This window comes from Streptomyces regalis (assembly GCF_001509475.1).
Taxonomy (GTDB): domain Bacteria; phylum Actinomycetota; class Actinomycetes; order Streptomycetales; family Streptomycetaceae; genus Streptomyces; species Streptomyces regalis.
Genome location: NZ_LLZG01000276.1, coordinates 1 through 44,651, shown reverse-complemented (window position 1 = coordinate 44,651; position 44,651 = coordinate 1). Strand labels below are relative to the sequence as shown.

The following is a 44,651-nucleotide window of genomic DNA, read 5'->3' as shown; positions in this document are numbered from 1 at the left end:
CAGGAGCTGACTGCGAGCGAGCCATCCACGGAAGGTGCAGCTGCGGGAGAACCGTCCGGGAGGAAGTCATCCACAGAGAGGGCTCGCTCGGGAGAGGCGTCCGGGAACGGGGAGTTCACGGGTGGGGCATCGTCGACGGAACCTTCTGGAGGTTCGGCGCCTGCGCAGCAGGCCTCGCGGGAGGCGGCGCGGGAGCTGGAGACCGCTCGCGAGCAGGAGACGGTTCGCTCCGGAGAGGCTTCCGGGGACGTGGCGTCGTCGACGGGGACATCCGGAGGCTCGGCGCCTCCTCTGGAGGGGGCCTCGCGGGAGTCGGCACGCGAGCCGGAGGCAGTGCGCGAGCTGGACGGGGGGCCGGCCGGGGCGTTCGCCGACCCCGCCCGGCAGCGCCTCGGACTCGCGCAGGCCGCGCTGCTGTCCGCGCTCGTCGCCGGTACGCCCGTGCCGGAGGCGTTCGACCGGGTGCGGCTCGGGGTGCAGGCGCGGGCGCTCGCCGGGAAGCGGGCGGACGTCGTGGCGAAGGTCGCGCCCGAGTTGCCGGTGATTCTCGGGGACGGGTATCGGCGGGCGTTCCTCGCGTACAGCCACGGGCACCCGATGACCGACGGCTATCGCCGCGACGCGCTGGACTTCGCCGGGTATCTGCTGGCCGAGGGTCGGCTCGAGGACGCGCGGATGCGGGCGGAGCTTCGGGAGTGGTGGCTGGAGCGGTCGGGACCGAAGCCACGGTCCCGGCGGCCGGGGGTGCGGCTGGCCCGGGCCACGCGGCGAGTACTGCTGCGGCGATGAGCGGCCGGCGGCGCGGCGCACGACGGACGTGACCGGGGTCGCTGGGGTCGCCAGGGCACCAACTTGACCGGCTCACCGGGTGGCTGGGGGACCAACGTGACCTGTCGCCCGGGGTGGCCGACGACCGCGATTGCCGTAGAAGCCGAACGCGAGTTGCGCAGTGCAGCAGCGAGCGGCCTAGGGCCCGGGCACACCACGGACGTGACTCGCGCGGCCCAGGTGGCCGGCGCCCAAGTGACCGGACGACCGCGATTGACGTAGAAGCGGAACGCGAACTGCGCGGTGCAGCAGCTCGCGGCCTACGGCCCGGGCACACCACGGACGTGCCGCGCGGCCGACGTAGCCGGCGCCCGAGTGGCCGGTCGACCGGAGTGGCCGGACGACCGCGATTGACGTAGGAGCGCCACGCGAGTTGCGCGGTGCAGCAGCGAGCGGGCCACGGCCCGAGCACACGACGGACGCAACTGGCGCGGCCGATGTAGCCGGGGCCGAGTGACCGGACGACCGCGGCGGCCGACGACCGCGATTGACGTAGAAGCGGAACGCGAGCTGCGCGGTGCAGCCGCGAGCGGGCCACGGCCCGGGCGCACGACGGACGTGACTCGCGCGGCGAGGTAGCCGGGCCGAGTGGCCGGACGACCGTGGTGGCCGGACGAGCGCGGTTGGCGGCGGAGCGGCACGCGGGTTGCGCGGTGCAGCAGTTCGTGAGTTGGGCGGTGCAGCCGTTCGCGTCGGTGGTCGGCTCACGCCCCGTCCGCGCTGCACCCGCAGCCCGGCGGTCCCCGCCTACGCCAACTCCCGCTCCCTTACTGGACGCCCCCGCCCCTCAGAGTGTGCCGGGGTTAACAGCCCAGCCCTCGCCATGGCCCGCGCATCCGTTTCACCCACCTTTATCACCGTACGCCACCCACTCCTCCTCCCCCATTCGCCCGTAACCACCCCCGTTGCAACCATTCGCTCCGGTACGGCAGTTGGCGTAGACCCCGCCGTACCCCGAAGTAATATGCCAACCCCACCCCCGAAGCGCACTAACGTGCGGTGCCGCAACAGGAGGCACCATGCGACCCCGACCGCGACCCCCCATCAACGGCCGAGGCATCTTCAGCGGCACCGGACTCATCATCACGGGCCTGACGGCGACGCTGCTGGCGATGATCTTCCCGATCTGGTCGTACGCCGACCGGTCCGGGACCGGTCTGGACGTGCTCAACGCCGAGACCGTCTCGACCGGATACGGGCCGTTGTCCGCCCTCGACCGGGACTTCATCACGAAGGTCCGGTTGGCCGGACTGTGGGAGCTGCCCGCCGGTCGGCAGGCCCAGCAGAAGGGCGCCACGCCGGCCGTACGGACCGCGGGGCAGCACCTGATCGAGGGGCACGCGTTCCTGGACGAGCGGGTGCGTGACGTCGCCGCCAAGCTCAGCCTGGAGCTGCCCAACGAGCCCACCGAGCAGCAGCAGGAGTGGCTGGCCACGCTGAACTCCGCCCAAGGCGTCGAGTACGACTGGCAGTTCGCCAACATCCTGCGGCTGGCGCACGGAAAGGTGTTCTCCGTCATCGCCCAGGTACGGGCAAGCACGCGCAACTCCCTCGTGCGCAAGCTGGCCGACGACGCCAACACCACGGTGCTGGACCACATCACGGTCCTGGAGGCCACCGGTTACGTCGACTTCGACGCCCTGGTCCAGGACATGGTCGCCGACAGCACCCCTCCGCTCACCCCGTCCCCCGCCCCACCCGGCCCGACCGCCGACCCCGCTCCGGCAACGCCGGTGACACCGCCCTCGTCCCCGACGTACACCCTCCCGCCGGCCACCACCAGCCCACGCGCGGCGGACACCGAGCTCTTCGAGGTCTCCTGACCGCCCGGCCCCCTCGATCCGGAACGTCACATACCGACAACTCTCCGTCCGCATCGTGAACAAGGCATGGCGTTTCACAGAGCCTTTGGCATAGAAACGCGGCATGTTCTGGGTCCTTCTCCTCCTGCTGGCCTGGGCCGTCACCGGCACGGCGTGCACGCGGCTGTGCCTGGCCGCCGTGCACGCCGCGGCCGTGGACACGAAGGAGGCGACCGCGGGCCAGGGACGTGATCTCACGCTGTACGAGGCCGCGTTCCTGTCCGGCGGCCCCCGGCGGGTCGCCGATCTGACCCTCGTCTCCATGGCGCGGCAGCGGCGGTTGCTGCTCGCGCGCACCGGCTGGGCGACGGTCGTCGATCCGCGGGGCCGGGACGAGATGGAACGCTCGGTGATAGGGGCCATCGGACCGGAGGGGCAGTCGCGGATCGAGCCGGTGCGGGACGCCGCGGCTGCCGCCGACGCGATCGGCAGCCTCGCCGACCGGCTGGTCAGCGCGGGCCTCGCCGTGCCCGACGGGACGCGCAACGGGATCACGGCCGCGATCCGGCAGGTGCAGCTCGCCGCGGTGGTCGTCCTGGCGCTGGGGACGGTCGCCCTGCTGACGCCGGCCCAGTCGGCCATGCCGGCGCATCTGGTCGCCCTGTGGTTCGCGCTCCCCTTCGTGCTCACCCTGAGCTGCCTCGCCATCGCCCGAATCGAGATCCACCCGTACGCGCAATGGGCCTCCCCGGCGGGGCAGCGGCTGCTCAGCGGCCTGGTCCGGCGCTCCCGGGGCGGGGACGACCGTACGTTTCTCACCTCCGTCGCCGTACGGGGCGTGCGCGCGATCGGCGAGCCGGACCTGCGCGCGGCCTTCGCGCACCGCGAGCCGCACCATGAGGCGTCGCACTGGAGCGACTGACATTCGCGGGGGCCGGTGACGCATAGGGGGCATAGACGCCGACACCGGCAGACGGTGCTTGCCTTCACCAACAGACAAACGAAATATCCCTTTTGTTGCTGCCGTGCTGCGAAGGGATACGCGATGAGAGCTCCCGCCCTCTACTCGGCCGCCGGGGCCATGCTCCTGACGACCCTCTCCGCCGCCCCGGCCGGCAGCACCGGGGCCGCCCCGGGCATGGACGAACGGCACGGCACGACGGTGGCCGTGGCGCGCGCCAGGGCGGCCGGCCTCACCTTCGGCAGCTGCCCGAAGGAGCACAAGCTGCCGGACCACGTGAAGTGCGGCACGGTGTCCGTCCCGCTCGACTACGCGCATCCCGACGGCAAGCAGATCAAGCTCACCGTCAGCCGGGTGCAGGCCACCCACAAGGACCCGCACAACAGCAAGCGCCGGGTGCCGAGCCAGGGTGCCCTGGTCTACAACCCGGGCGGCCCTGGCGCCTCCAGCCTGCACTTCCCGCTGATCGGTGTCCTGCCCGCGTGGAAGCGGCTGGCGGGCGCGTACGACCTCGTCGGCTACGCCCCGCGCGGAGTGAGGCCTTCCGCGCCGCTGTCCTGCGAGAACCCCAAGCAGCTCGCCAAGAAGCCCTCGCACGCGCCGACGCACCCCTCGGAGTCGTACAAGAAGGAGCGCATCGCCCGCGCGAAGGCCTACGCCCGCGGCTGCGCCCAGCGCACGGGCAGCGCGCTGCGGCACTACAACTCCCTCAACAACGCCCGTGACCTGGACGTCCTGCGCGCCGCGCTGGGCCAGGAGAAGCTGACGTTCATGGGCGCGTCGTACGGCACCTACTTCGGCGCGGTGTACGCGACTCTGTTCCCCTCGCACGTGCGGCGGATGGTCTTCGACTCGGCGGTGAACCCCGACCCCGCGCAGGTCTGGTACCGCAACAACCTCGCCCAGTCGGCCGCGTTCGAAGGGCGGTGGGAGGACTTCCGGGAGTGGGTGGCCAAGCACCACGGCGTCTACGGGCTCGGTGACACCTCCGAGGAGGTGCAGCGCAACTACGAGAAGGCGCGGGCGCGGCTGGCCGTGAAGCCGGCGGGCGGGAAGGTCGGGACCGGGCAGCTGCAGGAGGCGTTCCTGCAGACCGGGTACTACGACGACTACTGGCCCGCGCGGGCGCAGGCGCTGTCGGCGTATCTGAAGGGCGATGCGAAGCCGCTGGTCGAGCTGGCCGCGCCGGTGACGGAGGCGGCGGGCGAGGACGAGAACTCGAGCGCGGTGTACACGGCCGTGGAGTGCAACGACGCGCCCTGGCCGACGGACTGGGCGGTCTGGGACCGGGACAACACGCGGCTCGCGCGCGTGGCGCCGTTCGAGACCTGGGACAACGTGTGGATGAACCTGCCGTGCGCCTACTGGCCGGCGCCCCGACAGGAGCCCATCGACGTGCGGACGGGGCCGGGTGAGGTGCCGCCGATTCTGATCCTGGCCGCCGAGCGGGACGCGGCCACGCCGTACGAAGGGGCCCTGGAGATGCACCGGCGCCTGGCGGGCTCGGTCCTGGTGACGGAACGGGACGCCGGCACGCACGGCATCGCGTACGGCCCGAACGCCTGCGTCAACGGCCACCTCGACGCCTACCTGCTGGAGGGCCGCCTCCCGGCGCGACGCGCGGCGTGCGAGGGGCACCCCGAGCCGAAGCCGGAGCGCCCGGGCGACCCCCAGGCGAAGAAGCTGAGCAAGCAGACCGACACGAAACCGGGCGGCCGGCCCCAGGATGCCGCGGCCGCCCGGCCGGCGCACTGATCAGGCAAGCCCGGCGACCAGCTCCACCACCGACTTCCGGCCCCCGGTACCGCATCTTCCGGGGGCACCCCCCGGACCCCCGGCCGACCTCACCTCACCGCAACCGGCCAGGCAAGCCCGGCCACCAGCTCCACCACCGACTTCCGGCCCCCGGTACCGCATCTTCCGGGGGCACCCCACGGACCCCCGGCCGACCTCACCTCACCGCAACCGGTCAGGCAAGCCCGGCCACCAGCTCCACCACCGACTTCCGGCGCCCGGTGAAGAACGGCACCTCTTCACGGACGTGCATCCGGGCCTCGGAAGCCCGCAGGTGGCGCATGAGGTCGACGATGCGGTAGAGCTCGTCGGCCTCGAAGGCCAGGAGCCACTCGTAGTCGCCCAGCGAGAACGAGGCGACCGTGTTGGCGCGCACGTCCGGGTAGCCGCGGGCCATCTTGCCGTGGTCGGCGAGCATGCGCCGGCGGTCCTCGTCGGGCAGCAGGTACCAGTCGTAGGAACGCACGAAGGGGTACACGCTGACGTAGTTGCGCGGCGTCTCGTCGGCGAGGAACGCCGGGATGTGCGAGCGGTTGAACTCGGCGGGGCGGTGCAGTGCCATGTTCGACCAGACCGGCTCCAGGGCGCGGCCCAGCTTGGTGCGGCGGAAGAGGTTGTACGCCTCCTGCAGCTGGTCGCTGGTCTCGGCGTGCCACCAGATCATGACGTCGGCGTCGGCCCGCAGACCGGACACGTCGTACGTGCCGCGGATCGTCACGTCCTTGGCGGCGAGCTGGTCGAACAGCTCCTGGACCTCGTCGGCGTAGCCCGCGCGGTCCTCGGGGAGCACGTCCTTCAGCTTGAAGACGGACCAGAGGGTGTAGCGGATGACCTCGTTGAGGTCCTTGGCCAGCTTGCCCTTGTTCGGGATCCTGCCGGACTCGGTGGTGGGGGCGTCGTCACTCATGTCCCTTATTCTCCCGCTCCTCCGTGCAGACTCTGCACCGGGTGGGCGGTGAGCTCCTCCACACCGCTCAGATCGCCGGCCAGCTGGTCCACGGCGGCGTACGCGCTCGCGATGCACGCCGGGATGCCCACGCCGTCGTACGGCGCCCCGCACACGGCGAGGCCCGGCACCTTGGCGACGTGCTCGCGGATGCGGGCCACGCGCGCGTGGTGGCCGACCGGGTACTGGGGCAGGCCGTCGGTCCAGCGGGTGACGCGGGTTTCGAGGGGGGTGGCGGCGAGGCCGGTCGCCGCCTCCAGATCGTGCCGGGAGACGTCGACGAGGTGGGCGTCGTCGCGCTCCAGGATCTTCGTCTCGCCGTATCGCCCCACGGACGTGCGCAGCACGACCACGTCCGGGTTCTCGTCGGCGATCCAGCCCCACTTCTGGGAGGCGAACGTGGACGCCTTAATGGTGCGCCCGTCGACCGGTGGCACGAGGAAGCCGCTGCCGGCGGGGAGGTCGGTGTCGGCGCGGCGGTAGGCGAGGGTGACCAGGGCCATGGAGGCGTACTCGATGCCGTCCAGCTCGGCGGCGGCTTCGGGGGCCTCGGCGCGCAGGAGGGCGGCTGCGGCAGGGGCGGGTACGGCGACGACGACCGCGTCGGCGTGCAGCACACGGTCACCGGTGACGACGCGCCACCCGGTGGGCGCCTCGCGGTGCAGCTCCGTCACCGGCGCCCCGGTCACGATCTCGCCGCCCCGCGCGCGCACCGACTCCGCGACCGCGAGGGGGAGTTGGCCCACGCCGCCCTCGATGCCCATGAACACCGGCCCGGTCTGCCGGCCGGCGGCGGCCTTGGCCTGGATCTCGCGGACCGCCTCCGTCAGGGAGTCGTGCGTCTGCGCGGCCTGGAAGAGCTGCGGGACCGCCGAGCGCATCGAGATGCGGTACGCGTCGCCCGCGTAGACCCCGCCCAGCAGGGGCTCGACCAGGCGGTCGACGACCTCGCGGCCGAGTCGTGCCGCCACGTACGCGCCGACCGCCACGTCGTCCCCGACCTCGGTGCGGGGCAGGTCTGCGTCGCGCTCGATGCGGGCCAGGCCCTCGTCGGACAGGACGCCGGAGAGGGCGGACGCGGTGCCGGGAACGCCCATCACATGCCCCTTGGGCATGGGGCGCAGGGCGCCGCGGGTCCAGATCGAGGCCGTCGCGGTAGCGGGTGCCTGGAGGCGGTCGGCGAGGCCCACCTCGCGGGCGAGGGCGACGGCCTCGGGGCGGCGGGCCAGCATCGACTCGGCGCCGAAGTCCACGCGCGCGCCGGCGATCTCGCCGGGCAGCAGCTTGCCGCCGACCCGGTCCGAGGCATCCAGGACGGTGACCTGCCGGCCGGCGTCCAGCAGCCGGTGGGCCGCGGCGAGCCCCGCGATTCCGCCTCCGATGACGACGACCCGGCCCGTACCCGTACGAGTCTCCACTTCGCTCATGTCCACAGCCTCTCAGACCCCACTGACATCCCGTCCGCGCCCCCGTGTCCCTCACGAGGTGTCCTTCACGAGTCCCGACCGTGACCGCATCGGGACCGTTTCCCGCCAACGTTCCGCCGGACCCGGGCGTCGAAGAAGCATCAGTCGTCACGACGACCCTCGGGGGTACGCCCACATGCGCGCACGACGTTCCGCACGATCCGTAGGTTCCGCACGATCCGTACGACCAGTCCAGGCCCTGGCCGGCATCCTGCTGGCCGCCGCCCTCGCGCTCACCGGCTGCAGCGGCGCGGACGACTCAGGGGCCGACAGCAGCGCCGCCGGCGGCGAGGCCGCCCAGGCGGACTCCCAGGCAGGTGCGAAGGAGGGCGCTCCGGACAGCGGCTCCGGCGCCGACCAGGCGAGCGCCGCGCCCAAGGTCACCGCGAGCCACATCATCCGCACCGCCTCGCTGACCGTGCAGGTCAAGGACGTACCGAAGGCCCTGGACGAGGCCCGCACCACCACCGAGAACGCGGGCGGCTACGTCGGCAACGAGACCACCACCCGGGACGACGAGGGCCACGAGCACACCCGCGTCGTCCTGCGCGTGCCCGTCGACCGGTACGCCGACGTCCTCACGGACCTGGAGGGCGCGGGCAAGCTGATCGAGCGCAGCGCCAAGGCGCAGGACGTCACCGACCAGGTCGTCGACGTGGAGAGCCGCATCAAGTCGCAGCGCGCCAGCGTGGCCCGGATCCGCGAGCTGATGGACCAGGCGACGAAGCTCAGCGACGTGGTCACGCTGGAGGGCGAACTGAGTTCCCGCCAGGCCGACCTGGAGTCGCTGCTCGCCCAGCAGGGGTCCCTGAAGGACCGCACGAGCCTCGCCACGATCACCCTCTCCCTCTCGGAGACGCCGGTGAAGAAGGCCCCGAAGGACGATGAGGACCCCGGCTTCCTGGACGCGCTCGCGGGCGGCTGGGGCGCGTTCGTGACGATGCTGCGCTGGCTCGCGGTGGCGTTCGGCGCCGTGCTGCCCTTCGCCGCGGTGGCGGCACTGATCGTGCTGGTGTGGCTGAAGGTCCTGCGGCCCCGGCTGCCGCGCCGCCCGGCGACCGCGCCCGTGTCGACCGCGCTGGGCCCGCTGCCGACGGCCCGTCCGGCACCGACGCCCACGCGCGCGGGGGACGAGCGTGGTGCCGAACAGGGCGGCGAGCAGGACTGAAATGCCCGGCCCTCGTAGCGTGTTCGCATGAACATGAGCGCTGCGAGGGGTGTGCGGGGTACACGGGAGCGACTGGTCGTGATCGGAGGCGACGCCGCGGGGATGTCCGCGGCGTCGCAGGCGCGGCGCCTCAAGGGCGCCGAGGAGCTGGAGATCGTGGCGTTCGAGCGCGGCCACTTCACCTCCTACTCGGCCTGCGGCATCCCGTACTGGGTGGGCGGCGACGTACCCGACCGCGACCAGCTGATCGCCCGTACGGCCGAGGAGCACCGCGCGCGGGACATCGACCTGCGCATGCGGACGGAGGTCACGGAGATCGACGTGGCCGGCGGCCGGGTACGCGCGCGTGACGTCGATTCCGGCGCCGAGTCCTGGACGTCGTACGACAAACTCGTGATCGCCACCGGCGCCCGCCCGATCCGCCCCGACATGCCGGGCGCCGACGCCCCCGGCGTGCACGGCGTCCAGACCCTCGACGACGGCCAGGCCCTCATCGACACGCTGGCACGCACGCGTGGCCGCCGCGCGGTCGTGGTCGGCGCCGGATACATCGGCGTGGAGATGGCCGAGGCGCTCATCAACCGCGGCTACGAGGTGACGGTCGTCAACCGCGGCAGCGAGCCCATGTCCACACTCGACCCGGACATGGGCCGCCTGGTGCACGAGGCCATGGAGGGCCTGGGCATCACGATGGTCAACGACGCCGAGGTCACCAAGATCCTCACAGGCGAGGACGGCCGCGTCCGCGCGGTGGCCACGGAGGCCGCCGAGTATCCCGCGGACGTGGTCGTCCTGGGCATCGGCGTACGCCCGGAAACAACCCTCGCGCGAGCCGCCGGCCTCCCCCTCGGCGACCACGGCGGCCTCCTGACCGACCTGGCCATGCGCGTGCGCGGCCACGAGAACATCTGGGCGGGCGGCGACTGCGTCGAGGTCCTCGACCTGGTCTCCGGCCAGGAACGCCACATCGCCCTCGGCACCCACGCCAACAAACACGGCCAGGTCATCGGCACGAACGCCGCCGGCGGCTACGCCACGTTCCCCGGCGTCGTCGGCACGGCCGTCAGCAAGGTCTGCGACCTGGAGATCGCCCGCACGGGCCTGCGCGAGAAGGACGCGCGCAGAGCGGGCCTGCAGTTCGTCACGGCGACGATCGAGTCCACGAGCCGCGCGGGCTACTACCCGAGCGCGTCGACGATGACGGTCAAGATGCTCGCCGAACGCCGTACGGGCCGACTGCTGGGCGTACAGATCGTGGGGAGGGAGGGCGCGGGCAAGCGGGTGGACATCGCGGCGGTGGCGCTGACGGCGGGGATGACGGTGGAACAGATGGTGTCCCTCGACCTGGGTTACGCCCCGCCGTTCTCCCCGGTGTGGGACCCGGTACTGGTGGCGGCCCGCAAGGCGGCGAAGGCAGTCAACGCACCACTCTCATGACAGCGGGGCGGGCACGCGACGTCGACATCTGATCGTCGTGTTCAGGGCTGTCGCGCCGGTTACGGGACCGAGGTGTCGTCCAGGTCCGTGTTCGGTGCAGGCCTGGCCGTACGGCGTGAAGGGAACGGGACGGCCTTCGTGGTGCTCAGGTGCACAGCGAGGACCACGAGGGCCGCCACCACGGATGCCGTACCGCCGACGAGGAGGCCGGACCGTGCTCCCAGCATCTCGCTGAGCCCTCCGATGAGCAGGGCGCCGAAGGGGGTCGTGCCCTGGAAGACCAAGGTGTAGAGGGCCATGATCCGGCCCCGGTAGGCGGGGTCTGTGCCGAGCTGGATGCGGTGGTTGGCCGCTTGCGCGAAGCAGACGGAGCCGAAGCCGGTACAGAACAGCAGCACGGCGGCCACGGCGTAGGTGGGCGCCAGCCCCGCCAGGGCCTCCAGGGTTCCGAACCCCAGCGCCGCCGCGATGACGAGGCTGAGCGGCGGTCTGCCCCGACGCAAGGTCGTGACGAACGCGGCGACGAGGGATCCGGCAGCGAGGGCGGTGGTGAGCAGCCCGAACTCGGCGGCGTCGGCGTGGAAGACGGTCTTGGCGAGCAGCGGCAGGGTGAGCTGGAAGTTGAATCCCAGCATGCCGATCACCGCGACGAGCACCATCGGAAGGAGAAGCTCACGGCGGGACATCAGATGGCGGATTCCGTCGATGGCCCGGGCACGTTCGGGGCGACGTCCACTGCGGTGGAGTTCGCCTGGGCGCATCATGCGCAGTGCCACCACAGTCGCCAGATAACTGGCGGCGTTCAGCACCATCACGACCGCGGTGCCGGAGCCGCTGATCAACAGGCCCGCCAGAGCCGGGCCGACCACGCGTGCACAGTTGAAGTACGCGGCGCTCAGCGCGGACGCGTTGGGCAGCAGATCGGCCCCCACGAGTTCGCTGACGAAGGCCATGCGGGTGGGCACTTCGACGGCGTTGACCGTGCCAAGGCCGAGGGCGAAGAGATACACGTGCCACAACTCCACCCATCCGCCCAGGACCATCAGGGCGAGCAGCAGCGCGAGGACACCCGAGACGACGTTCACGGCCATCAGCAGGCGGCGTTTGTCGTGCCGGTCGGCGAGTCCGCCGGCGTAGAGAGTGAGCAGCAGCAGCGGCGCGAACTGGAGCGCCGTCACCACCCCGAGGGCCGTACCCGAGTCGCCGGTCAGTGAGAGTACGAGCCAGTCCTGGGCGACGACCATCATCCAGGTGCCCGCGACGGACATCAGCTGGCCCGCCGCGAAGAGCCGGAAGTTGCGGACCGTCAGGGACTGACAGGTGCTGGCGAGGACGTGTTTCATCGGGTCCTTCATACGACTGTTCGCCGCGGCGGTGTGGCATCCGTCGGCCGGGTGACGGTCCGGGGGTGTGGACAGGCGTCAGCACCGCCTTCCGCGGGTGCAGCGGAAGGCGGACAGGTCGCGGATCGCCGCTCCCCGCCCGCTGCCACCGCGGGACGGCCGCGGGCGGGTGCGGCGAATCAACGGCAAGGCACGCAGCAGGAGCAGACCCCTCGGGCGGGGAAGGAGGGAGCCGTGACGCCAGATCAGGGGCATGGTGTTTCCTCGTCGTCCTGGACAGGGAGTGCTACGCGAAGGGGCCCTTCGATACCCGGTTCGGAACCGGGGGTCGGACGGCCGCTGGTCCACAGGACCGTCACGGTGAGCCGCGAGATCCGCCAGCCGTCCGGCGTGCGTACCGCCTCGACGTCGTACGCGGCGCCGCCCACGAAGTTCGGGGCGGTACCGTCGCCGTGCGGCACGTGCGTCGCGCGTACGTTCGTCCGTGCGGTGGCACGGACCCCGTCCAGCTCGATCAGGCAGTTCGTGGCGAGGTGATGGGTGCGCGCGAAATGCCGCCTGGGACCGCTCTGGAACTCGGGCAGCCCCACGATGCCCTCATGCGTACCGTTGGGCAGGGCGAGCCTGACGTCCTCGGTGAACAGCGAGCGATACCACCTCTCGCCACACCGCTGCGCATCAGGATGATCGAGGCCGATGACGAATCGGTTGACGAGCCCGGTGAGTTCGGCGCGGTCCGTGAGCGCGCGCAGTTGCTCGCCCGGCCCGGGGGCCCTGTCGTCGGGCAAGGCCATGCGAGGCCTCCTTTCTCACATGTGCAGGCGTGTCTGGTGAGTGGCTGAACAGCGGACGTCCGGCCCTTCCCCGGCCGGCGGCGGGCAGCTGACGCGCGGTCGCCGGAGTGGTGCCGTGTCCCGTGCCAGGAGGCATTCCTCCAGGAATCCCAGCGCTCTGAGGTGGTAGCTGCGGGCCGCCCAGCCGAGGCTGATGTTGTGTCCGGCGTACGGCTGGTGGTCCACCGTCACCTTCGTGCCGGACAGGGGTGCTTTGAGCGCCTCGACGGCCTCGTCGTCGAAGCGCCACCACAGTTCCTGCTCGGCGAAGGTGAACCGGACCGGGATCGTGACCAGGGCGGCGATGCCCGGGTACAGGTGGGGCCACAGCGGCCCTTCCCTCGCCTCCAGGCCGGGTACCGGGCTCACCAGTGCCCGGCCGAGCCGAAACGCGTCCGGCGGATAGAGTCGTAGAGACCCCCAGTGCCGACGCCAGTCCCCGTGCCCGTCCGGTCCAGGCAGTTGGTGCGGGGCCACAGCCAGGGTGCTGCCCAGTCCGGATATGTCCAGGCCGATCAGTCGGCTGGTGGACGGCGTGGCCGCGGTGGCCAGTGCCAGCTTGCCGCCGTTGGAGTGCGCCACCAGGAAGAAGCCGGCACCGGTCTCGTGGGTACCCGCGAAGTCGCCGAGCGCGGCATGCAACGTGGCCGCCTGGCGGTCGACCGTCTGCCCCTCGGGCAGACGCGGGGTGGATGCCCCGTAGCCGGGCCGGTCGACGGCCAGTACGGCGTAGCCGAGCCGAACGCCCAGTTCGAGTAAGGAGAGGCCCGGCCTGGCCCGGCTGTCGAAGTAGCCGGCACTCATGCCGCCGCCGTGGATGGCCACCACCACGGCACGCGGTGGGCTGGACGGCTCGGCGAGCAGGGCGGAGATCGGGATGCCCGCGGCGTCGAGCGTGATTCTGTGGATCTCCGGGGCATCGGTGGTCGAACTCATTTCTCTCCCTCGGCGAGACGGTGACCGCGAGGTCGGCGCCTCAGGGTCCGAGTACGGAGGCGTGCTGTCGCACGGCGTGCAGAAGAGCCGCCTGGTGCAGCGAAGCCTGGTCCGGTGCGGCGCCGACACGCACAAAATCCGCGAACGCCCGTACGGCGTGCGCCACTTGGTCGGCCGGCGGGAGACGGATCTCCTCGGTCCCCGTGCCCCGCTCGACGCGGATGCACGGTGCGTGGTCTGCGGCAGGGGTGAAGGCCCGTTCCACGGTGATGCGCCCCTCGCTTCCCCAGAGCTCATACACCGACCGGTAGCCGTGATCGAGACCGAAGGAAAGCTGGGCGGCCACGCCCTGGGGTGTGCTCAGGAGCGCCGTTCCCGCCGTGTCCACCGCTCGACCTGCGCTTCTCGCGAGGGACGCGCCCTCGACGCGGAGCTCCTCTCCCAGGAAGTACAGCGCCGCCCGTACTGGGTAGACGCCGGTGTCCCAGAGGGCTCCGCCGCCCAGCACCGGGTCGTGTCGGATGTCGTCGTCGGGCAGCCGGGGGATGGCGAACGCCGCGTGCAGCACCCGGAGTTCGCCGATCGCCCCGTCCGCCAGCAGGCGCCGTACCGCCGCGTGCTGCGGGTGATGGACGAACATGACGTTCTCCACCAGCGCCAGCCGCGCCGCCGCAGCCTGCCCGACGAGCCGCTCGGTGACGGCCTGTTCGGTCGTCAGCGGCTTCTCCGCGAGGACATGTTTACCGCTGTTCAGCGCCGCCTCCACCCACTGCGCGTGCAGCGCAGCGGGCAGTGGCACATAGACGGCGTCGATGTCCTCGCGAGCGAGGAGCTCGGCGTAGCCGTGCACTGCCTGGCAACCGAATCCATCCGCGGTGGCCCGGGCCTTGGCCGCGTCTCGGCTGGCGACCGCGACGAGTTCCACCTTGGGGTCCGACGCCATCGCGGGGAGCATGCGGCGTTGTGCGATGTCGGCACAGCCCAGCACGCCTATGCGCACGGGATCCATCAGAGCCGTACCGCCTGTGAGGTCAGGCAGGAGAGGAGGGTCCGGGCCTGAACGTTGACGTAGTGGTTGTGCCGCAGCAGTCTGGCGAACTGCTCGGGAGTGACCCAGACATAGCCCGGCGGCGGGTCGAGCGGCGCCTCCTGCTCGTCGGACTCAAGGAAGAGATAGCGGCTCTCCGCATTCAGGAACCGGCCGCCTTCCTCCGAGTGCACGGCCTCGTAGCGGATGCGCGACGGGTCTGCGTCGAGCACCGCGTCGAGGAAGGGCGGGCGGTGTGCCGCCGTCAGATGGGCGTAGTTCTCAGGGGTGTACTGGACCGTCGGCCCGAGTTCGACGGTGTCGGCGAACCCGCCCTCGACCCGTGCGTGCGCCAGCAGATGCGGGACTCCCCCGAACCTGCGGGTCAGGAACGCCGTGACGCCCAGGCCATGGGGTTCGAACAGCGGCTGGGTCCAGCGGGCCACCTCGCGGTTGCCCGCCTCCACGGCGACCGCCACCACGCTGAAGTAGCGTCCTGCCTCGTGGTCGATGGTGCCGTGGCCGCGCTTCCAGCCGCGGATGTCCCGGAGCGGGACACGCTCCGCGGAGACGTCATGCCGGGCTCGCTCGGCGGTGAACCAGGACAGCAGCTCGGTGTCCGAGTGCAGAGCGTCCGTGCCCGGTTCGGGGGCCAGGGCGCAGGACAGCACCGTACGCGCGTCCATGTTCACGACATTGTCCCGGCGCAGCAGCTCGCCGATCTGACCGAGGGTCAGCCAGCAGAAGTCGTCATCGAGCGGCACCTCCCCGAGGGCCTCCACGATCATGTTGCGGTTGCTCTTGCGGAGGAACCAGGAGCCGTGCTCGGACTGCAGCGAGTCGGCGAGGATCCGTCTGCGGCCGGGCTGTGTGAAGTGGTCGATGTACTTCACGTCGGCGCCCTTGTGGGCTTTGGTGTAGTTGCTGCGGGTGGCCTGGACGGTCGGGGACAGCTGCAGGAGGTTGGGGTTGCCGGGCTCCATCTTGGCCTGCATGAGAAAGTGCAGGACGCCGTCGAACTCCTTCACGAGAATGCCCAGGATGCCGACTTCGGGCTGCTTGATGATGGGCTGTTGCCACTCGCGGATCGGACCGTCGCCGACCGTGACATGCAGCCCCTCCACGGAGAAGAATCGCCCGCTGCGATGCACCAGATTCCCGGTGCTTTCCAGGAAGGACCAGCCCTCCAGATCACTGAACGGGATCCGGCCGACCCGGAACGCGTGGGCACGGCGGCGTGCTTCGAGCCAGTCGGTGAAGTCCTCGGTTCGCAGCCCTGCCCCGTCGGTGGTGAGGGCGGACCGGGCCATGCGCTCGGGCAACCGGGTGTCCTCGCGCGGACGCAGCATGGTGCGGGCGGCGTCGACGGTGGTGGTGGTGACGGTCATGCGTTGGCCCCCACGAACTCCTTCACGCTGGAGGCGATGTAGTCGATCATCTCGTCGGTGAGGCCCGGGTAGACACCGACCCAGAAGGTGTGCTCGGTGATGATGTCGCTGTTGTGCAGATCCCCGACGATGCGGTGCGGCTGGTCGATGTAGGCGGGCTGGCGTGTGAGGTTGCCCGCGAACAGTCGACGCGTCCCGATCTTGCGGCCCTCGAGGAAGTCGACCAGGGCGGCCCGGGTGAAGGGCGCCGCGGGGTCGACGGTGATCACGAAACCGAACCAGCTCGGCTCACTGCCGGCGGTGGCCTCCGGCAGGACCAGATGGGGCACTCCGTCGAGGCTCTCGCGCAGGCGGCGCCAGTTGTGTTTGCGCGCCTCGATGAATCCGTCGACTTTCTTCAGCTGCGTCAGGCCCAGGGCTGCCTGGAGGTCGGTCGCCTTCAGGTTGTAGCCCACGTGCGAGAAGATGTACTTGTGATCGTATCCCTTGGGCAGCTTGCCCATCTGGTACTCGAAGCGCTTGAAGCAGGTGTTGTTCTTGCCCGGCTCGCACCAGCAGTCGCGGCCCCAGTCACGCAGTGATTCCACCACTCGGGCCAGCTTGAGGTCAGAGGTGACGACGATGCCGCCCTCACCCATGGTGATGTGGTGTGCCGGGTAGAAGCTGACGGTGGCCAGGTCACCGAACGTACCGGTCTGCTTGCCGCCGTAGGTGGAGCCGACCGCGTCGCAGTTGTCCTCGACGAAGAACAGCTCGTGTTCCTTGGCGAGCTGAGCGATCTCGGCGACCTCGAAGGGGTTGCCGAGCGCATGGGCGATCATGACAGCCCGGGTTTTGGGGCCTATCGCCTGCGCCACGCGCTCCGCGGTGGTGTTGTACGTGCCCAGTTCCACGTCGATGAAGACGGGGACGAGCCCGTTCTGCACAATCGGGTTGACCGTGGTCGGGAAGCCGGCCGCGACCGTGATCACCTCGTCCCCCTTGCGCAGCCGCCGGTCGCCGAGGGTGTGCGAGGTCAGCGCGGTCAGCGCCAGAAGGTTGGCCGAGGAGCCGGAGTTGGTCAGGTGGGCCTTGCGCCGCCCGAGCCTTCGGGCGAAGGCGGACTCGAACTTCTGTGAGCTCGGTCCCGCGGCAATGTGCATGTCCAACGCCGCCTCGACCAGGGCGGCCCGGTCGTCCGCGTCGAGGACGGCGCCCGAGGGCCAGATCTCGGTGACGCCCGGTTCGAACGGACCCTTGGCGCCCTGCAGTTCCTCGTGGTAGGCGCGAGTCGCGTTCAGGACGTTCGCCTTGTTGGTACTGGTCTCAGCCATGCTGGAGGCCTTCCGTGTGTGCACGGCGGTGCTTGACCGCCTTCCACCAGTTGGGGTTGTCCCGGTACCAGGCGACGGTGTCGGCGAGGCCCCGGTCGAAGTCGACGCGCGGGGCGTACCCGAGCTCTTCGCGGATCTTGCTGTCATCCAGGGAATAGCGCAGGTCGTGCCCCTTGCGGTCGGCCACCCTGCGCACCATGGACCAGTCGCTGTCGCAGAGTTCGAGGAGCGCCTCGGTGATGTCGAGGTTGGTGCGTTCGTTGCCGCCGCCGACGTTGTAGATCTCGCCACCGGCCCCCTTGGTCAGGACCAGCTGGATGGCGCGGCAGTGGTCGTCCACGTGCAGCCACTCACGGATGTTGCGTCCGTCGCCGTAGAGCGGCAGTTGCGCGCCTTCGAGCAGATTGGTGACGAAGAGGGGGATCAGCTTCTCGGGATGCTGGTAGGGGCCGTAGTTGTTGGAGCAGCGGGTGATCGACAGGTCGAGACCGTGCGTACGCCAGTAGGAACGGGCCATGAGGTCGGAGGAGGCCTTGCTGGCCGCGTACGGCGAGTTGGGGGCCAGGGGCCAGCTCTCCGTCCAGGAGCCCTCGGTGATGGAGCCGTACACCTCGTCCGTGGAGACGTGTACGACCCGCTCGACGCCGCTGGTCAGGCAGGCATCGAGGAGTGTCTGGGTGCCGCCCACGTTGGTCCGGACGAACTCGGCCGCGGACTGCAGGGAGCGGTCCACGTGCGACTCGGCGGCGAAGTGGACCACAGCGTCGTGTCCGGGAAGCAACTCGCTCAGCAGCTCCGCGTCGCAGATGTCCCCCTGGACGAATTGCAACCGCGGGTGGTCCCTCGGAAGGTTGTCGCGGTTCCCGGCGTAGGTGAGCTTGTCGATGACGGTGAGGTCGGCTCCCGTGGCCCCCTCGTACCGCCCTTCCAGGAGGGAGCGTGCGTAGTGCGAGCCTATGAAGCCGGCGCCGCCGGTGATGAGGATCTTCATGCCGCCACCTCGATCCGGGTGTGGTCGCCGACCACCAGGCGGTGGCAGGAGACTCCGTCGTCGCCCGTTCCGACATTCGCCATGCGGCCGATCAGTGAGCCCTGGAGGCCCGGTACGTCGGCGACGGTTGCACCGTCGAGGACGATCGAGTCCCTGATGCGAGTCCCGCGCAGTACGCAATCACGCCCTATGGATGTATATGCGCCGATATGACAGTTCTCGATCACGGTCCCTTCGCCGACCACCACGGGGCCGTCGATCCGGGAGTTGATGACGCGGGCGCCCGCCTCGATGCGGACCTGCCCGGACAGGGTGCTGTCCGCGTCGACCACGCCGGGTCCGGCGCCAGGACCGTCGTCGCTCAGTCCCGCGAGGATGTGGTGATTGCATTCGAGGACGTCGTCCACGCGACCGGTGTCCTTCCAGTACCCGTGGTACTGGCTGGCCCGCACCACCTCACCGTGCTCCACCAGCCACTGAATCGCATCGGTGATCTCGAGCTCGCCCCGCGCACTCGGCGTGATCGAATCGACCGCCTGATGAATCGCCGGCGAGAAGAAGTACACCCCGATCATGGCCAGGTCGCTCCGCGGCTGCGACGGCTTCTCCACCAGCCGCTCCACCGCACCGTCGGGACCCAGTTCCGCCACACCGAACGCCCGCGGATCCGCCACCTTGCGCACCACCACCTGCGCGGCCGGCCGCTCCGCACGGAACGCCTCGGCCACTGACACCACGCCATCAGGCAGCATGTTGTCCCCGAGATACATGACGAAGTCGTCGTCTCCCAGGAACGGCCGCGCCAGGGCGACACAGTGGGCGAGCCCCAAAGGCTGGTCCTGCTGGATGTAGGTGACCTTCACCCCCAGCCGCGTGCCGTCTCCGATCACTGCGGCTATCTGGTCTCCCCAGTCGCCCACGATGATCCCGATTTCCGATACGCCGAGGGCCCGGATGTTCTCGACCACGTGCGCCAGAACCGGCTTGTTCGCGATCGGGATCAGTTGCTTCGGCATCGAATGGCTGAACGGACGCAGACGGGTCCCCGACCCGCCCGACAACACCAGAGCCTTCATGGGAATGGGTTCCTCACTGTGTAAGAGAAGCTGAACAGGTCAGCGAACTCGTCGGCTTCGGGCCGACGCTGAGCGGTACTCCACGGACTTGCGCAGCACGGCGGCCACCTTGCGGACCTCTTCGTCGTCGAGCCCCTGGTGCAGCGGTAGCAGCAGGGTGTTCTCGGACGATGCCTCGGTGCCGGGTAGCTCGGCGTGGTCCGATCCGTACGCCGGGACCTTGTGCAGCGGCGGGTAGCGGAAGGTGGTGTAGATGCCTTCCTCCAAGAGGTCCGCGGCGACCTGGTCGCGAATCTCGGGCTCGAGCTGCACCCAGTAGAAGTAGTGCGACGAGGTCTGGCCCTCCGGCGGCTCGGGCGGCAGCACCACACCGTCGACGTCCGCGAGCAGCTGACCGTACAGATCGCCGATGGCGCGGCGACGCGCGACGAACTCGGGGAGTCGGGCCAGCTGAACAAGTCCGATGGCGGCCGCGATGTCGTTCCCGACGATCCGCCGGCCGAAGTCCTTGACGTTCAGCTCCCACCAACGGTGCGAGACCCTGGCGGCGGAGAAGCCGCTGGACTGCTCGAGTCCGTGGTACGCCAGTCGCTTGGCGCGCAGGGCGAGTTCGGGATCGCGGACGTACAGCATGCCGCCGTCCCCGGTGACCAGGACCTTCATGGCGTCGAAACTCCACATGGCGACATCGCCGAAGGTGCCGCAGGCCACGCCGTCGACCTTGGAGGCCACCGCGCAGGCCGCATCCTCGATGAGTCGTATGCCCCGCTCTCGGCAGAGTCGGGCAATCGCGGCGACGTCCCCGGGGTGTCCGCCGTAGTGCAGGATCAGAACGGCCGTGGTGTCGGGGGTGAGGGCCTGCTCGATATGGGCGACGGTCGGGTTCATGGTCCGCTCGTCGACATCGCAGAAGACCAGCCGGGCACCGGTGGAGGCGACAGCGTTACCCGCAGCGACAAAGCTGGCGGACGGCATGACGACCTCGTCGCCGGGCCCGATCCCGAGTAGTTCGGTGGCCAGGAACAGCCCCGAGGTGGCGGAGTTGATGAACAGCACATGGCCGGGATCAACGCCCAGGTGGGCGGCGAACCTCTCCTCGAATTCCTTGGTACGAGGGCCGTGCCCGAGCCAGTTGCTCGCGAACACCTCGGAAACAGCAGCGAGTTCCTCATCGCCTGTCGTGGGCTGGAACACGTTGATCATCTCTACGTCTCCTGTAGAAAACATGGGCCTGTACGGGCGAGCGGGCAGGCGGAATCGCCGTCGGGACCAGGGATCGGTTCCGGATCCCGCCGCGACAGGGCAACGGCCGTGCCGCGGCAGGACGGCGAGCGAACGGTCAGGCGTTTTCGGGGCTGACCGTGGCCTCGTGCGCGGTGGGGGCGGGGGTTTCGTCCCCGTCGTCCGAGGGCGAGGTACCTGTTGCGGGTGCCTGTCGCAGGAATACAGCCACCACAGCCGCGGTCACCAGTGCGATCGCCACACAGACCAGTGCCGTGACGTGAAAGGCATCGGTGAAGGACTGCCGGGCGACGGCGATCAGGGGGTCACCCCAGGTGGTCTCGCCGTACTGCTCGACCGCCGCCAGGGTGCCGCCGAGCGTGTCACCGACCGCGGCATCGGGCACACCGGACGGCACCCTGTCGCCGATCTCGGCGTGGTAGGCGGCGTTGAAGACACTGCCGAGCAGGGCAAGGCCTAGGGCACCGCCGAACTCGGTGCTGGTCTCCTGGATGGCGGACGCCTCACCGGCCCGCTCCGGCGGCGCGGAACCCACCAGGATGTCGGTGCTCAGCACTCCGGCCGGGCTCAGGCCTGCGGCGAAGACCACCGAGGACGCCACGAGCATGCCGATGCCGGATGAACTGTCCAGCCGGGTCAGCATGAGAAAGCCGACGGCGGCGATGACCAGTCCACCGGCGATGATGACGGCAGGGCGCACCGTCCGGACCAGGGTCGTGGAGATCATCACAGCGATGATCGCCATCACGGTCATCGGCATCATCCACAGTCCCGCCGCGAAGGGTGAGAGCCCGGCGACCAACTGGAGGTGCTGGGCGACCAGCAGGTTGACGCCCATCATCATGAGCGTGCCGAGCGTCATCGCGGTCAGCGCCGTGTTGAAGGAACGGCTCCTGAAGAGGTTCAGGTCCAGGAAGGGCTGACTCAGGACGCGTTGCCTGCGGACGAAGACCGCGCCCAGGAGCAGGCCGAGCAGCACGAATCCCAGCGGCAGCAGCCCGAATCCCTCCGAGGCGACCTTCTTCGCGCCGTACACCACACTCAGCACCGCGAGCAGCGACAGCAGGGCGCTGGGCAGGTCGAGCCTTCCGGCGCTTTCGTTGCGGTACTCCGGCAGCACCATCGGGCCGACGATCAGCAACAGCACCATCACGGGGACGGCCAGCAGGAAGACCGAGCCCCACCAGAAGGAGCCGAGCAGTGCGCCGCCGACCAGCGGACCGGCCAGGGCGCCGACCATGAAACTGGTCATCCACACGCCGATGGCGACCGACCGCTGTTTGGCATCGAGGAACATGTTGCGGATCAGCGACAGCGTGGAAGGCATCAGCGTCGAGGCGGCGATGCCCAGCAGGCAGCGGGTGACGATGAGCATCGCCGCGCTGGTGGACAGGGCCGCGAGCACCGAGGCCATACCGAAGGCGACGCCTCCGATCAGCAGCAGCTTACGGCGGCCGATCCGGTCGCCGAGGGTTCCCATGCAGATCAGGAATCCGGCCAGGGTGAAGCCGTAGATGTCAGTGATCCACAACAGCTGAGCGGCGCTGGGCTTCAGGTCCGCGCTGATCATCGGCACGGCGAGATGCAGCACCGTGAGGTCCATGGACAGCAGCACCGTGGGGAGTGCGAGGGTGACGAGGCCGATCCACTCGCGCCGCCCGGCGCGCGGCGTGGCGGATGTGCTCATGAGGCGTCCTTTCGGTCCGAACGGTAGGTGCGGCCGCGTCCGGCGATCAGGGTCTCCAGCTGCGGAATGATGTCTGCGGGCGCCGGGGCTGCCGCCGTGTCCGCCCGGAGCGCCGCGGCCCCTTCCCGGAAGGCCGGTTCGGTGAGCACCCGTTCCAGTTGCTTGCGCATCTCCTCGACGGTGGCGTGGCCGGCCTCGATCACCAGTCCCGCATTCCGGCGCTCGACATACCGCGCCATGTCGACGTATTCGGAGCCTTCGAGCGGCAGCATCAGCTGGGGCAGTCCTTCGGCGACGGCAGCGGAGATCGTGCCGCCGCCGCCGTGGTGGATGACAGCCACGCAGGTCGGCAGGAGCTGGGTGAGGGGAACGTAGTCGACGGCGCGGATGTTGTCGGGCAGCCTTCCCACCCCGGCGAGCTGCTCGGCGGTGAGGGTGGCCACGAACTCCACGTCCAGGCCGTCGGCAAGGGCCAACAGCCGTGCGGTGAATTCCTCGTTGTCGGCGAACAAGGCGCGGGCGCTGGTGCCGAGAGTCAGCGCGACACGGGGCCTGGCAGGTCGCTCTCGCAGCCAGTCGGGCAACGGTGCGGCACCGGTGTAGGGGACCCAGCGCACCGACACGGTGGTGCCCTGGACCGGTAATTGCATGCCCTGGGGCGTCGGGTCCACGCTCCACTGGCCGAGCAGCACCTCCTCGTCGAAGGTGTCGCCGTACCGTTCGAGGAGGGGACGGATCATCTCCGCCATGACGTCCTGACCCGGCGGGTTGCTGTTGCTCAGCCGCTCCACATACTGCTGACGAACCCAGCCGAACTGGTCCAGTCCCCACAGGAACCGGGCGTGCGCGACTCCAGCGGCCCGGGCCGCGATGGGGGACGGTGCGAACAGCGGGTCCCAGAGCACCAGATCCGGCTGCCAGTCACGCAGGAATTCGGTGAGTTCATCCACGGCCGGCCGCGGTCCGTCCGCCTCGGGGGCTCGCTCCCCGGCTGAGGTGTACATCGCGAACAGGGCCAGCAGATAGTGCCGGACCACCTGCCAGCGGTTGGTGTCCTCGGGGTCGATGTCCAGGGTCCGGGCAATGGACTCCAGCCGCTCGTCGTGCGCCGTCGCCGCGACGGCGGCGCTGACGTCGATCTCTTCGCGCAGCGGTACGGCGGTCAGCCCCGCGGCGGTGATGGCGTCGACGGTCTCCCGGTGGGCGTGGGTGACCACACGCACCTCGTGGCCCTGGCTCTGCAGGGCCCAGGCGAGTGGGGTCAGCGGGAAGAGATGCGCCGTCACCGGCAGCATCGTGAAGACAACACGCAAGGATCTCTCCGTTGGTTGGTGAGGAGTCGGCGCGACACGGGTCACCCCGCGTCATCGGTGGGGGGTGCCAAACCAGCGGTTCAGCGCGGTCTCCAATCCGTCGTCCGCGCCCGGGGAGGTCCAGGCGACATGACCGTCGGGGCGCAGCAGCACCGCGTCGGTCCCGGCGAACGGTTCGTAGGAGGGCAGGTTGTGGAAGGCGCCGGTGGTCACGTCGACGCGGTCGCCCCAGGGTGCGGCGACGCTGCGCAGCTCGGCGTCGTCGGCGAGGTCGAGGAGGACACCGCGCGCCGGCCTCAGCAGCTGGGAGACAGGAGTCCCGGTGCCGGGGAACGCGCTCGTGACCACGTCCAAGTCCGGCATCCGCAGGCCGAGGGCCGGGTGGGCGCCGGTGCCGACGTCGTAGCGAATGTCGAGGCCGCTTGCCTGCCCGATGAGGAAGCGGTTGGGCTCGTCGAAACCGATCAGACAGGTCATCACATCGCGCAACGGCTGGGTCTCGGCCCCGCCGAAGAAGAGCATGCCCTGGGCGAGGGTGTTGGTGATCAGGGTCTGGCCCACCGGGTGGCGTTCCTCGTGATAGGTGTCCAGCAGGGCCTCGGGGGCACGTCCCGTGACCACGGCACCCAGCTTCCAGCCCAGGTTGAAGCTGTCCTGGAGGGACACGTTCATGCCCTGTCCGCCGGCGGGCAGATGGATGTGGGCGGCGTCGCCCGCCAGCAGGACGCGCCCGCGCCGGTAGGTGTCCACGAGGCGTGCGGCGTCGGTGAAGGAGCTGACCCACTGCGCGGTGGCACCGCTGATGTCCTCGCCGGTCAACTGCTTCCAGGCGACGGCGACTTCGGCGAACCCCACCGGTTCGGTGCGGTGCTGGGGGCGGGCGCCGTGGAGTCGGATGACGATGCGGTTGACGTCCGGGCCCAGGGGTGCGGCGAGCACGATACCGGCGGGCGAACGCTCGCCGGTGAAGCGGGGGCTGATGGCCGGACCGCTGATGTCGGCCAGGAGCAGTTCCACGGTGGCGTCCTGGCCCGGGAAGTTGAATCCGCCGAGGCGGCGCACGGTGGAACGGCCACCGTCGCACCCCACCAGGTAGGCGGCGCGCAGGCGTTCGGTGCCGTGCGGGCCCGTGATCTCAGCCTCGACAGCGTCACCGTGATCTGTCAGTGCGGTCAGTTCACGGCCGTACGCCACCGTGACGCCGAGGCACGCGACCCAGTCACGCAGTACCTGTTCGGTAAATCGCTGCGGTATCCCGGAAACACTGGCGTGGAGGCCGTTCTCCGGGGTGAAATCCAGCGGCAGGCTGCCGAAGTGGCCGGCGATGGGGGTGATCACTTCGCCAAAACGGTGGAGCAGTCCGCGCTGGCGGAACATCTCCATGGTTCGTGCGGTGAAACCCATGCCGCGGGATTCGCTGGTCGGGCCGTCGAGACGGTCCACGAGGACGACGTCGGCGCCCGCCAGGCGAAGCTCTCCGGCCAGCATCAGTCCGGCCGGACCGGCGCCTACAACGATGACGGACGTACCCATCTTTCTCCCTCGCTTTGATGCCGAGCTCTCGAATCAACCATCACGGAGGACACCGACCGGTCTCAATAGTTCCCACTACAGAGCTTGGTCAGCTTGCTTCAAATGTCCGAAAAAACGCATTGGAGGGCGGGCCCGTGACATCAACGATGGGGTTGCCACACGCCCAGCAGTCAACAATTACGGGAGAGTCACCATGGCTATGAGCAGTGCCCCGTTGCCCCGCATGGACCGGCCCGACGCGGAAATCGTGCTCGTGAGCCGCCGATTCGTCGGCGACCGGGACCGTCAGAAGGCGGCCGTGGAAAGCATCATGGCACACTGGTCAACGCTTCGTCTGCCCGCTGAATTCCGTTCACTGAGCTGTTTCGAAAGCATCGACGGCGAACACGTGATGACCGTTTCCCAGTGGGCCGACGAATCGTCTTTCGACGAGTTCTCCAAGGCCCATCCGCCGCTGCCGATCCCCGGTGTGGAGACTCAGGCGGACGTCGGACGCCTGCGCCCCCAGGTGTTCCGTCGCTATCGGAGCAACACATCAGGGGGAACGGAGGAAGCCGTCTGCGTCGTCACTCCGGTATTCGACGTGGACGGCCCCGAGCGGCAGCGGCAGGCGGTGGACGCACTCCTCGACGGGCCGTTGGGCGAGTCGTTCCCAGGGCTGAAGGCGATGCACTTCCATCTGAGCACCGACGGAGTACATGTCCTCAACTACGCCGAATGGACCTCGGCGGACGCCCATCGGGCCTTCCTCGAAAGCGAGTTGTCCAACCAGGCCTTCGCCACGCTGCAGGGCCTCGGTGGAGTGCGCGGCCTGGGCGGCAAGGCCTATGTGCTGCACAACCAGCTGACCGGCCCCGCCTCCTGAAGCCTCCCGGCGCCGGACACCCAGCGACGCGGTGTCCGGCGTCCGGTGCGTCCGGGCCTATGCCTGGAGCTCCCCTGACCACGGGGTGAGGAGCCCGGCCCTCAGCGCCTCGGCAGCGGTCGGCGCGGAGGCGTCCTTGTCGGACATCAGCGGCGGCTCCGTGAACCCCCAGGGCAGTTCGAGTTCGGGGTCGAGCGGATTGATGTCGACCTGGGTGCCAGGGACGTGCGCGGTGGAGAGGACGTAACAGATACAGGCGTCGTCGGTGAGGGTGAGGAAACCGTGCCCGACGCCTTCGGGCACGAATACCGACACGCCGGCCTCGGCGTCCAGGACGTTGCTGACGTGTCTGCCATAGGTCGGGGAACCGATGCGCAAGTCGACGAGAACGTCTTTGAGAACCCCCCGCACACTTGAGACGATCTTCGCCTGACCGGGGGGACTGGTCACACTGTGAATTCCGCGCAGGGTATTGCGGTGCGAGACCGAGTAGTTGATCTGTTTGGGGGTGAAGGCGCGTCCGAGCTCCTTTTCCAGATCGTCCACTCGCAGCGCCTCGTAGAAAGATCCACGTGTGTCACGGATGTGCTGGGGTGCCATGAGGAACGCCCCAGGTATGTCCAGCTCGGCAATACGCACGTCAGCTCCGGAGTTCCGTCTTGTCGACCGCCCCCAGGAAAAAGCCCTCCAGCTCGGCGGGAAAGGCGCCCGATGTGCCGGCGGCGCGGACGAAGTCGGCTGTCAACGCGGTGAGTTCGGCGACCTCCTGCTCACCGAGGTGCTGATAGGGCGCGCGGTCCCTGCGGTCCGTGTCGTCCTCGAGTGCGAGGCGCATCCGGCGCCCCTCCTCGGTGAGAGAACCGTCCGCGGTCATCAGCCCGCGCTCGCGCAGCCGGTCCTCGGCCGCCGACCAGTCCTCGGCCGTCCAGCCGCGCTTGGTCATCACGACCTCGCGGGGCATGCCGTCGTCGCCGGCGCTGTGCGACACCAGGGCCTCCAGGCCATCCAGCCCCGCGGCACCGAGTGCGGCGACATGGCTGTCCCCCCGGTGCTCGCGCAACAGGGTGGCGGCATACCACAGCGCCAGATGCGGTTCCCGCGGCACGGGCTGGTCGGCATGGGCCGCGTAGAGCGGACGTCCGGGACGGATGCCCGCCTCGGCCGCGCGCAGAGCCAGTCCGGCCGCGTCCCTCATAGCTCGGGAGCTGACGGCTTCCTCGCCCAGGACCCGTCGCAGCGTGTTGTCGGCCGCCCGCAGCCTGGCGGCCAGCGCCTCCTCGGGGGAGACGCGATGCCATACGGCCGGGAGGTGCCGGGCGACCATTCCGTGCTGGAAGCTGTAGAAGGTGGCCGTGACCACACCCGGGCCGACCCGGCCGAGGGCTGCGGACCGGCCGGCCAGGTAGCGACCCATCGGGTCGTCCAGCCCTCGGCCCGACAGTTCCCTGTCGAAGTCGGGGCTGAAGTACACCGTGGAGTGAAGAATGTTCAGCAGGTGGTGGCAGTGTCTGAGGGCCTGTCCGGACAGGGGTGACATGTTCGAGGACTCCCGTTCCTGCGCTGCTGTGTCGGTCATGGCAGTTCCGCAGGGCCCACCCCTGCGGTCCACACGACCTGGAACGACCAGTTGCTGAAGCGCCAGCCGTCGTCGGTTCGCACGGCCTCACCCGCGTAGTGGCCGCCGATGGAGAACAGCGGCCCGGGATCCGTCCGCGCGGCCCGGCGCGTCTCGGGTCGGTGGACGTGGGTGGCCACCATGTGGAACCGCACGTCCGCCCGGTCGCCGTCGAGCACGATGGCGTGGTTCCCGCTGAGGTGATGGGTCGCGGTGAACTTCTGCTTCGCCTCGCGGTGGAATTCCGCCAGGCCGGCCCATCCGGTGTGCCCGCCTATCGGGTAGGTGAGCCGGCAGTCCTCGGTGAAGATCCGCCGGGGCCAGTCCGGGTCGACGTCGCTCTCGTCCTGGGTGTCCAGGAGAATGGTGTAGCGGTCGACGAGCTCCGAAATCTCGGTCCGGTCGACCAAGTTCCTCAGCTGTTCTGTGAATTCGGGTCCGGCGGTCTCGGTCACGGGTGCCGTCATGGCGTTTCCTCGCTTGCGGTCATCGGAAGCGGTACGTCAGCGCTTGTACGGGTGTGCGGCGCGGGCCGCACGCAGGGCGTTCCCCCACCACGTCAGCTGGTCGAGCAGGGACTTGGCGGCCGCTTCGCTGCCCTCCGGACTCACCGGCTCGTCGGCGGTGCCGAACTGCGTCCAGGCATTGTGGAAGCTGAGCGTGTCGCGCACGGTGGTGGCATGCACCTCGGCGAACACCTGCCGCAGGTGCTCGGCGGCGCGCAGTCCGCCGCCCACTCCCCCGTACGAGATGAGTCCGACCGGCTTGGCGGTCCACTCGTCCAGATACCAGTTGATGGTGTTGCTCAGCGACGGAGAGAAGGTGTGGTTGTACTCGGGCGTCACCACGGCGAAGGCGTCCGCCGCCGCGAGGCGGGCGCCGAGGCGCTCGCGGGTCGCGTGGACCTCGGGGGCGGGCCGCCGGCCGAAGTCCGGCATCTGCAGCGGTAGCGGGAAATCCGCCAGGTCCACCAGGTCCACGCTCACGCTCTGGTGCCGCTCGGCCTGTTGGACGAACCAGTTGGCCACCGTCGGGCCGAAACGGGCGTCACGCACACTCCCGACGAGCACGGCGAGCTTGATGGGGTTCTCAGTCATGGGAAATCTCTCTCGCAAACGCAGGGAATGGCCTGTGACGGGCTCACATCGGCCTGTCGGAGCCCGTGCACCGGGCACTGGAAACAACCCTCTTCAGCCTCACTGCGGGAGGCAATTGAGTTGACGAGGAGTTGAAGACCGTGTCCGACACTTGACATGCGTGCGGTCTAGGCGGCGGTGCGCCAGCTGCGCGGCAGGTGGTGCGCAGCGGGCCTCGCGGGGCCGGACCAGCCTGCGGCGACCCGCGGCCGCTCGACCGGTGCCTCCGCGTCGGCCGCTCCGCGCGCCAGGAGTACCGCGGTGAGCGCGGCCAGTTCCGCCGCGTCGGGGTTGCCCTTCTCGATCCGGAAGAACGCCGAGGACGGGGCGTGGGGGTCACTCATGGCTGGGCCTTTCGTCACTGTGGCGGGTTGCCGTGCTTGCGCGACGGCAGATCGGCGTGCTTGGCGCGGAGCATCTCCAGCGAGCGGATCAGCACCGAGCGGGTCTCGCTCGGGTCGATGACGTCGTCGATCAGGCCGCGCTCGGCCGCGTAATAGGGGTGCATGAGCTCGTCCTTGTACTCCGCGATGCGCTGCTGACGTACAGCCTCCGGGTTCTCCGCGGCGTTGATCTCGCGGCGGAAGACGACGTTGGCCGCGCCCTCCGCGCCCATGACCGCGATCTCGTTGGTGGGCCAGGCAAGGGCGAGGTCGGCACCGATGGAGCGGGAGTCCATCACGATGTAGGCGCCGCCGTAGGCCTTGCGCAGGACCAGGGAGATGCGCGGCACGGTGGCATTGCAGTACGCGTACAGAAGCTTGGCACCGCGCCGGATGATGCCGTCGTGCTCCTGGTCCACGCCCGGCAGGAAGCCGGGCACGTCGACCAGGGTGACCAGCGGGATGTTGAAGGCATCGCAGAACTGGACGAAGCGGGCGCCTTTCTCCGAAGCCTTGATGTCCAGGACGCCGGCCATCGAGGCGGGCTGGTTGGCGACGATGCCGACGACATGGCCGTCCAGGCGGGTCAACGCGCACACGAGGTTGGTGGCCCAGGCCGGGTGCACCTCGAAGTAGTCGCCGTCGTCGACGACTTCCTCGATGACCTTGCGGATGTCGTACGCCTGTCCCGAACCGGCCGGGACCAGGTCGAGCAGGGAGTCGTTGAGCCGGTCGGCCGGGTCGGCGGAGCGCTCGACCGGCGACAGCTCACGGTTGTTGGCGGGCAGCAGCGAGAGCAGATAGCGCACGTCCTCGATGCACTGCTCCTCGTCGTCGTACACGAAGTGCGAGACGCCCGAGGTGGCCGCGTGGACGTCCGCGCCACCAAGGCCGTTCTGGCTGATCTCCTCACCGGTGACGGCCTTCACGACGTCGGGACCGGTGATGAACATCTGCGAGGTGTCGCGGACCATGAACACGAAGTCCGTCAGAGCGGGGCTGTAGGCGGCACCGCCCGCGCAGGGGCCGAGCATGACACTGATCTGCGGGATGACGCCGGACGCCTTGGTGTTGCGCCGGAAGATACCGCCGTAGCCGGCGAGGGCCGTGACACCCTCCTGAATCCGGGCGCCCGCGCCGTCGTTGAGGCTGACGAGGGGGGCGCCGGCCGCCTCGGCCAGGTCCTGGATCTTGTGGATCTTCTGAGCGTGGGCCTCTCCGAGGGCACCTCCGAAGATCCGGAAGTCATGGGCGTAGACAAAGACCGTACGGCCGTGGACGGAGCCCCAACCGGTGATCACGCCGTCGCTGTAGGGCTTTTTGTGTTCCAGGCCGAAGCCGCTGGCACGGTGCCGGCGCAGCGGCTCCACCTCGTTGAAAGATCCCTTGTCGAGGAGCAGTTGGATCCGCTCGTGCGCGGTCAGCTTGCCCTTGGCGTGCTGGCGCTCGGTGGCGGCCTCGTCGCCACTGCGAGCCGATTCCTTGATCTCGGCGAGTTCGTCGATGCGGGTCCGGATCGTGTCGTCTGGTGCGGGCATGGTGGTGGCCACTCTCTCGTGGGTCGGTGGTCGGACGGCTACGGCCGCCAAGGCGGGTCCGGGTTCCGGGCCTCAGCCGGCGATGACCGAGGGAGTCAATGCGTCGGCGGTCAGCGCGAGTTGGCGGACGGTGCCGGTGGCGTGGACGCGGGCGTCCGGCAGGATCCGGCGGATCAGACCGTCCACGTGCTGGGTCCCCGGGCCGGGGAAGACGAAAGCGGTGCGGGTCATCCTGATCACGTCCTTGTCATCGGTCAGCAGGCGAGAGCCGTGGTGAACGGCTCGGGAGAGCGCTCACCTGGGATGTCAGGGGTGGTCGGGGGGGGATCGGCGGCGCCCTGGTCGGTGGGGTCCGCACAGGTACCGCCGCCCGCGCCGAGCCACTCCTGCGCCAGCCGACGGACGTTGACCGAGAGGGGGGCGGCCCCCCGCACCGCGACCGCGGCCGCGTGGGTGTCGTCGCAGGGAACGTCGACCACCGTCCAGCCGGACGGGTGCCGGGTGGTGTCCACGCCGAGGTAGTCCTCGGCCGGGGAGCGGCTCAGGCCGGTGCCAATGCCCTTGAGGAAGGCCTCCTTGCGGGTCCAGATCCGGCCGAAGAGCGGCCCGCGCTGCGCGTCGCCTGCGGCAGCCAGCTCGGCCTGCTCGTCCGGGTGCAGCGCCGGAGTGCACACCTCGACCGCCTCTGGGCGCGGCAGCCGCTCCACGTCGACGCCGAGCGGCACCGCCGCCACGCCCACCAGGGCGACCCCGCTGCTGTGCGAGAGGGAGAAGTGCAGCGGCGCGGCCGCCACTGCGGGGCGGCCGTGTGCCCCGCCGCAGCCGGGGCACGGCTCGCGGACGAACCGTACGTCCTGCGGCGCGATACCGGTGTAGCGGCCGAGCAGCCGACGCAACGCAACGTGGGCGGCCGCGTAGAGCAGTCCGTCGGCCGGGCGGATGAACGAGGCGGCTCTGCGCCGCTCGCCCTCGTCGAGTTCCGAGCAGTCCAGCCCGGCGGCGCGCTCCTCGGGAGGGCGCACCAGCCACAGGTCGAGCCGGCCCAGGGCGACGGTGTACTCCCCCGCGAGGCTGCCGGACGGGTCCGCTACGGGGTGGGTGCCCTGCGCGATGGTGCTCGTCATGCCGAGTCCGCCGGGACGTGCCGGTGCGCGGCCTCCTCGCGTGGTCCGAGCTGCCCGGCCAGGCAGTCGACCAGCTCGGCCGCGCTGTTGGCGAGCAGCAGCATCTGCAGATTCAGCTCGACGTGCAACGCCGCCTCCATGCGGTGCTGCAGTTCGAGCCCTGCTATGGACCCGATGCCCAGGCTGCTCATCGGGCGCCCCGTGGTGTCCACCAGGTGCGGGGCGATGCCAAGGACCCAGCCGAGCTCCTGGCGTACGTAGCCGTCGAGCATCCGAGTGCGCTCGGCGCGGCCGGCCGTGGCCAGGGCGGCCCGGTCGGGCACGGTCACCTGGCCTGCGGCCGTGCAGGGGCGGGCAGCCCGCACCGTACGGTTCGCTGTCATGGTCTTTCCCAAGTCCGGGGGCCGGAGACGCGCGGCACGTGTCACCCACATCTCCGGCCCGGTGTCCTGTCAGATCCGCCGTCAGGCCTGGTACGGGCGCTTGGTGCGGCCCTCCCGCAGCACCGTGCCCCACCAGGCGAGTTGGTCGAGCAGCACCTTGGCGGCGCCGGCCGGGCCCGTCTCGTCCACCGGGTTGCCGTCCTCGCCGAACCGCTCCCACGCGGTGTGGAAACTGACGACGTCGCGGACGGTGACCGCGTGCATCTCGGCGTAGACGGGTCGCAGCTGCTCCACCGCACGCAGGCCGCCGGACAGGCCGCCGTAGGAGACGAAACCGACCGGCTTGGCGCGCCACTGGGTGTAGTGCCAGTCGATGAGGTGCTTGAGCGAGGCCGGGAAGCTGCGGTTGTACTCCGGCGTCACCACCACGAACGCGTCGGCCTCCGCCAAGCGGGGCGACACCTTGGACAGCGCTTCGGCGACCTCCGGCGACGGGTTGTGCGAGAGGGCGGCCGGCAGCTCGTGGTCCGCCAGGTCGATGACATCGACCGTCAGGTCCCCGCGTTCCCTGGCTTGCCCGGCGAACCACTCGCCGACCACGGGACCGAACCGGCCTTCGCGCATGCTGCTGACGATGACCGCGAGCCGCAGAGGCTCATTCGACATGGGGTTTCCTTTCATCCGGGGTGGTGGGGGCGCCTGGTTGCGCCGCCTTTCGCGGTACGAGCCCGAAGAGGGCGACGGCCAGGCCGAACAGGCCGACGGTCGTGATCAGCCGGAGCACCGCTCCGGTGCCCACCGGGTAAAGGGCGGCACAGAGCGCGGTCATGAGAGCCGCCCCCAGCTGGACGGCGGTCTGGTACAGCCCTCCGGCCGCCTCCTGCCGGCCGTCCGGTACCGCGCCGGTGGCCTGTACGTGGAAGGCGGTGAAGGCGAGGACGAACGCGGCGCCGACGAGCAGCATGGTGGGCAGGACGTCGGTGGTGTAGTGCACGGCGGCCGAGCCGCCGCGTGGGTACAGCAGATAGCCGAGCGGTGCGGCCAGGGCGCCCGCCGCAATCAGCCGGGCGGCGCCGAACCGGGCCACGATCCGGCCCGACCAGAGTGCCGTGAGGGCGAGCGGCGCGGCGGCCGGGAGGAAGGCGAGGCCGGTCTCCAAGGGGCTCCATCCGGCCCTTTGCTGGAGGTGCAGGGTGCCGACCAGAAGTAGTCCCAGATACGAGCCGTTGAGCGCGCCGGCGCCCAGTGCGGAGCGCATCAGCGCCCCGTGGGCGAACAGCTCCAGGCGCAACAGGGGCTGCTCCACGGTGAGTTCGACGCGGAGGAAGAGGGCCGTGAGCAACGCGGCGAGCACGAAGGCACCGATGGTGCGCGGATGGTCCCAGTCGCCGCCCGGCCCGGAGGCGATCGTGTACACCAGCGCCAGCATCGCGCCGGTGAGGCTGAGGGCGCCCGCGACGTCGTAGCGCCGTGGGATACCGGGGTCGGGTCGGTCGCGTGGGATCAGCCGGAGTCCGGCGACAAAGAGCACCAGGGCCACCGGGGCCGGAGCGGCGAAGGTCCAGCGCCAGCTCACCTCGGTCAGCGCTCCGGACAGAAGCAGTCCCGCGGAGAACCCACTGGCGCCGAACAGCGAGTAGACGGACAGTGCGCGACTGCGTGCCGGCCCTTCGGGGAACGTGGACGCGATGATGGCGAGCCCGGTGGGTGCGGTGAGCGCCGCGCAGAATCCCTTGACGAAACGGGTGGCGACGAGCAGGGCCGCACTGTCGGCGAGCGCGCCCACGAGGGACGCGGCGGAGAACACGAGCAGCGCCGCCAGATAGACGGGTCTGCGGCCCAGGAGCTTCACCGCGCGGCCGCCGAAGAGCAGCAGACCGCCGAATCCGACGGCGAACCCGGAGACCACCCAGTGCAGTTGGGATGCCGCGAGGTCCAGATCGGCGCCGATGGCAGGCAGTGCCACCAGGGCCACGGACACTTCAAGGGCGTCGATGAGCATATTGCCGGCGAGCACGAGCAGCAGCCCCCAGAGGGCGGGGCTCCAGGGCACATTGGCCGGGGCCGACCCCGTGCCGCGGGGCGTCGTCGAAGGCGTCATGGTCCCGTCTCGGCGTAGGGGTTGGGTGGAGGGAGAGCTGAGGAGCGAGTGGGGTGGCCGGCCGCGGGCGGCGACGTCCGCGGCCGGCTGATCGGCGCTGCCGGGGGTGGTGCACGCCGACCGTCCGGAGCGGGCCGTTCAGCCGAGCAGCGTGCCGCCCGTGGCGTCGACGAAGGAGCCGGTGATCCAGCGAGCCTCGTCGGTGGCGAGGAAGGCCACCACATCGGCGACGTCCTCCGGCTCTCCGACTCGGTTGAAGGCGGACAGCCGTGCCATCTGCTCCACCGCCTCGGGGATGTCGAAGACAGGGTTGCCGTTGCGGGTGATGCCGGGGGCCACGGAGTTGATGGTGATGTTCCGCGGGCCGAGGTACTTCGCGAAGTGCAGTGCGAGCTGGTCGACGGCGCCCTTGGTCATGGCGTACGCGATCTCGTCCGGGTTCGCGAACCGGGTGAGCCCAGAGGTGATGTTGATGATGCGGCCGCCGTCGGGCATGTTCTTCAGCGCGCGCTGGATGAGGAAGAACGGCGCCTTGGCGTTGACCGCGAAGAGCTCGTCGAACTTCTCCGGGGTGGTGTCCTCGGGCTTGACGCCGCCCATTACACCGGCGTTGTTGACCAGAATGTCCAGGTCGGTGGAGCCGGTGCGCTCCCGCAGGCCGCTCTCCAGGCCGAGGAAGAGTTCGTGTACATCGCCCGGGACGCCGAGTTCGGCACGGACGGTGAAGGCTCGGCCGCCGTCGTTCTCGATCTCGGTGACGACCTCGTCGGCCGCGTCCTTGCGGGCGGTGTAGTGGACGGCGACGAGCGCGCCCTCCCGTGCGAGGCGTATGGCGGCCGACCGGCCCATGCCCCGGCTGGAGCCCGTGACCAGCGCGGTCCTGCCCGTGAGCCTGTTCATGTCTGTTCTCCACTTCTTCGCCGTCGCTGTGGCCGACGAGTTGTTGTTCACCCTTGCTGTGGCCGGCACCGGCGTCGCCGGGCTGGGGCGGGACGTCGCGGGCGGCGCGCCGAACCAGCGCTTCAGCGCCTGCTTCAGGTCCGTGTCCGGGGTGTCGGCCCAGACGATGTATCCGTCCGGGCGCACCAGGAGGGCGCCGGTGAGCGGTGCCTCGGCGCCGGAGTACGAGTCGGCGGTCACCGTGCCCACCAGCCCGGCCCAGGGTGCGGCGGCCGCGCGCAGCTCCTCGCGCCGGGCTTCGTCACCCGGCAGCAGGAGCAGGACGCCGCGCCCGGAGCGCAGCGTCGCCGTGCTGGTGACGGCTCCCTCATCGGTGGTGAGCTGCCAGTGCGGCAACCGGCGACCGAGCAAGGGGTGTTCGCCCGGCCCCACCTCGTAGCGGATGTCGAGGCCGGAGATCACTCCGGCCAGATGGGTCCGTACGTTCTCGCTTTCACGGGCCACTTCGGCGAAGACCTGCCGGACCGGCTCGACGGCGGCCGGGCCGAGCAGCAGCAGCGCCTGGGTCCTGATGTTGCTGAGGATCTCCCGGCCGACGGCGTGCCGTTCGCTGTGGTAGCTGTCCAGCAGGCCGTCCGGGCCCCGCCCGGCCACCTGCGCGGCCAGCTTCCAGCCAAGGTTGACGGCGTCCTGCAGACCGAGGTTGAGGGCCTGGCCGCCGATCGGCATCTGCTGGTGGGCCGCGTCTCCGGCAAGGAAGAGCCGGTAGTCACGGTAGCGGTCCGCCTGCCGGGAGGCGTCACCGAAGGAGTTCACCCACAGCGGGGTGCCACCGCTGATGTCCTCCCCGGTGACGCGCTTCCAGGTGTCGACGATGTCCGCGAACCGGGGCTGCTCCGCTCGGGGTCGGGCTCCGAACTCGTGCACCATCACCCGGGTCACTCCGTCGGGGCGCCGGGCGGCGATGGCGAGTCCGCCGTCGAGCCGCTCGAAGCGGCGGTTCGGGATGTCGATGCCCGCCACGTCGGCGCGCATGAGTTCGCGTTCCGCGTCGGCGCCGGGGAAACCGAAGCCTCCCAGGCGGCGCACGACGCTGTTCTCGCCGTCACAGCCGATGACGCACTTGGCGCGCAAGAACGCCGTTGCCCCCTCCGCGGTGCGCACTTCGGCCTCGGCGTAGTCCCCGGTCACGGTCAGGCCGGTCACTTCGTGACCGCGCCTGATGTCCGCGCCCAGGTCGTTCGCCCACTGTCCGAGCAGCTCCTCGATGCGGGTCTGCGGGACCTTCCACTGGCCCGGGTAGGGGCTGGGAAGTGTGAGGTCGAGCGGAGTTCCCCCGAAGTGGCCCATCGGCTCGTTCGGTATGTCGCCGAGCGGCGTGAGCAGGCCACGGCTGTCGAGGATCTCCATGGTGCGGGCGTGCAGCGTGGAGGCCCGCGACTCGGTGGTCGGCGCGGTGAGCTGCTCGAGGACCACCACGTCCGCGCCGGCGAGCCGGAGCTCACCCGCGAGGAACAGCCCGACCGGGCCCGCGCCGACCACGACCACCTGGGTGTCGGTGTAGTCCCCGGTCATGGTCAGGCCCGCGCTTCCGCGTAGTCCTTGGCGTGGCCCAGGGTGGCGCGGCTGTTGGTGGACAGGGCGTTCCTGACGTACTCCTTGGCGTGCTCCACGGTCGCGTCCGGGCCGAGGATCCTGGCGATGTTGGCGGTGTTGATGGTGACCGTGTGCTGGGAGGAAGCAGCGACGCCCGCGTCGTTCTCGGCGAATGTCCAGTAGCCGGTGTGCAGCGTCATCAGCGCCGGCAGGGTCACCTGCTTGTAGGCGATCTTCTCGTGCGGGAAGGTCACTCGGTACGACTTGGTGGTGTGTACCGAGCCATCCTTGGCGCGGGTGTCCATCTCCAGCTCCTGCAGGCCCGGGGTGGACTCCTCGAAGCGGACGGTGGACACGTGCGGCAGACGGTCGGGCCAGGCCTGCGCCTCGTTGATGAAGTCGAAGACGTCCTTGGCCGAGCCGTTGACCTGGACCGTGTCCTCGAACGAGAACGTCAGGTCCTCGGCGGCGTGCGCGGCCTCGACGTTGTTCTTCAGCGCGGCCAGCTCGGAGCGGGAGTTGCGGTCGACGGCCTCGTCGATCCACTCCAGGCTCTTCGGATCGTCGTCGATGGCCCGGTAGTCGTGCAGGAGCCGGACCCGGGACTCGCCCCCGGAGACGGGCTCGATGATCCATGTGCCGCCCATGGCGGCGACCGGGGGTGCGGAGACCTCCTGGCGGAAGGTGATCCGCAGCTGCTCCGGGTCCAGGGTGCGGCGCGAAGTCCAGTTCTTGGCCTCGCCGTTGGCGGTGGCCCAGATGCGGATGCGCTCGGCGCCCTCGCCCTGCGCCTCGCGTTCGACGTAGATGGTCGGCGGGAAGATCCGCGGCCAGTTCCGCACCTCGGCGATCAGCCGGTACACGGCGGCGGCCGGAGCAGAGACCGTGATCTCGTGCTCCACCTCACGCAGGCCGGGCTGGGACATGCTGTTGCTCCTCGGTTTCGGGGATCGGGTTCGGGTGGGCCGGACGGGGCGTACGTGTTCGGCCCTGTTCGGCTCAGAAGTTGCCGAGGCCACCGCAGACGTTGAGGGCCTGCGAGGTGATGGAGGCGGCGGTGTCGGATGCGAGATAGCCGACGAGACCCGCCACTTCCTCGGGGGTCGAGTAGCGGCCGAGCGGAATCTTCGACTGGAACTTCTCGAGGATCGCCTCCTCGGTGGCGTCGTACGCGGCTGCGTAGCCCTGGCGGACCCGTTGCGCCATGGGCGTCTCGACATAGCCGGGGCATACGGCGTTCACGGTGATGCCGGTCGGGGCCAGTTCGTTGCCGAGGGCCTTGGTGAAGCCGACGACGCCGTGCTTGGAGGCCGAGTAGGGGGCGCCGAGGACGACACCCTGCTTGCCGGCGGTGGAGGCGATGTTGATGATGCGGCCGCGGTCCTTGGCGCGCAGTCCGCCGGTGGTGAGCACCTCGCGGGTCAACCGGAAGACACTGTTGAGGTTGGTGTCGATGACGTCGTCCCACAGCCCGTCGGTGATGTCGGCGGTGACCCCGCCACCGCTGCGTCCGGCGTTGTTGACCAGCACGTCGACGGTGCCGAAGCGGTCGAGCGCGGCCTGCACGAAGGCGCGGGCGTCGTCCGTGGAGCGGACGTCGAGGGTGGTGCCGTCAACGTCGAGTCCCTCGTCCCGGAGCTGCTTGACGGTCTCGGCGACGTTGTCGGCACTGCGCGCGCCGATGAACACCCGGTGGTTCTGGCGGGCCAGAAGCCGAGCGACGGCGAGCCCGATTCCGCTGGTGCCACCCGTGACGAGGGCGACCCTCTTGTCCTGCTGCGACATGTGTCTGTTCTCCATAGGCAAAAAGAGGCTTGGCATACGCGCCCGCCGCGCCGAAGCCCGGCGCGGCGGGGCGTGACGACGGGTTCGTACAGCGCCTGCGGGCAGGCCCGCAGGCCCTGTACGTCAGGGGGCGACGAGCTCCTTGAGATAGCCGTTGATCGCTGCCACCAGGGCCCGCGGCGTGCGGTGGTCGGTGAAGATGTCGTCGTCGAGCGATATGCCGTACTCGCGCTCTATTCGGCCACCGGTCTCCAGAAGGGCGAGGGACTCGTAGCCCAACTCCTCGAAGTCGGTGTCGAGGATGTCGCCGCCGAGGTCGATCCCCTCGCCGGCGCCGGCGCCCTCAAGCAGAATGCGCGTGAGGTCCGTGATGGTGAATTCCTGCTCGGACATGTGGGTCCCTTTCTCGATTTCCGCACCGGCTGCGTGGGTGCGGAGCGGTGAGGTACCCGCCGCCCGGGAAGTGGCTGGGCGGCGGGGACGGACGACGGGTCAGCCGGTGGCGCGGACGACGACGGCGGAGTTGAAGCCACCGACGCCGCGGGCGAGCACCAGGGCGGTGCGCACCGACGCGGTCCGCGGCTGGCCCGTCACCAGGTCGAGGTCGTACTCGGGCGACAACTCGACATTGGTGGTGGGCGGGATCAGGCCCTCGCGGATGGCCAGGACCGCGGAGACCACGTCGACCGGCGCGGCGCCGGAATAGAGGCGGCCGATCATCGTCTTGGGCGCGGTGACCGGGACCCCGGACGGCCCGAACACCGCAGTGATCGCGTCGGCCTCCTGGCGGTCCAGGTCCGGGGAGCCGGCGGCGTCGGCGAAGACCACGTCGACTTCACCGGCCTCCACTCCCGCGTCGGCGAGCGCCACCGCGATGGCGCGGCGCAGCCCCGGCTCACGGCCGCTGCCGGGCTTCGGGTCGAAGGTCGCGCCATAGCCGGCGACCTCCCCGTAGATGTTCTCGGCGCCCCGCTCGCGGGCGGTCCGGATGTCCTCGAGGATGAGCAGCGCACCGCCCTCGCCGGGCACATAGCCGTTCGCGGCCGCGTCGAAGGGCAGATAGGCGCGGTCGGGCTCGTCGCTGGTGGAGAGCCGGCCGCCGGCGACCTGGGCGACCCAGCCCCAGGGACAGATCGAGGCGTCGAAGCCGCCGGAGAAGATCAGCTTGCTGCCCTTGCGGATCTGACGCCGCGCCTGGGCAATGGCGTCGAGGCCGCCCGCGTGGTCGCTGACGACCACGCCACTAGGGCCCTTCATACCGTTGCGGATGGAGATCTGGCCGCTGTTGACGGCGTAGAACCAGGCGAAGGACTGGTACGCGCTGACGTACTGGCTGCCCTGGCTCCACAGCTTCTTGAGCTCGTTCTGGCCGAACTCGAAACCGCCCGAGGTGGATGCGGTGACGACGCCCATGTCGAACTCCGGGATGTTGCCGGGCTCGACACCCGCGTCCTCGAAGGCGCAGTCGGCGGCGACCAGGGCGAGCTGGGTCATCCGGTCTGTCTGCGGGATCAGCCGGCTGGGCAGGTGTTCCGAGACCTCGAAGCCACGGACTTCGCCGGCCAGCCGCGCGGGGTAGGACGACGCGTCGAAGCGGGTGACCCGGCCGATGGCGTTCTTGCCGACCCTGGTGGCGGCCCAGAACTCGTCCACGCCGAGCCCGTTGGCCGTCGCGACGCCGATACCGGTGATGACGGTCTTGACACTCATGCCACGCTCCTCTCGGGTCGGGCCAGCACCATCGCGCTCTGGAATCCGCCGAATCCGCTGCCGACCGTCAGGACCGCGTCGGTACGCTGCTCACGCGCGGTGAGCGGCACGTAGTCCAGATCGCACTCCGGGTCCGGGGTGTGCAGGTTCGCGGTGGGCGGCACCATGTCGTGCTCCATCGCGAGTACGGACGCGGCGATCTCGATCGAGCCGATGGCGCCGAGCGAGTGGCCCACCATCGACTTGATGGAACTCACCGGGGTGCGGTACGCGTGGTCGCCGAGGCTGAGCTTGAACGCGGCGGTCTCGTGCCGGTCGTTCTGCTTGGTGCCGGAGCCGTGCGCGTTGATGTAGTCGATCTGATCACCGTTCATCCGGGCCTCGCCGAGGGCGACGTTGATGGCCTCGGACATCTCGCGACCGTCGGGGCGCAGACCTGTCATGTGAAAGGCGTTGCAGCGCGAGGCGTAGCCGGCGATCTCGGCGTAGATGTGCGCCCCGCGCCGCTGCGCGCTCGCCAGCTCTTCGAGGACAAAGACGGCGCTGCCCTCGCCGAGCACGAAGCCGTTGCGGGTGCCGTCGAAGGGCCGGGAGGCGTGCTCGGGATCGTCGTTGCGCGGCGTGGTGGCCTTGATCGCGTCGAAGCACGCCATGGTGATCGGCGAGATCGGGGCGTCCGTCGCGCCGGCGATCATCACGTCGGCGGTGCCCTCGCGAATCAGCTCGACGGCGTGGCCGACCGAGTCGAGACCGGAGGTGCAGCCGGTGGAGACCACCGTGGCCGGGCCTTCGGCACCGACCGCCCAGGCCACCTCGGCCGAGAAGGAGCTGGGCACGAAGTAGTTGTACAGGTGCTGCGGCGCGTAGGTGTGGTCGACCAGGTCAAGTGCGCCCCCGTCACTGACCACGCGGTACTCGTCGTCGAGCCCGGTGGTCGCGCCAACCGCGCTACCGATGGTGACACCGGTGCGGTGCGGGTCGAAGCCGGCGAGTTCGAGCCCGCTGTCGGCAAGGGCCTCACGGGCGGTGACCACCGCGAACTGGGCGGCGCGGTCCATGCGACGGATCTCCTGCGGAGTCAGCCCGTGCAGGTGGGGGTCGAAGTCGGCCTCGGCCGCGACTCTGGAACGGAAGGAGGAGGGGTCGAAGAAGGTGATCCTCCGGGTCGCCGTGCGTCCTTCGCTCAGCAGACTCCAGAAGCTCTTGGCGCCGATACCGCCCGGCGCGAGCACTCCCACTCCCGTGATTACTACCCGGCGGCCCATGAGCGGTGACCTCCCATCGTGTCGGCGGAAGACGGCTTCACTGAGCGGCCGTCCAGTTGTAGAAGCGGGTGGCCATGGCGTCGGCGGGCGACCGCCAGGTCGCGGGGTCGTACGCCGCGATGAACGGCTTGAGGTCCTGGCTGATCTGCACGAACCGCGGGTCCGTCTTGGCCTCCTCGATCAGCTCGCCGCCGTTCTCGCCGTCGAAGTCCTGCAGGTGGAAGTACAGGCCGTTGTACGAGAACAACTGGCGGCGTCGGGTGCCCATGCGATGCGGCATCTCGGTCCGGTCGAACTCGCTGAAGAGCTTGGCCACTTCGGCGCTGGACTCCACGTCCATCCGGGCCACGATCAGGGTGCTGTGCATGTCTTCTCTCTTTTCCGTGACGAGGTGCTCTTCGTGGGTCAGCGGACCGGCCTCGGGCTGAACAGCCGGACGAAGTCCGCCACCCCAGCGGCGATCAGTGCGTCGGTCTCGAAGTCCGCGAGCGGCAGGGCGCCGTGGAACGAGCGCCGAACGAGGTCGGCGGCGACCAACTGGATGAAGCACCCGGCAGCGTGGTCGGCGTCGACGATGTCGAGCAGGCCCGCATCGGCGAGGCGCTGCAGCCTGCGGGCCAGCTCGCGCTGGGCCTGCCGGGGGCCGGCTGTCTGCCACATCTCCAGGAAATCGGCGGGCAGCCGGGGGGCCTCGGCGCTGACGTGCCGGACGATCGCGAAGTGCTCGGGGAAGGTCTCCAGCGGAGTCACCCAGGCACGGCCCAGGTCGGTGAGTTGCTGCTCGAGGTCGGTGACGTCGACGAGGTGGCTCTCGGCGACCACCGTGAGCGCTGCGGCGACCGAGGCGGAGCTCTCCAGCAGGACGGAGAGCAGCAGTTGCTCCTTGTCCCTGAAGTAGTGCTCGACGGCCGCCTGTTCGCGGCCCGCCTCGGCGGCAACGGCCTCGAGGGTGGTGTGGGTCCAGCCCTCTCGGGCGAAGACGACGCGGGCCGCTCGTACGACGTCCCGGCGCTGCTCCGCCGGGCCTGCCTGGACGCGCTCGACGGTTGCCTGCGGCGTGGCCATTCGGTGCTCCTCCAAGTGATGTGCTGGTCCAAGGACTGGGTGCGCGTCGGCGGGCTGCGGGGCGCTCAGCCGGCCAGGGGCTTGCCGAACCAGCGCTCCAGCGCCATCGGCAGGTCGTGATGGGAGCCGGGTGCGGCCCAGGCCACGTGGCCGTCGGGGCGAATCAGGACGGCTGTGGTGCCGTCGAGCCCGCTGGCCGCGGAGACCGCGCCCGGTTCGGCGGTGACGATGTCGACCCTGTCGGACCAGTCGGCGGCGCGGGCGCGCAGGCGCGGATTGTCGGTGAGGTCGAGCAGCACGCCGCGGGCGGAGTTCAGCAGTGCGGTGCTGGACGTGGCACGCTTGGCGGTCGTCAGCCCCACGTGCGGCATGCGCCTGCCGAGCAGCGGGTGCTCACCGGCGCCGATGTCGTAGCGGATTTCCAGGCCGCTGACCATGGCGGCGAGGTGCTTGGCAACCTCGTCGTACTCGATGAGCTCGGTCAGTACGTCACGCAACGGCTGCACCTCGGGGCCGCTCAGGAACAGCAGGCCCTGGGCCTGGGTGTTCATCAGGAGCCGCTTGCCGACCGCGTGCCGCTCACAGTGATAGGTGTCGAGCAGGTCCTGCGTGGCCGTGCCGTTGACGACGGCGGCGAGCTTCCAGCCGAGGTTCACCGCGTCCTGGATGCTGGTGTTCATCCCCTGGCCGCCCGCCGGCAGGTGGATGTGAGCCGAGTCGCCGGCCAGAATGACGCGGCCACGTTGGTACTCGGTGACCTGGCGGGTGGCGTCGCCGAAGGAACTGACCCAGACCGGCTCCGCATGCGATATGTCGTCGCCGGTCAGCCGCTTCCAGGCGTCGGCAACCTCGTGCCAGGTCGGCGGGGCCTCCCGACGCTGCGGCGGGGTTCCGCGCTCGCAGACGATGATGCGGGTGATTCCGCCGGGCAGCGGGCCGACCATGACCATGCCGCCCGGCAGCGTCTCGCCGATCATACGCGGCTGCAGTTCGACACCCTTGATGTCGGCGAGGAACATTTCCATCGTCGCGGCCGTGCCCGGGAAGTCGAAGCCGGCGGCCTTGCGCACCAGGCTGCGGCCACCGTCGCAGCCCACCAGGTAGTCGGCGCGGAGCGTCTGTTCACCCTTGGGGCCACGAACCTCGACGGTGACGCCGGCTCCGTCGTCGGTCAGCGAGAGGACCTCGTGGCCGCGGCGGATGTCGGCGCCCAGGCTGGTGGCCCACTCCTCCAGGTGCGTCTCGGTCACGGACTGCGGAACGGTCTTGGCGGCCTGCCACGCACCTTCCAGAACGCCGAAGTCGATCGGCAGCCCACCGAAGTGCCCCTGGTTGCTGGTCTCGATCTCGCCGAATCGCGACAGGATGCCCCGCTGGTCGAAGACCTCCATGGTGCGCGCGGTGAAACCCAGGCCACGGGATTCCCCGGTGCGCTCCTCCAGACGCTCCAGGACGATGACATCGACTCCCGCGAGCCGCAGTTCACCGGTCAGCATCATTCCGGCGGGACCTGCGCCCACGACAATTACTGCGGCGTCCATGTACCTCTCCTCGGCCATCTCAGAGGTTCCGTCAAAGGGTTGGAGCATGTAATGAGCCTCTTCGCCCGGGAATAGAACTTCAAGGGTTCACTGTTCAGGTTTCCGCAATGTTCCGCCGGACAGTTACATGACGGAAAAGAGCACGTGCGAAGAGCGTCAGAGAATTGCAAACTCTGCACCGGACACGGCCGGGAAGACATGGCAGAGATTCCCTGTACCGTGCTTCTGCGGTTTCCCCGTCACTACAGAGAACCAAGAGGTCTCCAAGGCATTCTCGTCTCAGTTCCGGGAAGCCTTGAGATCGTCAAATACCTCACCCTCACGCATGGCGACTCCGCTGATTCCGAAATCAGCCACGGCACACGAAAAAGTAGACTGGCCGGCAATACTGAAGTGGGAATCGAGTGCAATGGCTTGCCGGGCCGGGAGGGAATCGTCGGCGGGTACGGCCGTACGACAGGCTCAGTCCTTGATTTCGCAGATGGGTGCGCCGGAGGTGAGGGAGGCGCCGACCTCGGCGGACAGGCCCTTGACGGTGCCGGACTTGTGCGCGTTGAGGG

General features: G+C 69.9%; 40 protein-coding genes and 1 pseudogene. 7 read left to right on the top strand and 34 right to left on the bottom strand.

Annotated elements, in window-relative coordinates; genetic code table 11:
* Window positions 1-369: 369 nt before the first annotated feature.
* The 4 genes and pseudogenes from ADL12_RS25715 to ADL12_RS25700 form a co-directional block, all read left to right on the top strand.
* Window positions 370-789: pseudogene (locus ADL12_RS25715) on the top strand (SCO6045 C-terminal-like domain-containing protein); the annotation flags it as partial.
* A 1,058-nt stretch (window positions 790-1,847) separates the two neighbouring features.
* Entirely contained in the window at window positions 1,848-2,651 is an 804-nt protein-coding gene (locus ADL12_RS25710) for a DUF4142 domain-containing protein (RefSeq protein WP_062705587.1), read from the top strand.
* A gap of 103 nt (window positions 2,652-2,754) precedes the next feature.
* Window positions 2,755-3,552, top strand: a complete 798-nt coding sequence (locus ADL12_RS25705; RefSeq protein WP_062705585.1) for a TIGR04222 domain-containing membrane protein — start codon at window positions 2,755-2,757, stop codon at window positions 3,550-3,552.
* A gap of 123 nt (window positions 3,553-3,675) precedes the next feature.
* Complete coding sequence (locus ADL12_RS25700) at window positions 3,676-5,346, top strand: alpha/beta hydrolase (RefSeq protein WP_062705584.1); 1,671 nt, start codon at window positions 3,676-3,678, stop codon at window positions 5,344-5,346.
* Between the two features lie 214 nt (window positions 5,347-5,560).
* On the opposite strand, the gene hemQ is transcribed toward ADL12_RS25700, so the two are convergent.
* Entirely contained in the window at window positions 5,561-6,292 is a 732-nt protein-coding gene (gene hemQ / locus ADL12_RS25695; protein WP_062705582.1) for a hydrogen peroxide-dependent heme synthase, read from the bottom strand.
* 5 nt (window positions 6,293-6,297) lie between these two features.
* The gene (hemG, locus tag ADL12_RS25690; protein ID WP_062705596.1) at window positions 6,298-7,758 is read right to left on the bottom strand and encodes a protoporphyrinogen oxidase; all 1,461 of its coding nucleotides are present in this window, start codon (window positions 7,756-7,758) and stop codon (window positions 6,298-6,300) included.
* Between the two features lie 175 nt (window positions 7,759-7,933).
* Between hemG and ADL12_RS25685 the strand changes: the two genes are divergently transcribed.
* Both ADL12_RS25685 and ADL12_RS25680 read left to right on the top strand, forming a co-directional pair.
* A complete protein-coding gene (locus ADL12_RS25685) occupies window positions 7,934-8,965 on the top strand; it encodes a DUF4349 domain-containing protein (protein WP_062705580.1) in 1,032 nt (343 codons plus the stop codon).
* Window positions 8,966-8,992: 27 nt separating this feature from the next.
* On the top strand, window positions 8,993-10,402 hold the full coding sequence (locus tag ADL12_RS25680) for an FAD-dependent oxidoreductase (RefSeq protein ID WP_062705578.1): 1,410 nt from the start codon (window positions 8,993-8,995) through the stop codon (window positions 10,400-10,402).
* A 59-nt stretch (window positions 10,403-10,461) separates the two neighbouring features.
* Here the strand turns inward: ADL12_RS25680 and ADL12_RS25675 are convergent, their stop codons facing one another.
* The 12 genes from ADL12_RS25675 to ADL12_RS25620 all read right to left on the bottom strand — a co-directional run bounded on the left by ADL12_RS25675 (window position 10,462) and on the right by ADL12_RS25620 (window position 25,084).
* Window positions 10,462-11,745, bottom strand: coding sequence for an MFS transporter (locus ADL12_RS25675; protein ID WP_062705594.1), 1,284 nt, complete (start codon window positions 11,743-11,745; stop codon window positions 10,462-10,464).
* 245 nt (window positions 11,746-11,990) lie between these two features.
* Window positions 11,991-12,539, bottom strand: a complete 549-nt coding sequence (locus tag ADL12_RS25670) for a nuclear transport factor 2 family protein (RefSeq protein WP_062705576.1) — start codon at window positions 12,537-12,539, stop codon at window positions 11,991-11,993.
* A gap of 15 nt (window positions 12,540-12,554) precedes the next feature.
* A complete protein-coding gene (locus ADL12_RS25665; protein WP_208614617.1) occupies window positions 12,555-13,514 on the bottom strand; it encodes an alpha/beta hydrolase in 960 nt (319 codons plus the stop codon).
* A 40-nt stretch (window positions 13,515-13,554) separates the two neighbouring features.
* A complete protein-coding gene (locus ADL12_RS25660; RefSeq protein WP_062705575.1) occupies window positions 13,555-14,523 on the bottom strand; it encodes a Gfo/Idh/MocA family protein in 969 nt (322 codons plus the stop codon).
* The gene (locus ADL12_RS25655; RefSeq protein WP_062705573.1) at window positions 14,523-15,929 is read right to left on the bottom strand and encodes an NDP-hexose 2,3-dehydratase family protein; all 1,407 of its coding nucleotides are present in this window, start codon (window positions 15,927-15,929) and stop codon (window positions 14,523-14,525) included. The genes ADL12_RS25660 and ADL12_RS25655 overlap by 1 nt, the downstream gene beginning before the upstream one ends.
* Window positions 15,926-17,242, bottom strand: a complete 1,317-nt coding sequence (gene rfbH, locus ADL12_RS25650) for a lipopolysaccharide biosynthesis protein RfbH (protein ID WP_062705571.1) — start codon at window positions 17,240-17,242, stop codon at window positions 15,926-15,928. Before rfbH ends, ADL12_RS25655 begins: the two co-directional genes overlap by 4 nt.
* The gene (gene rfbB / locus ADL12_RS25645) at window positions 17,235-18,233 is read right to left on the bottom strand and encodes a dTDP-glucose 4,6-dehydratase (protein WP_062705570.1); all 999 of its coding nucleotides are present in this window, start codon (window positions 18,231-18,233) and stop codon (window positions 17,235-17,237) included. Before rfbB ends, rfbH begins: the two co-directional genes overlap by 8 nt.
* Window positions 18,230-19,309, bottom strand: coding sequence for a glucose-1-phosphate thymidylyltransferase (locus tag ADL12_RS25640; RefSeq protein ID WP_062705568.1), 1,080 nt, complete (start codon window positions 19,307-19,309; stop codon window positions 18,230-18,232). Before ADL12_RS25640 ends, rfbB begins: the two co-directional genes overlap by 4 nt.
* Window positions 19,310-19,348: 39 nt before the next feature.
* Complete coding sequence (locus tag ADL12_RS25635; protein ID WP_062705566.1) at window positions 19,349-20,512, bottom strand: DegT/DnrJ/EryC1/StrS family aminotransferase; 1,164 nt, start codon at window positions 20,510-20,512, stop codon at window positions 19,349-19,351.
* A 136-nt stretch (window positions 20,513-20,648) separates the two neighbouring features.
* The gene (locus ADL12_RS25630) at window positions 20,649-22,238 is read right to left on the bottom strand and encodes an MFS transporter (protein WP_062705564.1); all 1,590 of its coding nucleotides are present in this window, start codon (window positions 22,236-22,238) and stop codon (window positions 20,649-20,651) included.
* Window positions 22,235-23,551: a nucleotide disphospho-sugar-binding domain-containing protein gene (locus ADL12_RS25625; RefSeq protein WP_062705562.1), complete on the bottom strand. Its 1,317-nt coding sequence runs from the start codon at window positions 23,549-23,551 to the stop codon at window positions 22,235-22,237. Before ADL12_RS25625 ends, ADL12_RS25630 begins: the two co-directional genes overlap by 4 nt.
* A gap of 51 nt (window positions 23,552-23,602) precedes the next feature.
* Window positions 23,603-25,084 (bottom strand): FAD-dependent monooxygenase, encoded by a 1,482-nt coding sequence (locus tag ADL12_RS25620; protein ID WP_062705560.1) that lies wholly within the window; start codon window positions 25,082-25,084, stop codon window positions 23,603-23,605.
* A gap of 223 nt (window positions 25,085-25,307) precedes the next feature.
* Here ADL12_RS25620 and ADL12_RS25615 point away from each other — a divergent pair, with 223 nt between their 5' ends.
* The gene (locus ADL12_RS25615) at window positions 25,308-25,949 is read left to right on the top strand and encodes an antibiotic biosynthesis monooxygenase (RefSeq protein ID WP_062705558.1); all 642 of its coding nucleotides are present in this window, start codon (window positions 25,308-25,310) and stop codon (window positions 25,947-25,949) included.
* A 57-nt stretch (window positions 25,950-26,006) separates the two neighbouring features.
* Here ADL12_RS25615 and ADL12_RS25610 read toward each other — a convergent pair whose 3' ends face one another.
* From ADL12_RS25610 to ADL12_RS25520, 20 genes are all read right to left on the bottom strand, one after another.
* The gene (locus ADL12_RS25610; protein WP_079052276.1) at window positions 26,007-26,588 is read right to left on the bottom strand and encodes a dTDP-4-dehydrorhamnose 3,5-epimerase family protein; all 582 of its coding nucleotides are present in this window, start codon (window positions 26,586-26,588) and stop codon (window positions 26,007-26,009) included.
* Between the two features lies 1 nt (window position 26,589).
* Window positions 26,590-27,486, bottom strand: coding sequence for an SCO6745 family protein (locus tag ADL12_RS25605; RefSeq protein ID WP_062705592.1), 897 nt, complete (start codon window positions 27,484-27,486; stop codon window positions 26,590-26,592).
* 35 nt (window positions 27,487-27,521) lie between these two features.
* The gene (locus ADL12_RS25600; RefSeq protein ID WP_062705555.1) at window positions 27,522-28,031 is read right to left on the bottom strand and encodes a nuclear transport factor 2 family protein; all 510 of its coding nucleotides are present in this window, start codon (window positions 28,029-28,031) and stop codon (window positions 27,522-27,524) included.
* Between the two features lie 36 nt (window positions 28,032-28,067).
* The gene (locus ADL12_RS25595; protein WP_062705553.1) at window positions 28,068-28,661 is read right to left on the bottom strand and encodes an NADPH-dependent FMN reductase; all 594 of its coding nucleotides are present in this window, start codon (window positions 28,659-28,661) and stop codon (window positions 28,068-28,070) included.
* Between the two features lie 167 nt (window positions 28,662-28,828).
* Entirely contained in the window at window positions 28,829-29,044 is a 216-nt protein-coding gene (locus ADL12_RS25590) for an acyl-CoA carboxylase epsilon subunit (protein ID WP_062705551.1), read from the bottom strand.
* A gap of 14 nt (window positions 29,045-29,058) precedes the next feature.
* The gene (locus ADL12_RS25585) at window positions 29,059-30,621 is read right to left on the bottom strand and encodes an acyl-CoA carboxylase subunit beta (protein WP_062705590.1); all 1,563 of its coding nucleotides are present in this window, start codon (window positions 30,619-30,621) and stop codon (window positions 29,059-29,061) included.
* A 72-nt stretch (window positions 30,622-30,693) separates the two neighbouring features.
* Entirely contained in the window at window positions 30,694-30,852 is a 159-nt protein-coding gene (locus tag ADL12_RS54250) for a hypothetical protein (RefSeq protein ID WP_159053302.1), read from the bottom strand.
* Window positions 30,853-30,875: 23 nt separating this feature from the next.
* Window positions 30,876-31,745, bottom strand: a complete 870-nt coding sequence (locus tag ADL12_RS25580; RefSeq protein WP_063806735.1) for a 4'-phosphopantetheinyl transferase family protein — start codon at window positions 31,743-31,745, stop codon at window positions 30,876-30,878.
* Complete coding sequence (locus ADL12_RS25575) at window positions 31,742-32,128, bottom strand: acyl carrier protein (protein WP_062705549.1); 387 nt, start codon at window positions 32,126-32,128, stop codon at window positions 31,742-31,744. Before ADL12_RS25575 ends, ADL12_RS25580 begins: the two co-directional genes overlap by 4 nt.
* Window positions 32,129-32,209: 81 nt before the next feature.
* On the bottom strand, window positions 32,210-32,794 hold the full coding sequence (locus tag ADL12_RS25570; protein ID WP_062705547.1) for an NADPH-dependent FMN reductase: 585 nt from the start codon (window positions 32,792-32,794) through the stop codon (window positions 32,210-32,212).
* Complete coding sequence (locus ADL12_RS25565; RefSeq protein ID WP_062705545.1) at window positions 32,784-34,229, bottom strand: MFS transporter; 1,446 nt, start codon at window positions 34,227-34,229, stop codon at window positions 32,784-32,786. Before ADL12_RS25565 ends, ADL12_RS25570 begins: the two co-directional genes overlap by 11 nt.
* 138 nt (window positions 34,230-34,367) lie before the next feature.
* Entirely contained in the window at window positions 34,368-36,704 is a 2,337-nt protein-coding gene (locus tag ADL12_RS25560; RefSeq protein WP_062705543.1) for an SDR family oxidoreductase, read from the bottom strand.
* 2 nt (window positions 36,705-36,706) lie between these two features.
* Window positions 36,707-37,651, bottom strand: a complete 945-nt coding sequence (locus ADL12_RS25555; protein ID WP_062705541.1) for an aromatase/cyclase — start codon at window positions 37,649-37,651, stop codon at window positions 36,707-36,709.
* A 73-nt stretch (window positions 37,652-37,724) separates the two neighbouring features.
* Entirely contained in the window at window positions 37,725-38,510 is a 786-nt protein-coding gene (fabG, locus tag ADL12_RS25550) for a 3-oxoacyl-ACP reductase FabG (protein WP_062705539.1), read from the bottom strand.
* Between the two features lie 123 nt (window positions 38,511-38,633).
* Complete coding sequence (locus tag ADL12_RS25545; RefSeq protein ID WP_062705537.1) at window positions 38,634-38,903, bottom strand: acyl carrier protein; 270 nt, start codon at window positions 38,901-38,903, stop codon at window positions 38,634-38,636.
* Between the two features lie 99 nt (window positions 38,904-39,002).
* Entirely contained in the window at window positions 39,003-40,220 is a 1,218-nt protein-coding gene (locus ADL12_RS25540; RefSeq protein WP_062705535.1) for a ketosynthase chain-length factor, read from the bottom strand.
* On the bottom strand, window positions 40,217-41,485 hold the full coding sequence (locus tag ADL12_RS25535; RefSeq protein ID WP_062705533.1) for a beta-ketoacyl-[acyl-carrier-protein] synthase family protein: 1,269 nt from the start codon (window positions 41,483-41,485) through the stop codon (window positions 40,217-40,219). The genes ADL12_RS25540 and ADL12_RS25535 overlap by 4 nt, the downstream gene beginning before the upstream one ends.
* A 37-nt stretch (window positions 41,486-41,522) precedes the next feature.
* Window positions 41,523-41,852 (bottom strand): TcmI family type II polyketide cyclase, encoded by a 330-nt coding sequence (locus tag ADL12_RS25530; protein WP_062705531.1) that lies wholly within the window; start codon window positions 41,850-41,852, stop codon window positions 41,523-41,525.
* A 38-nt stretch (window positions 41,853-41,890) separates the two neighbouring features.
* Window positions 41,891-42,550, bottom strand: a complete 660-nt coding sequence (locus ADL12_RS25525) for a TetR/AcrR family transcriptional regulator (RefSeq protein WP_062705529.1) — start codon at window positions 42,548-42,550, stop codon at window positions 41,891-41,893.
* A gap of 65 nt (window positions 42,551-42,615) precedes the next feature.
* Window positions 42,616-44,091, bottom strand: a complete 1,476-nt coding sequence (locus ADL12_RS25520) for an FAD-dependent monooxygenase (RefSeq protein WP_062705588.1) — start codon at window positions 44,089-44,091, stop codon at window positions 42,616-42,618.
* Between the last annotated feature and the right edge of the window lie 560 nt (window positions 44,092-44,651).

Coding starts and splice junctions, on each gene's coding strand:
- ADL12_RS25710 (WP_062705587.1), top strand. CDS start 1,848: ATGCGACCCCGACCGCGACCCCCCATCAACGGCCGAGGCATCTTCAGC.
- ADL12_RS25675 (WP_062705594.1), bottom strand. CDS start 11,745: ATGAAACACGTCCTCGCCAGCACCTGTCAGTCCCTGACGGTCCGCAAC.
- ADL12_RS25590 (WP_062705551.1), bottom strand. CDS start 29,044: ATGAGTGACCCCCACGCCCCGTCCTCGGCGTTCTTCCGGATCGAGAAG.
- ADL12_RS25620 (WP_062705560.1), bottom strand. CDS start 25,084: ATGGGTACGTCCGTCATCGTTGTAGGCGCCGGTCCGGCCGGACTGATG.
- ADL12_RS25575 (WP_062705549.1), bottom strand. CDS start 32,128: ATGACAGCGAACCGTACGGTGCGGGCTGCCCGCCCCTGCACGGCCGCA.
- ADL12_RS25595 (WP_062705553.1), bottom strand. CDS start 28,661: ATGACTGAGAACCCCATCAAGCTCGCCGTGCTCGTCGGGAGTGTGCGT.
- hemQ (WP_062705582.1), bottom strand. CDS start 6,292: ATGAGTGACGACGCCCCCACCACCGAGTCCGGCAGGATCCCGAACAAG.
- ADL12_RS25660 (WP_062705575.1), bottom strand. CDS start 14,523: ATGGATCCCGTGCGCATAGGCGTGCTGGGCTGTGCCGACATCGCACAA.
- ADL12_RS25640 (WP_062705568.1), bottom strand. CDS start 19,309: ATGAAGGCTCTGGTGTTGTCGGGCGGGTCGGGGACCCGTCTGCGTCCG.
- ADL12_RS25580 (WP_063806735.1), bottom strand. CDS start 31,745: ATGACGAGCACCATCGCGCAGGGCACCCACCCCGTAGCGGACCCGTCC.
- fabG (WP_062705539.1), bottom strand. CDS start 38,510: ATGTCGCAGCAGGACAAGAGGGTCGCCCTCGTCACGGGTGGCACCAGC.
- ADL12_RS25570 (WP_062705547.1), bottom strand. CDS start 32,794: ATGTCGAATGAGCCTCTGCGGCTCGCGGTCATCGTCAGCAGCATGCGC.
- ADL12_RS25705 (WP_062705585.1), top strand. CDS start 2,755: ATGTTCTGGGTCCTTCTCCTCCTGCTGGCCTGGGCCGTCACCGGCACG.
- ADL12_RS25630 (WP_062705564.1), bottom strand. CDS start 22,238: ATGAGCACATCCGCCACGCCGCGCGCCGGGCGGCGCGAGTGGATCGGC.
- ADL12_RS25655 (WP_062705573.1), bottom strand. CDS start 15,929: ATGACCGTCACCACCACCACCGTCGACGCCGCCCGCACCATGCTGCGT.
- ADL12_RS25605 (WP_062705592.1), bottom strand. CDS start 27,486: ATGTCACCCCTGTCCGGACAGGCCCTCAGACACTGCCACCACCTGCTG.
- ADL12_RS25530 (WP_062705531.1), bottom strand. CDS start 41,852: ATGCACAGCACCCTGATCGTGGCCCGGATGGACGTGGAGTCCAGCGCC.
- ADL12_RS25635 (WP_062705566.1), bottom strand. CDS start 20,512: ATGATCAACGTGTTCCAGCCCACGACAGGCGATGAGGAACTCGCTGCT.
- rfbB (WP_062705570.1), bottom strand. CDS start 18,233: ATGAAGATCCTCATCACCGGCGGCGCCGGCTTCATAGGCTCGCACTAC.
- ADL12_RS25615 (WP_062705558.1), top strand. CDS start 25,308: ATGGACCGGCCCGACGCGGAAATCGTGCTCGTGAGCCGCCGATTCGTC.
- ADL12_RS25540 (WP_062705535.1), bottom strand. CDS start 40,220: ATGAGTGTCAAGACCGTCATCACCGGTATCGGCGTCGCGACGGCCAAC.
- ADL12_RS25545 (WP_062705537.1), bottom strand. CDS start 38,903: ATGTCCGAGCAGGAATTCACCATCACGGACCTCACGCGCATTCTGCTT.
- ADL12_RS25560 (WP_062705543.1), bottom strand. CDS start 36,704: ATGACCGGGGACTACACCGACACCCAGGTGGTCGTGGTCGGCGCGGGC.
- rfbH (WP_062705571.1), bottom strand. CDS start 17,242: ATGGCTGAGACCAGTACCAACAAGGCGAACGTCCTGAACGCGACTCGC.
- hemG (WP_062705596.1), bottom strand. CDS start 7,758: ATGAGCGAAGTGGAGACTCGTACGGGTACGGGCCGGGTCGTCGTCATC.
- ADL12_RS25520 (WP_062705588.1), bottom strand. CDS start 44,091: ATGGACGCCGCAGTAATTGTCGTGGGCGCAGGTCCCGCCGGAATGATG.
- ADL12_RS25670 (WP_062705576.1), bottom strand. CDS start 12,539: ATGGCCTTGCCCGACGACAGGGCCCCCGGGCCGGGCGAGCAACTGCGC.
- ADL12_RS25680 (WP_062705578.1), top strand. CDS start 8,993: ATGAACATGAGCGCTGCGAGGGGTGTGCGGGGTACACGGGAGCGACTG.
- ADL12_RS25565 (WP_062705545.1), bottom strand. CDS start 34,229: ATGACGCCTTCGACGACGCCCCGCGGCACGGGGTCGGCCCCGGCCAAT.
- ADL12_RS25665 (WP_208614617.1), bottom strand. CDS start 13,514: ATGAGTTCGACCACCGATGCCCCGGAGATCCACAGAATCACGCTCGAC.
- ADL12_RS25555 (WP_062705541.1), bottom strand. CDS start 37,651: ATGTCCCAGCCCGGCCTGCGTGAGGTGGAGCACGAGATCACGGTCTCT.
- ADL12_RS25600 (WP_062705555.1), bottom strand. CDS start 28,031: ATGACGGCACCCGTGACCGAGACCGCCGGACCCGAATTCACAGAACAG.
- ADL12_RS25535 (WP_062705533.1), bottom strand. CDS start 41,485: ATGGGCCGCCGGGTAGTAATCACGGGAGTGGGAGTGCTCGCGCCGGGC.
- ADL12_RS25700 (WP_062705584.1), top strand. CDS start 3,676: ATGAGAGCTCCCGCCCTCTACTCGGCCGCCGGGGCCATGCTCCTGACG.
- ADL12_RS25585 (WP_062705590.1), bottom strand. CDS start 30,621: ATGCCCGCACCAGACGACACGATCCGGACCCGCATCGACGAACTCGCC.
- ADL12_RS25685 (WP_062705580.1), top strand. CDS start 7,934: ATGCGCGCACGACGTTCCGCACGATCCGTAGGTTCCGCACGATCCGTA.
- ADL12_RS54250 (WP_159053302.1), bottom strand. CDS start 30,852: ATGACCCGCACCGCTTTCGTCTTCCCCGGCCCGGGGACCCAGCACGTG.
- ADL12_RS25525 (WP_062705529.1), bottom strand. CDS start 42,550: ATGGCCACGCCGCAGGCAACCGTCGAGCGCGTCCAGGCAGGCCCGGCG.